This window comes from Cryobacterium sp. Sr3 (assembly GCF_004402835.1).
Lineage (GTDB): Bacteria > Actinomycetota > Actinomycetes > Actinomycetales > Microbacteriaceae > Cryobacterium > Cryobacterium sandaracinum.
The window spans coordinates 1-57,671 of sequence record NZ_SOFA01000026.1 but is presented as its reverse complement, the minus strand read 5'-3'; the positions used below and the strand labels follow the sequence as shown (position 1 = coordinate 57,671).

General features: G+C 68.3%; 51 protein-coding genes (1 of these 51 running past the window's edge). 33 read left to right on the top strand and 18 right to left on the bottom strand.

Annotated elements, in window-relative coordinates:
• Window positions 1-704, top strand: partial view of a hypothetical protein gene (locus E3N94_RS07280; protein ID WP_134570010.1) — the 3' portion only. 1,882 nt of this gene lie to the left of the window's left edge; the window shows 704 of its 2,586 coding nt (coding positions 1,883-2,586); the start codon falls outside the window, past its left edge; it ends in the stop codon at window positions 702-704.
• A gap of 9 nt (window positions 705-713) precedes the next feature.
• On the opposite strand, the gene E3N94_RS07275 is transcribed toward E3N94_RS07280, so the two are convergent.
• Window positions 714-1,532 (bottom strand): GntR family transcriptional regulator, encoded by an 819-nt coding sequence (locus tag E3N94_RS07275; protein WP_104100074.1) that lies wholly within the window; start codon window positions 1,530-1,532, stop codon window positions 714-716.
• A 114-nt stretch (window positions 1,533-1,646) separates the two neighbouring features.
• Here E3N94_RS07275 and E3N94_RS07270 point away from each other — a divergent pair, with 114 nt between their 5' ends.
• From E3N94_RS07270 to E3N94_RS07260, 3 genes are all read left to right on the top strand, one after another.
• Complete coding sequence (locus E3N94_RS07270) at window positions 1,647-3,041, top strand: MFS transporter (RefSeq protein ID WP_134570009.1); 1,395 nt, start codon at window positions 1,647-1,649, stop codon at window positions 3,039-3,041.
• A 56-nt stretch (window positions 3,042-3,097) separates the two neighbouring features.
• Window positions 3,098-4,228 carry a nucleoside hydrolase gene (locus E3N94_RS07265; protein WP_134419826.1) on the top strand — a complete coding sequence of 377 codons (1,131 nt, stop codon included), beginning with the start codon at window positions 3,098-3,100 and terminating at the stop codon, window positions 4,226-4,228.
• 105 nt (window positions 4,229-4,333) lie between these two features.
• The gene (locus E3N94_RS07260) at window positions 4,334-6,004 is read left to right on the top strand and encodes an ABC-F family ATP-binding cassette domain-containing protein (protein WP_134570008.1); all 1,671 of its coding nucleotides are present in this window, start codon (window positions 4,334-4,336) and stop codon (window positions 6,002-6,004) included.
• A 429-nt stretch (window positions 6,005-6,433) separates the two neighbouring features.
• Here E3N94_RS07260 and E3N94_RS16515 read toward each other — a convergent pair whose 3' ends face one another.
• The 5 genes from E3N94_RS16515 to E3N94_RS07240 form a co-directional block, all read right to left on the bottom strand.
• Window positions 6,434-6,580 (bottom strand): hypothetical protein, encoded by a 147-nt coding sequence (locus E3N94_RS16515; protein WP_158250227.1) that lies wholly within the window; start codon window positions 6,578-6,580, stop codon window positions 6,434-6,436.
• 116 nt (window positions 6,581-6,696) lie between these two features.
• Window positions 6,697-7,341, bottom strand: a complete 645-nt coding sequence (locus E3N94_RS07255; protein WP_104100071.1) for a hypothetical protein — start codon at window positions 7,339-7,341, stop codon at window positions 6,697-6,699.
• A gap of 277 nt (window positions 7,342-7,618) precedes the next feature.
• Window positions 7,619-8,332, bottom strand: coding sequence for a GAF and ANTAR domain-containing protein (locus E3N94_RS07250; protein WP_104100070.1), 714 nt, complete (start codon window positions 8,330-8,332; stop codon window positions 7,619-7,621).
• The gene (locus E3N94_RS07245; protein ID WP_104100069.1) at window positions 8,325-9,044 is read right to left on the bottom strand and encodes a GAF and ANTAR domain-containing protein; all 720 of its coding nucleotides are present in this window, start codon (window positions 9,042-9,044) and stop codon (window positions 8,325-8,327) included. Before E3N94_RS07245 ends, E3N94_RS07250 begins: the two co-directional genes overlap by 8 nt.
• 92 nt (window positions 9,045-9,136) lie before the next feature.
• A complete protein-coding gene (locus E3N94_RS07240) occupies window positions 9,137-9,631 on the bottom strand; it encodes a MarR family transcriptional regulator (RefSeq protein WP_104100068.1) in 495 nt (164 codons plus the stop codon).
• A 221-nt stretch (window positions 9,632-9,852) separates the two neighbouring features.
• Between E3N94_RS07240 and E3N94_RS16510 the strand changes: the two genes are divergently transcribed.
• The 3 genes from E3N94_RS16510 (at window position 9,853) to E3N94_RS16500 (ending at window position 11,251) form a co-directional block, all read left to right on the top strand.
• Window positions 9,853-10,113, top strand: coding sequence for a hypothetical protein (locus tag E3N94_RS16510; RefSeq protein WP_158250226.1), 261 nt, complete (start codon window positions 9,853-9,855; stop codon window positions 10,111-10,113).
• A 227-nt stretch (window positions 10,114-10,340) separates the two neighbouring features.
• Window positions 10,341-11,072 carry a glycosyltransferase family 2 protein gene (locus E3N94_RS16505; protein WP_166790077.1) on the top strand — a complete coding sequence of 244 codons (732 nt, stop codon included), beginning with the start codon at window positions 10,341-10,343 and terminating at the stop codon, window positions 11,070-11,072.
• Window positions 11,069-11,251, top strand: a complete 183-nt coding sequence (locus E3N94_RS16500; protein WP_166790076.1) for a hypothetical protein — start codon at window positions 11,069-11,071, stop codon at window positions 11,249-11,251. The genes E3N94_RS16505 and E3N94_RS16500 overlap by 4 nt, the downstream gene beginning before the upstream one ends.
• 21 nt (window positions 11,252-11,272) lie before the next feature.
• On the opposite strand, the gene E3N94_RS07225 is transcribed toward E3N94_RS16500, so the two are convergent.
• Window positions 11,273-11,803: a pyridoxamine 5'-phosphate oxidase family protein gene (locus E3N94_RS07225; RefSeq protein ID WP_104100065.1), complete on the bottom strand. Its 531-nt coding sequence runs from the start codon at window positions 11,801-11,803 to the stop codon at window positions 11,273-11,275.
• Between the two features lie 74 nt (window positions 11,804-11,877).
• On the opposite strand from E3N94_RS07225, the gene E3N94_RS07220 reads away from it, so the two are divergent.
• Window positions 11,878-12,771, top strand: a complete 894-nt coding sequence (locus E3N94_RS07220) for an NAD-dependent epimerase/dehydratase family protein (protein ID WP_134570005.1) — start codon at window positions 11,878-11,880, stop codon at window positions 12,769-12,771.
• Window positions 12,772-12,830: 59 nt separating this feature from the next.
• Here the strand turns inward: E3N94_RS07220 and rbsD are convergent, their stop codons facing one another.
• The 6 genes from rbsD to E3N94_RS07190 all read right to left on the bottom strand — a co-directional run bounded on the left by rbsD (window position 12,831) and on the right by E3N94_RS07190 (window position 18,712).
• A complete protein-coding gene (rbsD, locus tag E3N94_RS07215) occupies window positions 12,831-13,214 on the bottom strand; it encodes a D-ribose pyranase (RefSeq protein WP_104170697.1) in 384 nt (127 codons plus the stop codon).
• The gene (locus tag E3N94_RS07210; protein WP_134343182.1) at window positions 13,211-14,134 is read right to left on the bottom strand and encodes a ribokinase; all 924 of its coding nucleotides are present in this window, start codon (window positions 14,132-14,134) and stop codon (window positions 13,211-13,213) included. The genes rbsD and E3N94_RS07210 overlap by 4 nt, the downstream gene beginning before the upstream one ends.
• Window positions 14,131-15,075 (bottom strand): substrate-binding domain-containing protein, encoded by a 945-nt coding sequence (locus E3N94_RS07205; RefSeq protein WP_104100061.1) that lies wholly within the window; start codon window positions 15,073-15,075, stop codon window positions 14,131-14,133. The genes E3N94_RS07210 and E3N94_RS07205 overlap by 4 nt, the downstream gene beginning before the upstream one ends.
• A gap of 74 nt (window positions 15,076-15,149) precedes the next feature.
• Window positions 15,150-16,121 carry an ABC transporter permease gene (locus E3N94_RS07200; RefSeq protein ID WP_104100060.1) on the bottom strand — a complete coding sequence of 324 codons (972 nt, stop codon included), beginning with the start codon at window positions 16,119-16,121 and terminating at the stop codon, window positions 15,150-15,152.
• A gap of 10 nt (window positions 16,122-16,131) precedes the next feature.
• On the bottom strand, window positions 16,132-17,646 hold the full coding sequence (locus E3N94_RS07195) for a sugar ABC transporter ATP-binding protein (RefSeq protein WP_134343183.1): 1,515 nt from the start codon (window positions 17,644-17,646) through the stop codon (window positions 16,132-16,134).
• 1 nt (window position 17,647) lies between these two features.
• A complete protein-coding gene (locus E3N94_RS07190) occupies window positions 17,648-18,712 on the bottom strand; it encodes a LacI family DNA-binding transcriptional regulator (RefSeq protein WP_104100058.1) in 1,065 nt (354 codons plus the stop codon).
• A gap of 1,054 nt (window positions 18,713-19,766) precedes the next feature.
• Between E3N94_RS07190 and E3N94_RS07185 the strand changes: the two genes are divergently transcribed.
• Both E3N94_RS07185 and E3N94_RS07180 read left to right on the top strand, forming a co-directional pair.
• Window positions 19,767-20,249, top strand: coding sequence for a DUF222 domain-containing protein (locus E3N94_RS07185; RefSeq protein WP_134570004.1), 483 nt, complete (start codon window positions 19,767-19,769; stop codon window positions 20,247-20,249).
• Window positions 20,240-20,740: a hypothetical protein gene (locus tag E3N94_RS07180; protein WP_206750950.1), complete on the top strand. Its 501-nt coding sequence runs from the start codon at window positions 20,240-20,242 to the stop codon at window positions 20,738-20,740. The genes E3N94_RS07185 and E3N94_RS07180 overlap by 10 nt, the downstream gene beginning before the upstream one ends.
• A 104-nt stretch (window positions 20,741-20,844) precedes the next feature.
• Here the strand turns inward: E3N94_RS07180 and E3N94_RS07175 are convergent, their stop codons facing one another.
• Complete coding sequence (locus E3N94_RS07175; RefSeq protein ID WP_104100056.1) at window positions 20,845-21,681, bottom strand: SDR family NAD(P)-dependent oxidoreductase; 837 nt, start codon at window positions 21,679-21,681, stop codon at window positions 20,845-20,847.
• A 121-nt stretch (window positions 21,682-21,802) separates the two neighbouring features.
• On the opposite strand from E3N94_RS07175, the gene E3N94_RS07170 reads away from it, so the two are divergent.
• From E3N94_RS07170 to E3N94_RS07145, 6 genes are all read left to right on the top strand, one after another.
• Entirely contained in the window at window positions 21,803-22,753 is a 951-nt protein-coding gene (locus E3N94_RS07170; RefSeq protein ID WP_134570002.1) for an ABC transporter ATP-binding protein, read from the top strand.
• Between the two features lie 95 nt (window positions 22,754-22,848).
• Window positions 22,849-23,907, top strand: coding sequence for an aliphatic sulfonate ABC transporter substrate-binding protein (locus tag E3N94_RS07165; RefSeq protein WP_134343186.1), 1,059 nt, complete (start codon window positions 22,849-22,851; stop codon window positions 23,905-23,907).
• A gap of 119 nt (window positions 23,908-24,026) precedes the next feature.
• A complete protein-coding gene (locus tag E3N94_RS07160; RefSeq protein ID WP_134343187.1) occupies window positions 24,027-24,902 on the top strand; it encodes an ABC transporter permease in 876 nt (291 codons plus the stop codon).
• On the top strand, window positions 24,893-26,980 hold the full coding sequence (gene acs, locus E3N94_RS07155; protein ID WP_241980888.1) for an acetate--CoA ligase: 2,088 nt from the start codon (window positions 24,893-24,895) through the stop codon (window positions 26,978-26,980). Before E3N94_RS07160 ends, acs begins: the two co-directional genes overlap by 10 nt.
• 83 nt (window positions 26,981-27,063) lie before the next feature.
• Entirely contained in the window at window positions 27,064-27,633 is a 570-nt protein-coding gene (locus E3N94_RS07150; protein WP_134374830.1) for a hypothetical protein, read from the top strand.
• A 150-nt stretch (window positions 27,634-27,783) separates the two neighbouring features.
• Window positions 27,784-28,605, top strand: a complete 822-nt coding sequence (locus tag E3N94_RS07145) for a 2,3-diphosphoglycerate-dependent phosphoglycerate mutase (protein ID WP_134570001.1) — start codon at window positions 27,784-27,786, stop codon at window positions 28,603-28,605.
• 66 nt (window positions 28,606-28,671) lie between these two features.
• Here E3N94_RS07145 and E3N94_RS07140 read toward each other — a convergent pair whose 3' ends face one another.
• Entirely contained in the window at window positions 28,672-29,838 is a 1,167-nt protein-coding gene (locus tag E3N94_RS07140) for a glycerate kinase (protein WP_104100105.1), read from the bottom strand.
• Between the two features lie 86 nt (window positions 29,839-29,924).
• Between E3N94_RS07140 and E3N94_RS07135 the strand changes: the two genes are divergently transcribed.
• Together E3N94_RS07135 and E3N94_RS07130 are read left to right on the top strand one after the other, a co-directional pair.
• Complete coding sequence (locus E3N94_RS07135) at window positions 29,925-30,917, top strand: LLM class F420-dependent oxidoreductase (protein WP_104100050.1); 993 nt, start codon at window positions 29,925-29,927, stop codon at window positions 30,915-30,917.
• Window positions 30,918-30,990: 73 nt separating this feature from the next.
• A complete protein-coding gene (locus tag E3N94_RS07130; protein WP_104100049.1) occupies window positions 30,991-32,229 on the top strand; it encodes a class I SAM-dependent methyltransferase in 1,239 nt (412 codons plus the stop codon).
• A 59-nt stretch (window positions 32,230-32,288) separates the two neighbouring features.
• Here the strand turns inward: E3N94_RS07130 and E3N94_RS07125 are convergent, their stop codons facing one another.
• A complete protein-coding gene (locus E3N94_RS07125; RefSeq protein WP_104100048.1) occupies window positions 32,289-32,669 on the bottom strand; it encodes a DUF1622 domain-containing protein in 381 nt (126 codons plus the stop codon).
• A 459-nt stretch (window positions 32,670-33,128) separates the two neighbouring features.
• Here E3N94_RS07125 and E3N94_RS07120 point away from each other — a divergent pair, with 459 nt between their 5' ends.
• The 8 genes from E3N94_RS07120 to E3N94_RS07085 all read left to right on the top strand — a co-directional run bounded on the left by E3N94_RS07120 (window position 33,129) and on the right by E3N94_RS07085 (window position 42,593).
• A complete protein-coding gene (locus tag E3N94_RS07120) occupies window positions 33,129-34,526 on the top strand; it encodes a DUF6421 family protein (RefSeq protein ID WP_104100047.1) in 1,398 nt (465 codons plus the stop codon).
• Window positions 34,519-35,190 carry an SDR family NAD(P)-dependent oxidoreductase gene (locus tag E3N94_RS07115; RefSeq protein ID WP_241973121.1) on the top strand — a complete coding sequence of 224 codons (672 nt, stop codon included), beginning with the start codon at window positions 34,519-34,521 and terminating at the stop codon, window positions 35,188-35,190. The genes E3N94_RS07120 and E3N94_RS07115 overlap by 8 nt, the downstream gene beginning before the upstream one ends.
• A 58-nt stretch (window positions 35,191-35,248) precedes the next feature.
• Window positions 35,249-36,133, top strand: coding sequence for an ATP-binding cassette domain-containing protein (locus E3N94_RS07110; RefSeq protein WP_104100103.1), 885 nt, complete (start codon window positions 35,249-35,251; stop codon window positions 36,131-36,133).
• Between the two features lie 116 nt (window positions 36,134-36,249).
• Window positions 36,250-37,287 (top strand): ABC transporter permease, encoded by a 1,038-nt coding sequence (locus tag E3N94_RS07105; RefSeq protein ID WP_134570019.1) that lies wholly within the window; start codon window positions 36,250-36,252, stop codon window positions 37,285-37,287.
• A 182-nt stretch (window positions 37,288-37,469) separates the two neighbouring features.
• Window positions 37,470-38,540 carry a low specificity L-threonine aldolase gene (locus E3N94_RS07100; protein WP_233191259.1) on the top strand — a complete coding sequence of 357 codons (1,071 nt, stop codon included), beginning with the start codon at window positions 37,470-37,472 and terminating at the stop codon, window positions 38,538-38,540.
• Window positions 38,537-40,228 carry a long-chain-fatty-acid--CoA ligase gene (locus E3N94_RS07095; RefSeq protein ID WP_134570000.1) on the top strand — a complete coding sequence of 564 codons (1,692 nt, stop codon included), beginning with the start codon at window positions 38,537-38,539 and terminating at the stop codon, window positions 40,226-40,228. Before E3N94_RS07100 ends, E3N94_RS07095 begins: the two co-directional genes overlap by 4 nt.
• Before the next feature lie 186 nt (window positions 40,229-40,414).
• The gene (locus E3N94_RS07090; protein ID WP_134569999.1) at window positions 40,415-41,032 is read left to right on the top strand and encodes a nitroreductase family protein; all 618 of its coding nucleotides are present in this window, start codon (window positions 40,415-40,417) and stop codon (window positions 41,030-41,032) included.
• Between the two features lie 64 nt (window positions 41,033-41,096).
• Entirely contained in the window at window positions 41,097-42,593 is a 1,497-nt protein-coding gene (locus tag E3N94_RS07085) for an NAD(P)/FAD-dependent oxidoreductase (protein WP_134569998.1), read from the top strand.
• Here the strand turns inward: E3N94_RS07085 and E3N94_RS07080 are convergent.
• Both E3N94_RS07080 and E3N94_RS07075 read right to left on the bottom strand, forming a co-directional pair.
• Window positions 42,571-43,617, bottom strand: coding sequence for a zinc-dependent alcohol dehydrogenase family protein (locus E3N94_RS07080; protein WP_134419850.1), 1,047 nt, complete (start codon window positions 43,615-43,617; stop codon window positions 42,571-42,573). The two genes, E3N94_RS07085 and E3N94_RS07080, sit on opposite strands and share 23 nt — an antisense overlap.
• 105 nt (window positions 43,618-43,722) lie before the next feature.
• Entirely contained in the window at window positions 43,723-45,912 is a 2,190-nt protein-coding gene (locus E3N94_RS07075) for an AAA family ATPase (RefSeq protein ID WP_134419852.1), read from the bottom strand.
• A gap of 231 nt (window positions 45,913-46,143) precedes the next feature.
• Here E3N94_RS07075 and E3N94_RS07070 point away from each other — a divergent pair, with 231 nt between their 5' ends.
• The 7 genes from E3N94_RS07070 (at window position 46,144) to E3N94_RS07040 (ending at window position 57,227) form a co-directional block, all read left to right on the top strand.
• The gene (locus E3N94_RS07070) at window positions 46,144-47,583 is read left to right on the top strand and encodes an aminobutyraldehyde dehydrogenase (protein ID WP_198416264.1); all 1,440 of its coding nucleotides are present in this window, start codon (window positions 46,144-46,146) and stop codon (window positions 47,581-47,583) included.
• Window positions 47,584-47,650: 67 nt separating this feature from the next.
• Window positions 47,651-49,624 carry a primary-amine oxidase gene (locus tag E3N94_RS07065; RefSeq protein ID WP_134343197.1) on the top strand — a complete coding sequence of 658 codons (1,974 nt, stop codon included), beginning with the start codon at window positions 47,651-47,653 and terminating at the stop codon, window positions 49,622-49,624.
• 36 nt (window positions 49,625-49,660) lie between these two features.
• Window positions 49,661-50,548 (top strand): universal stress protein, encoded by an 888-nt coding sequence (locus E3N94_RS07060; protein ID WP_241976927.1) that lies wholly within the window; start codon window positions 49,661-49,663, stop codon window positions 50,546-50,548.
• 15 nt (window positions 50,549-50,563) lie between these two features.
• Window positions 50,564-52,117, top strand: coding sequence for an APC family permease (locus E3N94_RS07055; RefSeq protein WP_134419856.1), 1,554 nt, complete (start codon window positions 50,564-50,566; stop codon window positions 52,115-52,117).
• A gap of 63 nt (window positions 52,118-52,180) precedes the next feature.
• Complete coding sequence (locus E3N94_RS07050) at window positions 52,181-55,486, top strand: DEAD/DEAH box helicase (RefSeq protein WP_166785337.1); 3,306 nt, start codon at window positions 52,181-52,183, stop codon at window positions 55,484-55,486.
• A 148-nt stretch (window positions 55,487-55,634) separates the two neighbouring features.
• Window positions 55,635-56,519 (top strand): fructose-bisphosphatase class II family protein, encoded by an 885-nt coding sequence (locus tag E3N94_RS07045; protein ID WP_134419860.1) that lies wholly within the window; start codon window positions 55,635-55,637, stop codon window positions 56,517-56,519.
• 96 nt (window positions 56,520-56,615) lie between these two features.
• Window positions 56,616-57,227, top strand: a complete 612-nt coding sequence (locus E3N94_RS07040; protein WP_134419862.1) for a histidine phosphatase family protein — start codon at window positions 56,616-56,618, stop codon at window positions 57,225-57,227.
• Window positions 57,228-57,671 lie beyond the last annotated feature (444 nt).

Sequence of the window (57,671 nt, the reverse complement as noted above, 5' to 3'; positions counted from 1 at the left end):
CGACGGATGCCCCCGCGCTGCGCCTCGGTTACGTCCTGTTGGTCCTGGCGACCGTCGGGGTTCTCGCGGCCGAGGTGGCCGCACTCGGCTACGAGCCGCTGGCGACCATCCGGGTGATCCTGCTCGTCTGGACTTTCTCCGCGCTGCACCTGGCGGCGTTCTGGTACGACGACAGCCGACTGGGCCGGATGGTCGCCTGGGTGGCGATCGGGGCTGGCGGCGGCGCCGTGGTCGCCGGGTCCGCGTACGCGGCGCCGGCCACGGTGGAGATCGTGAGCGTTCCACTGGCCATCGCCCTGCTGGCCACCGGTTGGTTGCACCTCGACGTCACGCCGGCCGCGCGCAGCCGGCGCTGGCTTGCTCCCGGGCTGCTCGTGCTGCTCGTGCTGCTCGTTCCGTCGGTGCTGCTCGACATCACCGAGAGCCCGCTCTGGCGGGTGGTGGGCCTCGGCCTCGTTGCCACCGTGGTGATCGTGGTCGGTGCCGTGCGCAAGTTGCAGGCTCCGTTCGTGATCGGCGCGATCGTGCTGATGCTGCACGCGGTGGCGCAGCTCTGGCCCTGGATCTCGCTGGCCCACGGCGCGGTGACGTGGTGGCTGTGGCTGGGCGTGGGCGGCGTCATCCTGATCGTGCTCGCGGCCCGCTACGAGCAGCGGATCGCGAACTTCAAGGCGATCTCGATGACTATCTCGGCGCTGCGGTAGCAGCCCGGCTCAGGACTGCACCGCGTGGCTGATCGTCAGCTGCACGAAGTCGGTGTTGATCAGGGCCTTCGAGAGATAGAACGGGCGCCCGTCGTGGTCGAGAGTCTGGGTGAGGATGAGCACCGGGCTGCTGGCCGGCAGCCCGAGCAGCTTGCCGCGTGTGGCACCGGGAACACCGAGCGTGATGTCGGTTTCGCCGGGCCCGAAGATCGGACCGAGCACCGCGATCAGCGCGGCGAGCGCACTGTGTCCCGCAGCTCCCGCGTCACCCTGGGCGTTCGCGTCGACGCCTGCCTCGGACACGGCCGCCACCGCCGCCTCGCCGAGCCGGCTCAGGCGGTCTCCCGGCACATGCTCCTGGATCAGGGCGATGGGTGCACCCTCCCGGGTGATGACGCTCTCGAGAAACCATGAGGCCTCGTCGGTGCGGATGCCGATGGCGTCCGCAGTGAACGCGGGCGACGCGGACTGCAGCGCAGTCTGGGTGCGGCGAACGTGCACGGTCGGTCCGGTCTCGCTGAGAAGCTCCTCGATCGGACGGATCTTCTGCAGCCCGAGGTGAGGCAGCCGGTCGGCGACGAAGCGCCCGATGCCCCGGCGCGAGCGCACGAAGCGGTCCTCCTCGAGAAGCATGAGGGCCTCCCGCACGACCGTGCGGCTGACGCCCATCGCCGTGCCGAGCTCGGACTCCGATGGGAGCAGGGAGGCGATCGGCAGGGATCCGTTGCGGATCGCCTCGGTGATGCGCGAGTACACCGCCACCCGCAGCGGCAGACTTCCATTGGTCTCGAGCGGACCTGCCAGGGCCGCCTCCGTGCGTCGATCCATTCGTTCTCCCCTGGTCGGTGAGTCGAGCCTATCGTGTGATCTTACGCACTTGTATAACAAGCATGTACACTGAGCGTGTCGACCTTGTGTTTGCTCCAATGAAGGAGTCGTGTCATGCTCGTGCTTTCCTCCGAAGCCGCTCCCGTAATGGGGCGCGCCCGCGCTCCCCGGGCTCCCGGAGTGTTGATCGGCACGCTGGTCCTGGCGATCCTGACGTTCCAGCTGAATGCCACCCTCCTCTCCGCCGCCTTGCCAGCCGTCGGCGCCCAGTTGGGCGAGAGCATGCAGGATGTCGCCCGGGTGCAGTCGGTGTTCTTCCTTTCCGGCGCCGTTTTCGGCATGGTCTTTTCCCGCTGGAGCGATTTCCTCGGCCGCAAGCGCAGCCTCGTGATCGTACTGACGCTGCTGCTGATCGGCACCGTCATCTGCGCCCTCGCACCGAGCCTCCCACTGCTGCTGCTCGGCCGGGTGCTGCAGGGCGCGTCCAACGCCACCTTCACGATCTCCTTCCTCCTACTCTCGGAGCGCCTGAACAGCCGCCTGTTCGGCATCTCGGTCGGCATTATCACCTCGGTCAACGGCGGCCTGTTCGGCGTCGACGGCTTTCTCGGCGGCTACGTGACCGACACCATCGGCTGGCGGTTCCTCTTCGTGTTCACCCTCGGCCTCGGGCTGGTCGCAATCAGTTGCGTCGCACTCTTCATTCCGCAGGATGATCCGCGCACCCAGGACGGGTCAATGGACTGGCGGGGTGCCGGCATCCTGTCCCTGTTTCTAGTGCTGCTCACGAGCCTGATCTCGCAGGCGTCGTCGTCAGGCTGGGCCGACCCGCTCACGCTCAGTTACCTCGTCGGGGCGGTCGTCAGCACGGTCGTCTTCGTGCTCGTTGAGAGGCGCACCCGACGGCCGCTCATTCCCATCCACGCGCTGCGTTCCCGCCGGGTGTGGCCGCTCCTGCTGTCCACGGTGCTCACCCTGGCCGGGGTCTTCTCCGCGCTCAACTTCACCGTGGTCTTGCTCAGCCAGAACAATCAGGTGGGTTACGGGCTCTCCGCCTCGATGTCGGCGCTGCTCTACCTCACCCCGACCGCGTTCGTCGGCGTCACCGCGGCGATCTTCTCCGGCTGGATCGCCGTGCGGATCGGTTGGATCACCGCGCTGCGGCTGAGCAGCGGCGTCATCACCCTGATCACGGTCGGCCTGGCCGTGTTCGCGATAGACCGCTGGCTGGTTTTCAGCCTGCTCATCGTGATGGGCGTCTTCTACCTCGGCCTGTTCCAGAGTTCGGTCAACGGCGTCTCCGTGCTCAACTCGCCGCCCGAGGCCCGCGGGGCCCTGCCCGGCCTGAACGGCGCCTGCTTCGGCATCGGCATCGGCATCGGCATCGCCCTCGTCGCCCCGGTCGTGGCCGCGGGCACGGTCGCCGGCTTCCAGACGGCCCTGTGGATCTCCGCGGGTCTCACCCTGGCATCCTTCCTGGCCTCCCTGATTCTGCGCCCCGCCGCATGAACTCCCGCACCGCTTCTGAACCCCTGAACCAGCACCATGAGAACGGATGGTCAACGATGACTCCCACGACGGCTCCCCACCCCCGCCCGATCTACCTCGACTGCGACACCGGGATCGACGATGCGATGGCGCTTGCGTTCTTGCTGGCGACACCGGGCATCCGTCTGGTCGGGATCGGCACGGTGAGCGGATGCGTCAACCCGGCCGTCGCCGCGGTGAACACCCTGAGCCTGCTCGCTACCGCCGGGCGTGACGATATCCCGGTCGCGGTCGGCGTCTGGGAGCCCGTCAGCGGGATCTCCCGGCGCGGGACCGCCCACATGCACGGCCGCAACGGGATCGGGGACGTGCTGCTGCCCCGCTCGCGGCGGCACCCAGTCGACGACAGCGCCACGGAGCTGCTGATCCGGCTGGCGCACGAGTATCCCGGCGAACTGGAGGTCATCGCGGTCGGCCCGCTGACGAACCTGGCCGAGGCCCTCTACCTCGACCCGGAACTTCCCCGGCTCGTGCGTCGCGTCACCATCATGGGCGGCGCCGTCTTCGCGCCCGGCAACGTCGGCAAATTCGCCGAGGGCAACATCGCCGCCGACCCCACGGCCGCCGCGGACGTCTTCGCGGCCAGCTGGCCGGTGACCGTGGTCCCGCTCGACGCGACGGCGCCGCACACCTTCGACGAGACCCACCGGCGGGCACTCGCCTCGGCCTCGGGGCTGACCCAGCAGGCACTGGCCGCCATGCTCGGCACCTGCCTGACGCAGTGCGGCACGCAGTTCAGCACGCGGCGTTTCGCCCTGCATACCTCCATCGCCGCGGCCTTCGCAACCGGCGCTCTTGAGGCCGAGCGGGCGCCGACCCTGCGCATCTGCGTGGACATGAGCGCCGGCCCGCGCCACGGCCAGACCCACTTCGCCAAGGTGGAGGCGGCGGCCGGGGGGCCAGTCACCGCGGGGCCTGCCGGGCAGAATCCGCACGAGGCCCGGGTCGTGCTGTCCATCCGGCGAAACGCCGCGACGCTGCTCCTGGAACGAATCCTCACCCTCGCACCCGCTGCGACTTCGGCTCAGGCTTTCGTGCCGGCTGCCGCTGAGGCCGTTGTTGTTCCGGGTCAGGCTCAGGCTCCGTCCGGAGCCCGAGCACAGGCGCCCGCTCGGACCCGTAGGCAGGCGGAACCGGTACCAGCCTGAGCCGCCGTCTGCATCCGTCGGCATCCGTCGAGCCGCTCTTCTTGAAGACTTTCGCAACACGCCGTGACGCGCGCAACCGCAGTGCCAGTCTGAGAAAATAGACGAATGACCGCAACACTCGTGGCCAAGGGCCTGACCGGCGGGTACGCGCACCGCACACTCTTTGATTCCCTCGACCTCACCGTCGCGCCCGGCGACGTCGTGGGTGTCGTCGGCGTGAACGGATCGGGCAAGTCCACGCTGTTGAGCTTGCTTGCGGGCCTGTCCGAACCGCAGTCCGGCACCGTCAGCCTCGCCCCGGCCGACGCCTTCGTCGGCTGCCTGCCGCAGGAGCACGAGCGTGTGCCCGGTGAGACCGTGGCCGGTTACATCGCCCGGCGCACCGGCTGCGCCCAGGCGACCCTCGAGATGGACGACGCGGCATCCACTCTCGGCGATGCATCACCGAGCCCGCGACCCGACGGCCTCGACCCGGCCGACGCGTACTCGGCCGCCCTCGAGCGCTGGCTGGCCAGCGGCGCCGCCGATCTCGATGAACGGATGCCCGTGGTGCTCGCCAGCCTCGGTCTCACTTTCGGCACCGAACTCGCCGAGCACACCCTGATGACGTCTCTGTCCGGCGGGCAGGCCGCGCGGGTCGGACTGGCCGCCCTTCTGCTGTCGCGCTTCGACATCGTTCTGCTCGACGAACCCACCAACGACCTCGACCTCGACGGCCTGGAACGCCTGGAGTCCTTCGTCACCGGCCTCCGCGGCGGCGTCGTGCTCGTCAGCCACGACCGTGAGTTCTTGGCGCGCTGCGTGACGCGCGTGCTCGAACTCGACCTCATCCAGGGGGCGAACCGGGTCTTCGGCGGCGGCTACGACTCCTACCTGGAGGAGCGCGAAACGTCCCGCCGGCACAAGCGCGAACACTACGACGAGTTTGCCGAGAAGAAGGCCGACCTCGTGGGCCGGGCCCGCACCCAACGCGAATGGTCAAGCCAGGGCGTGCGGAACGCCATGAAGAAGGCACCCGACAACGACAAGATCCGACGCAAGGCATCCGCCGAGTCCAGCGAGAAGCAGGCGCAGAAGGTGCGGCAGCTGGAGAGCCGCATCGCGCGCCTCGAGGAGGTCGACGAGCCGCGCAAGGAGTGGCAGCTCGACTTTACGATCGGGTCCGCGCCCCGCTCGAGTTCGGTGGTGTCCACGCTGAGCAACGCGGTGCTCCGCCAGGGCGATTTCACCCTCGGCCCGGTGTCGCTGCAGGTCAACGCGGGTGAGCGCATCGGCATCACCGGGCCGAACGGGGCCGGCAAGTCCACGCTGCTGCGCGCGCTGTTGGGGCATCAGGTTCCGGATGCCGGCACGGCCAGCCTCGGTGCCAGCGTCAGCATTGGCGAAATCGACCAGGCTCGGGCTCAACTCGATGGCACCCGGCACCTCGCCACCAGCTTTGAGGAACTCGTGCCCGATCTGTCCACGGCCGAGGTGCGCACCCTGCTCGCAAAATTCGGCCTCAAGGCCGACCACGTCAACCGTCCGGCCGCGGACCTCTCCCCCGGCGAGCGCACCCGTGCCGGCCTGGCGCTGCTGCAGGCGCACGGCATCAATCTACTGGTGCTCGACGAGCCCACCAACCACCTCGACCTGGCCGCCATCGAGCAGCTCGAGCAGGCCCTCGAGTCCTACGAGGGCACGCTGCTGCTGGTCACCCACGACCGACGGATGCTGGCCAACGTGCACACGGACCGGCACTGGCGGGTGGACAACGGCCAGGTGACCGAGGCGTAGGTGAGCGGACCCTATTCGATTGGTGGAGTCGCTCCCGGAAAGTCAGAGCTGACTGCACCGAGTGGACGCGGCTGAGCCCAGGCGGAGCGTCGTGTCCGGTGTTGAACCAATTCGACGGAGAATCTGCCGGAAAACTGCAATTTCAGGCTCTATGTGGGCGATTTGGGCAGAATCTCCGTCGAATTCGTTCGAGGAAAGTCACTGCCAGACCTCGCGGACAACCGCCGCGAACCCAAATCCACGATCCCTCACGGCTGTCAGGCCCCTCGCATCAAGGACTCAGTAGCCGTCGGCCGGTCCTACCGGGGTGGTGCCGGCGATGCTCCAGTGCCGACCGCTGTCGACTGTCTCAGCTTCTTCCCAGTTTTCGTCACCGTCAGCGGCGTCTGCCAGGTGCAGGGCCGGTGGTCGCGGCGCAGACGGATTTCTTCAGTATCCCGGGCGGGTACTGCCGACGTTCTTCGGCCGGCGGCGCGACGAGCGAACCTTCTGCATCGCGGCCTTCCCCTGCGGGCTGCGCAGGTACTTGGTGACCACGGTCAGGATTACGGGGATGTACTTCAGCAGGCGCGCCATGGCGGTCTCATTTCTGTTTAAAATTTTGGGTACGAGAGTGCGGTAGCGGGTGGGCAGACCTGCGCCCGCCCAGCCGCCCGGTGCAGGTGTCGGATATGAGTGTTAGGTGCTGGCCGTCAGCGGCCGAGTGCTTCGCGGTCGACGCGGCGGTGGAACCGCATGCCGGCGAGTCCGCCGACGATTGCGCCGATGAGGCTGATCAGGACGATGACGATCGCGGTGATGATGCTGCCTGCCGTGAGACCGTCCGGATTGAGCGGGATGCTGGGCAAGCTGTTCAGGTTCCCCAGAACGTTGAGTTCACCGCCGGCAATGACCCCGAGGATCCCGGCGACGGCAGCGATCACGATCGCCCAGACCCAGACCGCGATTCCCTGCTTGATTCCGTTGAAGCGGGCCATCCGACCGGCGACGTAGCCGCCGCAGAAATATGACACGAAGACCACAACCGCGAGCACAATCGCTCCGACCAGTGCCATGGTGCCGGCGTTCTCGGCAGCAGTTCCGGCAGCTTGGTCTGTGGAATCGGCCCCGCCCAGGCCGACTGCGGCTCCGACCGCAGCGAACAGGGCGGTGAGGATCACCGCGGTCCCGGTGGCGGTGAGCCAGCCGAAGAAAGCCGATCCCCACTTGATCCCGCCGAAGCGGGCCTCGTCGCGGCCGACGGCCTTATCACGGTCGGCGACCTCGTGGCGGTTGGTCGCCCCATCGCCCGCGGATACCGCAGCATCGGAGCCGTGGTCGTCGATGTTTCGATTCATGTTTAAACCGGATGAGTCGTATGTTGCCATGTTGATATCTCCTCTACTGATACAGATATGAACCTCAGAGAGTCAGGACGACTTCGCTCAGCCGCGTCACAGGAGAATCGATGGAGTGGACGCGATCGGAGCGTGTCCCGCCGAGACAGAATCTGTCTTCAGCGAGAATCTCTTAATATGTAGTCGTATTTCAGAGGGTGTTCGTCACAGAAATCAAGCAGGGAATTTCGCGCTCCTGGAGGATTCAGGCGCTCTGAGAGGCGCGGGGGTCTCCCGCCTAGATGACAAGGGTCTGGTCGACCAGCCCCTGAGCAACCTGGGACAACAACAAGTGGTTACTGCGAGCGTGATTCCTCAGCAACGCGAATGCGTCCTCCATCGAGACTCCGCGGGAATGCGAGATCACGCCTTTGGCTTGCTCGATGAGGACTCGGGAGTTCAACGCAATCGTCAATTGCTCCCGCACCGAGTTGCTTTCTCGGAGCGTGCGTTCCTGCAGAATCCCGATCGTGGCCACATCGGCCAACGCCTGGGCCGCGCGCACATCCTGTTGACGCAGGGCGCCGGGAACAGTGGACAACAAGTTGAGGGCGCCGATGGTAGTCTCACGCAGCCGCAACGGAATCGCATGGACCGCAGCGAAACCCTGCTCCCTGGCACTGTCCCGAAACCGCCGCCACGCGAGCGGGCTGTCCTCCACGTCCGGCAGGGACACGACCGACCCGGTAATGAAACACTCGACACACGGGCCCGCCCGAGCGCTCAGTTGCATCACCTCGACAAGCCTGCTGGCTTCGCTGGTGGAAGCGACAACTTCGAGCTCTCCGTTTTCGTCGGCCAAGAGAATACCTGCCGCCGCAATATCGAAGAGCCCGGCGCAACTCTCCACCAGTGTCTGGAGGAGCTCCACCACGTCATAACCGGCAACCAGGGTGTCAGCTAGGGTCGCGAACGTTTCGATCAGGCGGTCTTCTCTCGTTTCATCAATCATGAGACCCTTCGATCTGGTTTTCATTCACCGCAAAAGTCAATCGCCGGTCGATGATCTCCTCCGCGATCTCCTGCACAGATCGGCCGACGGCGAAGGCATGGCCCTGGATGATCAGACGGGCGTCCAGGGCAGAAATCCCCAGTTGGGCCAGCACCATGCCTGTGGCCTGATGCACCTCACGTCGGGAGAATTGTTTGCGCGTGTCGGTTTCACCCTTAATGTCGCTCTGGGACAGCCGGATGGCACGGGCGAGAACGAGCCGGCTGACGACGGTCGCGAGGGCTGCAGTGTGCTGGATATTCAGATCACTGAGATGACTGGGCCGACTCGTGTACAGGTCGATCGCCCCGATGCGCAACGGCCCCAACGACAAAGGAAAAGCAAAAAGCGCGCCCAGATCATCGGCGATGATTGCCTCCGAGAACGCCGGCCAAACCCGGTTCGGTCGTTCGCGAATGTTCGGCTCGAAGACCGGCGCCCCGGTTTCTAGAGCATCCCAACTCGGACCCTCGCCCAGATCGAATTGCAGCTCGTCCAGCCGCATCGATTGGGCGTCGCTCGCCGAGATTGTCTCATCAGGGAGAAAGTCACCGAACGTCGAGATTGACACGCCATCCACTGGCAGTACCCCCAGGAACGGCTCGAACAGACGGGACTCGCTGCCTGTCAAAGCGGACAATGCCTTTTCGGCAACCGCGAATTGATCACGCATGGCAATCCCTCCTGCGATTCTCGCTGCTGCTCCTTTTCAAACGTGGCCAAGTCATTTTCCGAACGTACCCCGCCACGTCCGAAACGGGAGGCTCAAGAAGCCTTCACGACCGATATTTGAGTTCCAGCAAGTCTTTCTTCCAGGTCGTAGCCGAGCGCCGCAGCGATATTCAGCAGCTGCGCCTCGAGCAGCTCCTGTTCAGCACACGACATTTTCCTCTGAGCTTCGCCGATCCGTGCACGAAAATCACCGTAGATGCTATCCATCAGCGTCTCGCCCGTCGCAGTCAGCTCCAGGAACAGGCTCCGCCGGTCATTCGGGTTGGCAACTCGGCGCACGACATCCCGGGCGACCAACCGGTCAGAGATCGCGCTGACCGCACCCATCGAGAGATCCGTGGAACCGGCCAAAATCTTCGGTGTCACCCGGCCCGCTTCCGAAATTCGAAAAAGAACCCGTATCTCAGAACCCGTGAAGCCATCCTTCGCCGCCATCCCGGCACGCGTCTTGTCCAGCGCTCGAAGCAGAACGACCACCGCAGCAGCAACACCCTCGAGAACCTGGACGGAGCCACTTTCCTTGAACATGGTTTCCTCCCGACATCAACGAAAAGTACTCAGCTGGATCTGCGGCACATTTCCGCCTCCACCCTATCGACGACGTGCATCATCTTCCAACATAAAATAGTTTGAAATTCAAACTGATCGCTATATATTACTCTCCGACGCCAATTCTTAGGGCATCGTCCGATCTCTGCTGAACCACCACGTGGCGCTTCAGGGTCCGCTGAGAGACAGGGTCTATTTCCATGAACGAGTACCGTCTGACCGTGAATGGCGACCGTTACGTTGTCGACACCGACGATGACCTGGCAGCATGGAAAACCTCCGTGGCCGACGCGGTGCAGCGCGGTGGAGGATTCATCAATGTGATCAATTCCGCCGGGTTCTTGACTACGCTTCTGATCACCCCGAACTCGACCGTCACGCTGCAACAAGTCCGCTCCCAACGACCGGAGCCCTGGACCCAGCTTCTCGCCGAGGAGGCCTTCACCTACGAGGACTTCTAGCTCTCCGAACTGGTGTCTTCGGCAACTCCTCAGCGGGCCCGTCGCGGCGTACGTTTGTAGTAACAACCCGGGGGACAGATGCCGCAGCCGTGAGTCACACAGCCCGCACCTGGGGCTCACATGCCCGCGCTCCAACCGCGCCGGCACCGCCGGCATCGCCGACAGCGTGCACTGAGCCCGCTGCCCTCCACCGGACGCCCGGGCGCCGGCTCTGCCTCTCCGTCGCCGTGAAGTTCTGGCTGTCCGTTCTGTTCGCGCTCAGCTGGACCGACGCATCCGTTTGGATCTCGCTGCCGTGGATCCAGGACCTGACCCGCCTGACCGGCGAACCGGCGGCGTGGATCATCGTCTCCCTGGTGGCATTCCTGCCTGGCTTCGTGGTGGCGTTTCTGAGCCTGTCGCTCCTGCTGGATCGCCAGCCGCCGTTCCGGGTCCCCGATCCGGTCACCCCCCTGACCATCATCGTGGCCGCCCGAAACGAGCAGGACGGTCTCCGGGAGGCGATCCGCTGCATCGGCGGGAGCGATTACGCCGGCGAGGTGACGGTGATCCTCGCCGACAGCGGCTCCGATGACGCTACGGCGCGGTTCGCCAACGTCGCCGCCATCGAATCCGACGTGGACCTGCTGGTCGTGCGGCAACCTGTCCCCGGCAAGTCGAACGCGCTGAACTCCGCACTGACCCACGTGACCACGCCCTATCTGATCACGGTCGACGCGGACACGCTGCTGCACCGGAAGGCCCCGCGCCACCTGATCTCCCGGCTTGAATCCGCCCCGGCAGACACTGTTGCCGTGGCCGGCGCGGTTCTCGTGCGCAACTCCCGCATCAACCTGCCCACCCGCATGCAGGAGTGGACGGGCTGTTCTGGGTGCCCGGCCTCGTGCTGTTCGCCGTCTTCGGCAACACGGCCGTGGTCTCGATCTGGGCGCTGGCCGTGCTTCCGATCACCCTGGTGACCTACGGAAGTCTGCGCATGTTCCAGAGCCGCCGGGTCTTCGGTCCGCTCGGTCTGGAAATGCGACGCAACCGGTTCGGCTACCTGGCCTATCTGCTCGGCGACCAGGTGCTGTGTTCCTACGCGTCACTGGTCGGCTATGTGCGGTTCCTCACCGGGTCCGCCCGCCGTTGGAAGTAGTCCCCCTCAGCCCGAGCGCGCTCAGCCCTCGGCGGGAATCAGGTAGCGGTGGCGCACGTGCCGGCGGCCGGGGTCGGCCTGCCAGAATTCGACCTCGACCGGGCGCAGGGCGTACAGCTGCCAGGTGGGGTTCTCTGATCCGTCGGCGCCGGGCCGTTCGGACCAGTCGGCCGCCGAGGCATCCGTCGACAACTCGGCGACCGGGCCGACCACGCGCACCTGGCGGCCCAGCGCCGACCAGAAGAAATTCATCGCGGCCAACGGATGCTCCGTCAGCTCCCGGCCCTTGCGCGACGCCCGCGAGGTGGCGAAGTGCCAGCCCTCGGCGTCGAGATTCTTGAGGATGAGCATGCGCGACGACGGCATGCCCTCGGCGCCGACGGTCGCCAGGCTGAAGGCGTGCGGCTGGGAAACCCCGGCCGCGAGGGCCTCATCAAGCCACGACCGGAACAGTACAGCCGGGTCGAGTGGCGCCGACGCCGGGTCGAAAATCGGCAGATCGACGGGAAAATCCGGCAGGGAACGCAGCATGCTGCGGAATGATTCGCTCACCCACCGAGCCTACTGCGTCGACTGTCAGCGTTCAGAGAGTGCCGCTAGCGTTGGAAGCAGACAAGAGGAGCGAGATGAAGGTACTCATTGCAGGATGCGGGGACCTCGGCACGGAGGTGGGCCTGCGTTTCGCGGCGCTCGGGCACCGGGTGGTGGGGTTGCGCCGCAACGCGGCCGTTCTCCCCGCCGGTATCGAGGGCCAGTCCGTCGACCTCAGCGCGCACAAGCCGGTCGTGCCGGCCGACACCGAGATCGTGATCGTGGCGATCGCCGCGGGCAACCCCAGCCCCGCGGTCTACCGGGCGGCCTACGTGGACGGTCTGCAGAACCTCCTCGACGCGCTCGACGAGGCCGACGTCACGCCCCGCCGCGTGCTGCTGGTGTCGTCGACCGCCGTCTACGACGTGTCCGACGAGAGCTGGGTCGACGAGCAGACGCCGGCCAACCCGCGGCCGGGCACCGACGCCATTCTGCTCGAGGCCGAACGGATGCTGCACGCCCGCATCCCCGCGGCTGTCGTCTTCCGCCTGTCGGGCATCTACGGCCCCGGCCGGGAGCGCCTGATCACCCAGGTGCGGAGCGGCCGCACCACCGCGTCGGCCTCGGCCCGCCACACGAACCGCATCCACCGGGATGATGCCGCGGCCGCGATCGTGCACCTGATGCTGCGGGAGGAAGCACCGGCGACCCTCTATCTCGGCGTCGACAGCGCGCCGGTGCGCGGCGGTGAGGTGCTGGCGTTCCTTGCCGAGGAGCTTGGACTGCCGGCCCCTAAGCCTGAGGCACCCGGCGCTCCCGGCACAACGACTGCCGCGCCCACTCGGCCCGTCCCGCGGGACAGCCAGCGCGGAGGCGACAAACGCCTCCGCAACCATCTGCTGCTGGGCACGGGTTTCACGTTCAGCTATCCGACCTACCGCGAGGGCTACCGGGCCGTGCTGGCCGGCCGGGGCATCCGTCACCCGTAGCTCAACCGGGTTCGGTGTGAACCAATTCGTTCGGGAACGAGACGCCTAGAACGAGACGTCTAGAACGAGACGCCGCAGACCAGCGCCGCGTTCGCGAACGGCGTCGCCTCCCCCGAACGGATGAATAGCTTCGCCGAGGCCGACAGGTCCTTCAACTCGGCGTGGCTGATGTACTCGATCGCGTCGAACCGGTCGGCCAGCCAGACCCCGGCGGGGGCGGTTTTTGCCTCCTCCGCGGCCACGCAGCGCTGGAACACCATCTCCTCGAGCAGGGCGTCAAGCACCTGCTCGAAGCGCGGCACACCATGCACAAGCGCCAGGTCGATCACGGGAACGCCGGCCGGGATCGGCATGCCGCAGTCCGCGAGGAGAACGACATCCGTGTGCCCGAGGCGGGCCAGGGCGCCGGAGAGGTCGGCGTTCAGGATGCCGCGGCGCTTCATGCGCGTACCAGCGGCAGCTCGTCGGCCAGGGAGGGATACGACGTCTGCGTGCCGCGCGACTGCACTGCGAAGGCACCCACGCGCACGGCCCGGCGCACGGACTCGGACAGGCTCGACCCGGCCGCGAGCTGCGCGCTGAGGGCGCCGACGAATGCGTCGCCGGCGCCCGAGCTGTCCACGGCAACGACCCGTGGCGACGCCAGACTGTGGGTACCGTCCCGGTCGGCGCAGATCGCGCCCTTCGCACCGCGGGTGAGCACGACCGAGGGAACGCCCCAGTCGAGGAGCCGGGCGACGAGCTCGGCGTCCTCGGTGGGGATGACCATTTTCGGGGCGAGCTGCGCGAGCACGAGGGCAGCCTCGTGCTCGTTGACGACCAGCGGGTCGGCCCGACGGATGCTCGCGGCATCCAGTTCGATCACGGGCGCCAGGTTCAGCACCACCCGGCCGGTGGCCAGCCGCATTGCCGCCACGATGCCCTCCGCGGGAATCTCACCCTGAAGCACCACCACGGCGGCCTCCGCGATGACGGTCGCGCTGGCCTCAACGGCCTCCGCGCCCAGCAGTGCGTTGGCGCCGGGGATGATCACGATGGTGTTTTCGCCGTCGGCGGCGACCGTGACGAGTGCCAGGCCGGTCGGGCCGTCCACCGCGCGCACATTCGACAAGTTCACTCCGGAGCGGGTCAGGATCGCAGTCGCGACCTCGGCCTGCGGATCCCGGCCGACCAGGCCGACCATAATCACCGCGGCGCCCAGCTGAGCGGCCGCGACGGCCTGGTTGGCTCCTTTTCCTCCGGGGAGGAACTCCATCGACGTTCCGATGAGGGTCTCACCGGGCAGCGGGTGGCGTTCGATGGTGATCAGCTGGTCGACGTTGATCGACCCGACGACGACGACCGTGCTGGCGGAGTAACTCACTTGGCGAAGTCGCCGACATTCGTCTTCGTGACGGAGACGACCTCGACCGGAACGGTCTTCTCGATCGTGTCGCCGGCGATGGCCTTGATGGCCAGTTCAACGGCGAGCTTGCCGAGTTCGGCCGGCTGCTGAGCGATGGTGGCAACCAGGGTGCCTGCCTCGATGGCGGCGAGTCCGTCTGCCGTGCCGTCGAAGCCGACGACCGCGACCTCGGTGCCGGCCCGCGACCCGAGCGCCTGGATGGCGCCGAGCGCCATTTCATCGTTCTCAGCGAAGAGTCCGGTCGCGCCGGGGTTGGCCTGCAGCAGGTTCGTGGTCACGTCGAGCGCGGCGGCGCGGTCGAAGTTGGCGGTCTGCTTGGCGACCACGGTGATGTTCGGGTAGGCCTTCATGCCCTCTTCGAAGCCCTGGCCGCGGTCACGGCTGGCCGAGGTGCCGGAGACACCCTGCAGGTGGATGACGCTGCCCGTTTCGCCCATGGCCTCGGCGAGGGCGTCGGCAGCCTGACGGCCACCGGCCACGTTGTCGCTGGCGACGAGTGAGTTCAGGTCGGCGCCGTTGACCGTGCGGTCGACCCCGATGACCGGAATACCCGCGCTGAGGAGGTCGTTCACGGCGGAGGAGGCGGCGTCGGAGTCCACCGGGTTCACGATGACGGCCTTGGTGCTGCCGGAGGCGGCGGTGGCGAGCTGATTGGCCTGCGTGGCCGAGTCGTTCTGGGCGTCGACGATGTTCAGCTGCACGCCGGCCTCGTCGGCGGCAGCCTGCGCGCCGTCGCGCAGTTCCACGAAGAACGGGTTGTTCAGGGTGGAGACGGCCAGCACGATCTTGGTGCCCGACGCCTCAGACCCGCCACCACGGCCGCAGGCCGTAGTGCCCACCAGAATCAGGGCGGCGGTGGCGGTCAGCGCCGCGATTTTGCGAAACGAGGAGGACTTCATTGTGTATTCCTTTGTGGTTATTGATGGGTGAGGAGAAAGGTAGAGGGGGTGACGGATGTCGGCCGCCGGCCTGGTCAGCTGCTGCGGGTCTTGCGGCGGAGCACGTCGACGCCCACGGCGAGGGCGATCACGAGTCCGATCACAACCTGCTGCCAGAACGACGTCACGTTGAGCAGGTTCAGGCCATTGCGGATGACGACGAGCACGAGGGCACCCACGAAAGTGCCTGAGATCTTGCCGAGGCCACCGGCGAGGGAGGCACCGCCGATCACGACGGCCGCGATAGCGTCGAGTTCGTAGCCGGCCGCGGCCTGCGGCTGCGCGGAGTCAAGGCGCCCGGCGAGCAGGAGCCCGGCAAGTGCGGCGAATAGTCCGGCCAGGGCGAAGACGGTGACCAGGATGCGCTTGACCGGCAGTCCCGACAGCCGGGCGGCTTCGGCGTTGCCGCCGACCGCGTACATCGAGCGGCCGATGACAGTCCGGTTGAGCAGGAAGGAAGCGGCCAGGGCGGCGAGCACAAGGATGATGATCGGCATCGGCACCGGGCCCAGGTTGCCGCCGAGGAAGGAGACCTCGGCCGGCGTCGAGATCGGACGGCCGTCGGAGATGACCAGGGTCAGTCCGCGGGCCACGCTGAGCATGGCGAGCGTGGCGATGAACGAGGGCAGCTTGCCGTAGGCGTTGGCCAAACCGTTGATGGTGCCGGCCAGGGCTCCGACGAACAGACCACCCAGGAGGGCGATCCAGCCGGGGAGGCCGGCGCTGGCGAACATCCAGCCCGACGACATGGCCGACAGGGCCGCCACGGCACCCACCGAGAGGTCGATCCCGCCGGCCACGATGACGAAGGTCATCCCGAAGGCCAGCACGGCCACCGTGGACACCTGGATGCCGATGTTGAGCAGGTTCTGCGCGGTCAGGAAGTCGGGAGTCGCGATGAACAGGGCGATGCAGAGAACGACGAGGCCGACGAGGGCGCCGTTGTTGGCGAGGAACTTCTTGTAGTCGAGACCGCGGCGCTTGAGCGGCAGGGTTGTGGTGGACATGGTGGTTTCCCTATCTCTGTTCGTACTTCTCGTCGACATCGCGGGCGGCGAGTGTCATGACTGCGTCTTGGGTGGCCTCGGCGGCGGTGAGCTCGCCGGCGATCCGGCCGTCGCGCATCACGAGGATGCGGTCGCTCATGCCGAGAATCTCGGGCAGTTCACTGGAGACCATCAGAATCGCTCCCCCGGCCGCCGTGATCGCGTTCATCAGTTCATAGATCTCGACCTTGGCGCCCACATCGACGCCGCGGGTGGGCTCGTCGAGGAGCAGCACCGTGGAGGCGGCGATGATCCAGCGGCCGAACACGGCTTTTTGCTGGTTGCCCCCGGAGAGTGCGCCGATCGACTGGTCGATGGTATGCATCCGGATGCGCAGTTTCATGGCCACCTCGGCGGCCCGGCTGCGTTGGCCGGCGAAGTCGACCAGACCCAGCTTCGCGGTGGCGGCGAGCGTGGCGTAGCCGAGGTTGTCGTTGACGGATGCGTCGAGCACCAGCCCCTGTCCCTTGCGGTCTTCGGGCACGTGCCCGATGCCCGCTGCGATTGCCGCCTGGATGCTGCCGTTCGGCAGCTGCCGGCCGCGCACGGCGACCGTGCCGGAGGTGTACCGGTCGGCGCCTGCGATCGCGCGGATCAGTTCGGTGCGCCCCGCGCCGACCAGCCCGGCGATGCCAAGCACCTCGCCCGCCTTGACGCTGAAGCTGATGTCGCTGAACGAGCCGGCCGAGGTGAGCTTGTCGACCGTGAGGATCTCGGTCGCCTGGCTCACGTCGCCGGCCGACCGCGGGAAATGGTCTTCGATGTTGCGGCCGACCATCAGCTTCACGAGGTCGTCTTCGGGGGTGGAGGCCGGCACCTCGGCGATGAACTCGCCGTCGCGCAGCACGGTCACGGTGTCGCCGACCTCGGCGATCTCGTCAAGGTGGTGGCTGATGAACAGCATGCCCACCCCACGGCGGCGCAGGTCGGTCATCACGGCGAACAGGCTCTCGGTCTCGTGGCGGGTCAGGGCCGCGGTGGGCTCGTCCAGGATCAGGATGCGGGCGTTGATGCTGAGCGCCTTGGCGATCTCGACCAGCTGCTGCCGGGCGATGCCGAGGTCGCCGACCAGGGTGTCCACGTCGACGTCGAGGCCGATCAGGGCGAGGGCGGCACGCGCCCGATTGCGCAGGGCGCTGCGGTCGACCAGGCCGTGCTTGGTGGGCATCCGCCCCAGCATCACGTTCTCGGCGATGCTCATGGTGGGAACGAGGTTCAGTTCCTGGTGGATCGTGGCGATGCCGAGTTCCTCGGCCGCGCGGGTGGTGGGCAGGGTGACTGTCTGCCCGTCCACCACGATGTGGCCGGCGTCCGGCTGGTACACCCCCGCCATCATCTTGATCAGGGTGGACTTGCCGGCGCCGTTCTCGCCAAGCAGCACCTGCACCTTGCCGGCGTAGACGCTGACGGTGACGTCTTTGATGACCGTCACCGGTCCGAAGGTCTTGCCCACGTTCTGCAGGGTGACCAGTGGTTGTTGACTCATGTCAGTTCTTCCTCGGGCTCGGCCCGGATGCGGGTGAAACGGCTGCGGGTGAATCGGGCACTCCTGAGATGGGCGCCGAGGACGACGCCCGGATGATCAGTTCGCTGGGCAGCACCACCGACTCGGGGGTGCCTCCGCCAATGACCTCGAGCAGCATCTTCACGGCGATCCGGCCCATGTCCTCGACACTGTGCGAGATGACGCTGAGCGCCGGGTCGAGCAGGGCGAACCACTCGATGTCGTCGAACGCGATCAAAGCCACGTCCCGGCCGATACGCAGCCCGCGCTTGTGAAGAATGGCGATCGCGCCCACGGCCATCGGGCTGTCGGCGGCGAGCAGGGCGGTGGGCGGCTGGCGCAGTTCGAGCAGCGCGTGCACGCCGGCCGAGCCACTGGCGGCCTGGAAGTCGCCGAAGTAGACCAAGTCGGGGTCCTGGCTGAGGCCGAACTCGGCCACCGCGCGAGTGAAGGCGGCGAACCGGTCCCGGCCGGTCGAAATGGCCTGCGGGCCCGAGATGTAGCCGATGCGGGTGTGGCCGGCCGCGGCCAGGTGTGCAACAGCCTGGCGGATGCCGGTTTCGCTGTCCGTGGTCACGCTCGGCACATCGAGGCCGTCCACGGTGCGGTCCACGAAGACGGTCGGGATCTTGCGTTCGATCAGCGAACGGATGCTGCCGCTGCCGTCCCCGAGCGGTGCCACGACGATGCCGTCCACTCGCCTGGAGATCAGGGTGTCCAGGTACCGGTCCTGCTGTTCCTTGCGTTCATTCGCGTTGCCGAGCAGCGTGACATAGCCGGCAGCCAGGGCGGCCTGTTCGACCGTGTGGGCGAGGTCGGCGAAGAAGGGGTTGCGCACATCCGACACCAGCAGGCCGATGGACTCGGTGTGGGTGCTGCGTAGGGCGCGGGCCTGGGCGTTGGGCCGGTAGTCGAGCTGGGCGGCCGCGGCGGCGACGCCGGCCCGAGCCGCGGGCGAGGTGGCCGGGCTGCCGGACAGGACCCGGGAGGCCGTGGCCACGGAGACGCCGGCCAGGGCGGCGACATCCTTGATCGTGATGGCAACCATCTCTCACCTCTTCGTGTTCGTGCGGGTACCGATGTAGTCGTGGAATCGTTTCCATGGAAACGATTTCATACTAGGTCCCCGCGAAGGCCGCTGTCAACGAGCCCGGAGAAACAGTGCAGCGAAGTAGCATGCCCGGTACGGCGCGAAGGAGACCATGGAGATTCAGCGAGATACCTACAGAGACGGCACCCTTCTGGGTCTGCTAGAACTCGGACGGATCCATCCGAAAGTCACAGACCTGCCGGTAGCGGACCTGTCGGCGGGGCGACCCGCGTCAGTCCTGGGCCTGGGCCTGTCTGCGCCTCGAAGTCGCGGCCCCGTCGGCGGTCAAGCCCGTCGAGAACCGGCGAGTCAGTCTTCAGGGCTCCCGTGCCACACCGCACCTCCCGGCACGCGTTCGGTAAAGCGGGCGCACGTGAGAGGCTCCGCCGCGGTCCCCAACCTGCGCCACGGTACCGAGCGTTGCTGCCGGTCAGGCCGCGGGCTCAGCGCTGACTCGGTGGCGCCGCGCGGCCAAACAGCCGGGCGGTTGAACAAAGATACGAAACTTTTATCCACAAAAGATGAGTGACACTCGACTACGTGTGCTCCTTAAGTTATCCTCATAACATGACGAACTCGCGGATGACCTCAGGCAGGCGGCCGACGCCGTCGCCCTGCTGGGCTCCTCGAGCGCCGACCTCGCGGCTCTTCCCGACGCCGAGGCTTTGGCCGGTCAGAAGCGGATCGCCTGCGCGCGGCGTCTGCTCGACACCTATGCCGCGTTGATGGCCGCAACCATCGCCCGCCGGTCCCGCCCGGAACTTGGCCACTCGGGGCTGGCCGCGCAGCAGGGGTTCCTCTCGCCCGAGGCCCTGATCCAGAACTGGACCGGCTCATCCAAAGGTGACGCCTACAAGCTCGTCGCGGTCGGCACGATGATGGCCGACACCGAGGCGGCCGACAAGCTGGTCGAAGAGGCACTCTCGACGCTCTCGACGCCCGACGCCCGACGCCCGACGCCGATGCTGTCGACGTCGCGGATGCTGTCGACGTCGCGGCGTTCACCGCGAGGGTGCCCTGGCAGGCGCCGGTCGCCCGGGGCGTCACCGCCGGCACGCTCTCGGTTGACGCGGCCGAGGCTATCCGGGCCGGGCTCGGCCAGATCGACGCGGCAGTCACCGCGGAGAAGCTCCGGGTGGCCCTCGCGGCGCTCCTCACCGAGGCACCGTCACTGAATGCCGACGAGGTCTTCAAACGGGCCCGCCGGATGCGCGACCGGCTCGATCAGGCCGGCATCACCGCCCGCGAGAAGCAGGCCCACGACGACCGCTACCTGAAGGTCTACCGGCTGAGCAATGGCAACGTGCGCCTGAACGGGCTGTTCGCGCCCGAAGACGGCGAGTTTGTGCTCTCCACCTTCGACTCGATCACGGGCCCGCGCCGCGGCGGAGTGCGCTTCGTCGACCCGGAACGCGCCGTCTGGGCCCAAAAAATGCAGGACGACCCGCGCAGCACCGAGCAGGTCAACGCGGACGCTGCCCGGCGGTGCGCGTGATCGTGACCGAGAAAGCCCTCACAGCCGAACCCGCGGCGCCGGGTCCCGTCGAACCCGCCGCTCACGGGCAGATCGAAGGCAACCCGGTCCCCATCTCGCAGGAAACCATCGACCGGTTGCTCTGCGACACCGGCACCCGCGGCATCAAATTCGACGACATCGGCCAAATCATCAACGTCGGCCGTGACGAACGACTCTTCACCGAGAAACAACGCGCCGCGATGGGAGTGCGCGACGGCGGATGCCGGTGGATCGACTGCGACAGATCACCAGCCTGGACCGAAGCCCACCACATCAACGACTGGCTCACCGACAGCGGAGACACCAACCTCGCCGACGAAGTACTGCTCTGCCACCCGCACCACCTACTGCTACACAACCAGCACTGGAAGATCACCCGCACCGGAACGCAACACTGGCTGCGGCCACCGGTGGAGAACGACCCGGAACAGACACTGATCGCACTGCCGAGCAAGCGGGTGGGGCTGTAGGGCGCGGCTCTCGTCCCGGGTCTTGACAGGCTCGACCAGCGTCGTGGGGGGCGGCGGCGGGGCGGGTCGCCGGGTCTCGACAGGCTCGACCACCGGGGCTCGGGTCAGGGGCGACCGGTGAATTTGTCCATGGAGCCGTAGACACCGAAGACCCGACCCGCGACGACGTCCCACAGGGGCAGCGGCAGCAGACCGCGGACCACCTTCGAGAGCACGACCGTCCACGGCATGGTGAGCATGGGCTTGCCCGCGAGCATCGCCTGCCAGACCCGTTCGACCACGTATTCCGGCGTCATCACCGGCGTCAGCAGCGGACCGCGGGCACCCTCGAACATCCCGGTCGAGATGTAGCTGGGGCAGACGGTCGTGACCTTCACGTGCCCGAACCGTTGCTGCTTGAGCTCCAGACGCAGCGAGTCGCCCCACCCGATCAGGGCCGCCTTCGACGCCGCATAGACGCTCATCCGAGGGTTCGAGAGCATCCCGGCCGCCGACGCGATGTTCACGATACGCGACGCACGACCGCGATTGGCCATCATCGCCGGGAGGAACTCCCGGGCGATGTACATCGGCGCGAGCGCGTTGATCTGCATGGTCGGCCGCGTGTCCGCGCCGTTGTCGTGCTCCCAGAAGAAGGCTCCGCGCACGATGCCGGCGTTGTTGATCACGATGTCCGGGTCGCCGACCTCCGTGCGCACCCGCTGGGCGGTCTGGGCGATCGCGCCGAGGTCGGCGATGTCCACGACATACGGGACAACGAGCGTGCCCTCGCCGGCCCGATCGCCGAGGATGCCGGCCGCACGGGTCAGCGCCCCGGCGTCCCGGTCCCAGAGGATCACGGCTTTCGCGCCCTCGGCGACGGCCCGCTCGGCATAGAGGCGGCCCATGCCGCTGGCGGCACCGGTAATGAGCACACGGGCTCCGGAAACGGTTCGAGTCATGGCCCCATCATCCCAAGAAGAAGCGCCGCGTGTTACGTCGGGTTGCGGCCGGCCCAGCAGCATCCGTCTGCCCTCGGCTAACGTCAAGCAACTCTTCCCCTCCCTCGACCGAAAGCCGCCCATGCCGCACCGCGCCGCACCACACGAGGCGTTCGCCGATCCGGCGTCCGTGCGCGGCGCGGCGTCCAGATCCACGGCCACGACCACGACCGGAAACTCGGCCTGCACAGTCGAGTTCGAGGCGATCGGCCGCACGTTCGCCCCTGCCACGACCCGCGGGGCCACCGCCCTACCCCCGGTACTCCGCGACGTTTCCCTCACGGTGCGGCCCGGCGAGGTGCTGGCGATTCTGGGCACGAGCGGATGCGGCAAGTCCACTCTGCTCCGCATCGCGGGCGGCCTCGACTCCCCGACCATCGGCCAGGTGAGAATCGACGGCTCGCCCGTCGCCGGCATCGACCCGCGCTGCGCGGTCGGATTTCAGGAGCCGCGCCTGCTGCCCTGGCGCACCGTCACCGAGAACGTCGCACTGGGACTGCCCCGCGGCACCCCGCGGGCCGCCGGCCGCGCCCGCGTCGCCGAACTGATCGAGCTGGTCGGTCTGGCCGCGTTCGCCGGCCACCGCCCCCAGGCCATCTCCGGCGGGATGGCGCAGCGTGCCTCCCTCGCCCGGGCGTTGGCCCGCAACCCGGGCGTTCTGCTGCTCGACGAACCGTTCGGCGCCCTCGACGCGCTCACCCGCCTGAAGATGCAGGACCTCCTGCTCGACGTGCACGCTCAGGCGCCGACGACGGTCCTCCTGGTCACGCACGACGTCGACGAGGCGCTGCAATTGGCCGACCGGATCATCCTGCTCGGCCGGCCCGACAACGGCACCCGCGCCGGCGCCGGCGCCGGCGCCGGCGCCACCATCGTGCAGGAACTCACCGTTCCCGGGGCCCGCCCCCGCGACCGCGGCTCGGCGGAACTCGCCGAACTGCGCGGACGACTTCTCGCCGGGCTCGGCATCGACCGCCACGGCGAGGCACGCGGGCTCGCCGCGACCTCTACCATCCCGGCCTTCCCCTACTGACTTTTCTGCCTCACCACTTCACAACCGCACTGCTTTCACCACCGCTTTCCCACACCGGGTGCAGCATCCGCTGCCCAATCAACTGAGAGATCCCGATGACACAGCACCGCTCCACCACACGAATCGCACTCCTTGCCGTCGCAACCGCCGCCGCCCTGCTGCTCACCGGCTGCGTCGCGGGTGAAAACCAGCCGGTCGCCGAGCCGGCCGAGGCCGCCGAAGCGGGTAAGACCACCGTCACCACCGGCGGCACCCTCAACATCGACTTCGCCACCTACAACCCGCTCAGCCTGGTGATCAAGGACCAGGGCTGGCTCGAGGATGCCCTCAGCGACCAGGACATCGCCGTGAACTGGGTACAGTCGGCCGGCTCCAACAAGGCCAACGAGGCACTGCGCGCAAATGCCATCGACGTGGGTTCCACCGCCGGCTCGGCCGCGCTGCTGTTCCGCTCGAACGGCTCGCCGATCCAGGTCATCGACATCTTCTCGCAGCCCGAGTGGGCGGCCCTCGTCGTTCCCGGCGACTCCGCGATCACCGACGTCGCCGATCTCAAGGGCAAGCAGATCGCCGCCACCAAGGGCACCGACCCCTACTTCTTCCTGCTCCAGTCTCTGGAGGAGGCCGGACTCACCCTCGACGACGTGACCGTGCAGAACCTGCAGCACGCCGACGGCTGGGCTGCCCTCCAGAACGGCTCGGTCGACGCCTGGGCCGGACTCGACCCGATCATGGCCGGTGCCGAGGCTGCCGGCGCGGAGCTGCTCTACCGCAACGTCGACTTCAACAGCTACGGGTTCCTCAACGCCACCGAAAGCTTCCTGACCGAGAAGCCCGATGTGGCCCAGACCGTCGTCGACGTCTATGAGCACGCCCGCGCCTGGGCGCTGGAGAACCCCAACCAGACCGCCGAGATCCTGGCCGGCGTCTCGGGCCTCGACCTCGCCGTGGCCACCACGGTGATCACCGAGCGTTCCAACCTCGACGTGGACAACGTGCCCGGCAAGGCCCAGCTCACGGTGCTGAAGAAGATCGGCCCGACCTTCGTCGCCGCCGGTGACGTGGCAGCGCAGAGCCAGATCGACGACGCCCTCGACACGATCGTCAACGACAGCTTCGCCACGAAGGCCGACCCGTCGGTCGTCACGGAGTAATCAGGAATTACCGTAGCGCCGTCCGGGGCGGGCAACCGCCCCGGACACCCGCACCACGAACACCCCCCTGCACCCAGCACCCCGGCCCCACCAGCGCCACCCACCGAGAGGACGCGACCATGACCGAGACTGTGCCCCGCACGCTGCCGCGCACGTCGGCCCGGACCGTGCCCGACGCCACCGCATTCGCTGCATCCGCCCCCGCCGCCCGCACGGCGCGTGCCCCGCGCCGGCCGCTCGCCTCGCGCGGCTGGATCGCCCTCGGCGGCGGAGCGGTCCTGCCGGTCCTGATCCTCGCGGCCTGGCAGCTCACCACCGCGCTCGGCGTGTTCACGATGGCCCAACTGCCCTCCCCCGCGATGGTCTGGCAGGCCGGCGTCGACCTGTTCGCGAGCGGGCTGCTCGGCCAGTACGCGGCGATCTCCACCCAGCGAGTGCTCATCGGTTTCGCCGTCGGCGCCGCCCTGGGCATCGCCCTGGGCGCCCTGGTCGGCCTGTCCCGGGCCGCCGACGTACTGTTCGCCCCTACCCTTGGCGCCATCCGGGCGGTGCCGTCGCTCGCCTGGGTTCCCCTGCTCATCCTCTGGCTGAAGATCGGCGAGGAGTCCAAGCTCACCCTGATCGCCATCGGCGCCTTCTTCCCCGTTTACACGACCGTGTCTGCGGCGCTGCGGCACGTCGACCGTCAGCTCGTGGAGGCGGGCCGCGCGTTCGGCCTGCGCAGGGCGCGCCTGTTCACGGCCGTGCAGCTGCCCGCGGTGATCCCCGCCGTGGTCTCCGGGCTGCGGCTGGCTCTGGCCCAGGCCTGGCTGTTCCTCGTGGCCGCCGAGCTGATCGCCTCCTCGATGGGGCTGGGCTTCCTGCTGATCGACTCCCAGAACAACGGCCGCATCGACCGCATCCTGCTCGCCATCATCCTGCTCGCCATCCTCGGCAAACTGACGGATGCCGCCGTTGGCCTCTTCGAGCGCTGGGCGAACCGCAAATGGGCCTGACGCCGATGCCGGCCCCGTTCGATCCGGCGAGCGCCACCATCCGTAATCTCCTGACCGAAACCCGGCGCTACCCGGCCCCGGCCGCCTTCGCGGCGCAGGCCAACGTCGACGCCACCTGGTGGGACCGGGCCGCCGCCGATCCGATCGCGTTCTGGGCCGAGCAGGCCAACCGCCTCGACTGGGCCGAGCCGTGGCACACCGACCACACCTGGCAGCCGGCCAGGGCGGACGCCGACGGCGTGCTCTCCATTCCACGCGCCGAGTGGTTCGCGGGCGGCAAGCTCAACGTGGCCGTCAACTGCGTCGACCGGCACGTGGCCGCCGGCAAGGGTGACAAGGTCGCCTTCTACTTCGAGGGAGAGCCCGGCGACCGCCGAACGATCACCTATGCCGAACTCGAACGCGCGGTGAACCGCGCCGCCAACACGCTTACCGACCTCGGCATCGTGCCGGGCGACCGGGTCGTGCTCTACCTGCCGGTGATCCTCGAAACCATCATCATCACCCTCGCCATCGCGCGCCTCGGCGCCGTGCACTCGCTCGTCTTCGGCGGCTTCTCCGCCGAGGCGCTGCGGTTCCGGGTCGAGGACACCGGCGCGAAGCTGCTCGTGACCACCGACGGCCAGTTCCGCCGGGGTCAGGCCGTGCCGGTCAAGGCCGCGGCCGACGAGGCCGTCGCGGGCGTGGACTCGATCGAGCACGTGCTCGTGGTGCGCCGCACCGGCGACCTGACCCCCGACATCCCCTTCACGCCGGGCCGGGATGTCTGGTGGCACGACAGCGTCGACCTCGCCTCCCCCGTGCACGAACCCGCGTACTTCGACGCGGAGACCCCGCTGTTCATCATCTACACCTCGGGCACGACGGGTACTCCGAAGGGGCTCGTGCACACCAGCGGCGGGTACCTCACGCACACCTCCTGGAGTCACTGGGCCGTCTTCGACGTCAAGGACGACGACGTGCACTGGTGCACGGCCGACCTGGCCTGGGTTACCGCTCACAGCTATGTGCACTACGGGCCGCTCTCCAACGGCACCACCTCGGTGATCTACGAGGGAACGCCGAACACCCCGCATCCGGGCCGGCACCTCGAGATCATCGAGCGCTACGGGGTGACCACCTATTACACGGCGCCAACACTCATCCGCACGTTGATGACGTGGTTCCCGGAAGGGCTGCCGAGCGAGTTCGACCTGTCCAGCATCCGTCTGCTCGGGTCGGTCGGCGAGGCCATCAACCCGGAGGCCTGGGTGTGGTTCCGCGAGAACATCGGCGCTGGCAGCGCCCCCATCGTGGACACCTGGTGGCAGTCTGAGACCGGCGCCGCCGTGATGGCGCCGCTACCGGGCGTCAGCACGCTCAAGCCCGGTTCGGCCCTGCGCGCCCTGCCGGGCCTGACGACCCACGTCGTCGACGACCACGGCCGGCCGGTGCCGTTCGGCTCCGGCGGCTACCTCGTGATCGAGGGCACCTGGCCAGGCATGGCCCGCACCGTCTGGGGCGACCCCGAGCGCTACCGCGACTCCTACTGGGCCCGGTTCGCGAAGCAGGGCTTCTTCTTCTCCGGCGACGGCGCGAAATACGACGACGACGGCGACATCTGGCTCCTCGGCCGCGTCGACGACGTCATCAACGTGTCCGGGCACCGCTTGTCGACGATCGAGATAGAGTCGGCGCTCGTCGCACATCCGCTGGTCGGCGAGGCCGGCGTCGTCGGCGTGACGGATGCGAGAACAGGCGAGGCCATCGCGGCCTTCGTGATCCCGGCCGCGGCACCGCGCGCCACCAGCGGTTCCGGCGAGCGCGGCAACCTGGGCGACCCCGCGGTCTGGCTGGCCGCCCGGGGCACCCTCGAGCCGCTGCTGCGCGCGCACGTCACGCAGGCCATCGGGGTCGTCGCCCGGCCGCAGGAGGTGTTCGTTGTGCCTGACCTGCCCAAGACCCGCTCGGGCAAGATCATGCGTCGCCTCCTCGGCGATATCGTGGCCGGTCGTGCGCTCGGCGACGTGACTGCGCTCCAGGACGACTCGGTTCCGGGCCGCATCGCCGTGATCGTGGCGGCCGCGCGGCAGCGCTGAGCGCACGGTTCCAGCGCCTACCCAGCGACGGGTGGAATCGTAGGGACCAACGCCCCAGACCACCCGAGCCAGAGGAGCACACCATGGGATTCTTCGACCGCCTCTTCGGAACCGAGCCCCAGCAGCCGGAACAGCAGCGACGCGCGGCCGCACCGCAGCGCACCGACGACGAGATCGCCGTCGATCGCTATCAGTACCTACTGCGCACGGCACCGCCCGAGACGATCGAGCAGGTGCACGCGGAGGCCTTCAGCAAACTGAACGATGAGCAACGCGACCTGCTGTTCCGCCAGTTGAGCGAGAACGCCAACGCCAGCGAGCGCCCGGCGAACGCCGAACCGGCAACACTGGCCCAGGCGGCCACCCGGGCGGAGCTGCGCCAGCCCGGCACCCTCACCCGCGCCTTCGGCAACCAGGGCCAGGGCGGGCCGAGCTTCGGCAGCATGGTCGGCAGCTCCCTGCTCGGCACCGTGGCGGGCTATGTCATCGCGTCGACGCTGATGAGCGCCTTCCTGCCCATGGACTCCGGCGGCGCGGATGCCTCGGGCGCCGACTCCGGTTCCGGCGACTCCGGCGGCGATTCCGGCGGCGACGCGGGTTCCGGCGGCGACTCCGGCAGCGGCGATTTCGGCGGCGGCGATTTCGGCTTCTGAGCCCACCCCCTTCCGCGAGAGTCGCTCCCGCTCAACCCGGCCACTCCCCGCCGGGCGGTGGTCACTGCGGGGCTGTAGCCTGAATTAGCGGCGGAAGATCCGCGACGGCTGAGGCATCCGCCGGCTGAGACTCGAACAGGGCTGGTCACCGTGCGTGAAACGGGGGTGTTAATCGTGCTGCGGCACGGCCAGAGCACCGCGAACGCCGCCGGGCTGTTCACGGGCGTGCTGGATGCGCCGCTGTCGGATCAGGGGATCCGCGAGGCCCACACGGCCACCGTCCTCCTCAACCTTGCGCTGCCGGGCGAACGGCCACCGACCACCGGCACCGGCTCTCCGGCCATGACCACGGCACCGGAACCCGCTGCAGCGCCTGTCACCCTGTTCACCTCGACGCTGACGCGCGCCCGGCAGACCGCCGCGATCGTCGCCGCCGGTCTGGCCCACCCGCCGGTCGGCTGCGACGCCGACTGGCGACTGAACGAACGCAATTACGGCGCGCTGACCGGCCGTTCCAAAGACGATGTGCGCGCCGAGTTCGGCGAGGAACAGTTCGTGGCCTGGCGCCGCTCGGTCGCCGAGGCCCCGCCCGCCATGGGCGACCTGCTCTACGACGAGTTCGCCGGCACCGCCCTGTTCCGCGCGCTGCCGGCGGCCGCACTGAACCGCACCGAGGCGCTCAGCGACGTCATCACCCGAGTGGATGCCTTCCTCACCGAGCGCGTCGACCCGCTTCTCGCCCGCGGCGAGATCGTGCTCGTGGTGGCCCACGGCAACTCCCTGCGGGCTCTGTGCGCGGTGATCGACGGCCTGTCCGACGGGCAGATCCGCGACCTGAACCTGCCCACCGGACAGCCGTTGGTCTACCGTTTCGACGCCCGGGGGCGTCCCGTGCCGTTCGGCGGCCGCTACCTCGACTCCGTCACCGCGCTGGCGGCCGCCCTCACCCTCGCGAATGAGGGCGGTACCTGACGATCTCGAGCCTGTGAGCTCGGGTGTGTGATCTCGAGCCGTCCGTGACGTTCCGGCTCCCGTCGCTTAGCTTGTCTGCGCCCCGCGGGCCGCCCCGGCCGACAGCCCGAGGGCGAGGATACGGCACACCGTGGCGGCGGCCCGTTCGAGGTTCGCCGGACCATCCGTCAGTGCCTGCGGGAGGTCGCTGACCTCCTGAACGATCGGCACCAGCGCGGCGAAGCCCTGGTCATAGAGCACCTCGGACCCGGGTCCTACCCGGCCCGCGAACGCGATCACGGGCACACCGTTGCGCGCGGCAGCCTCGGCCACGCCGAGCGGGGTCTTGCCGTGCAGGGTCTGCCCGTCGATGCTGCCCTCGCCGGTGAAAACGAAGTCGGCCCCGCTCAGGCGACGCTCGAGGAGGGCGGCCTCCATCACCACCTCGACGCCCCGCCGCATGCGGGAGTCGAAGCAGGCGAGGAAGGCCGCGCCGAGCCCGCCGGCCGCGCCGGCGCCGGGCAGCTCCGCCACGGAACGCCCGGAATCCGCGGTCAGCACCCGCGCGAAGACCGTGAGGGCCTCCTCGAGGTCCCGCACGGCCTGCGGATCGGCGCCTTTCTGCGGGCCGAAGACGGCGGTGGCGCCGCCCGGACCGAGCAGCGGATTGGCGACATCGCTCGCGATCTCGAACGACGCGGACCGCGCCCGCGGGTCGAATCCTTCCAGGTCGATCCGGCAGAGCCGCGCAAGCGCCGCTCCCCCGCAGTCCAGGTCACGTTCGGCGGAATCGAACAGACGAGCGCCGAGGGCGTGAAGCATGCCAGCCCCTCCGTCGTTGGTCACCGAGCCGCCCAGCCCGATCACGAACCGGCTCGCACCGCGGTCCAGCGCGTCGGTGATGAGCTGCCCGACGCCGTACGTGCTGGCGGTGCGTGCGTCCCGGTCGGCTGCGGCGACGAGATGGATGCCGGCCGACGCCGCAACCTCGATGATCGCCAGCTGCTCGGCGGCCACATAGCCGTAGGCGGCCAGCACCGGGCGTCCGCGGGCATCCTGAACCTCGGTCTCCACGATCTCACCGCCACAGGCGGCAACCATCGCGTTCACGGTGCCCTCGCCGCCGTCGGCCATCGGCACCCGCACGCACTCGGCGCCGGGGAAGACGGAACGGATGCCGCGCTCCAGGGCCGTGGCGGCCTCGACGGCCGACATGGATTCCTTGAACGAGTCGGGGGCCAGAACGAACTTCATGGTGTTGATCTTCCCGGTCCCGGGCACCAGCTGCAACTGCAGGGCGCAGGACGCAGCATCCGCTACCCCCGCGTAGGCTCGAAACCATGCGATTCGGACTCTTCATACCTCAGGGCTGGCGTCACGACCTGGTCGACATCGATCCCGTCGAACAGTGGGCGACCATGAGCGGCCTCGCCGCGCACGCCGACGCCGGCGAGTGGGAGTCGATCTGGGTGTACGACCACTTCCACACCGTGCCGGTGCCGAGCGAGGAGGCCACCCACGAAGCCTGGACGCTGATGAGCGCGTTCGCCGCCACCACGACACGGGTGCGCCTCGGCCAGATGTGCACCTGCATCAGCTACCGCAACCCGGCCTACCTCGCGAAGGTCGCCTCGACCATCGACATCATCTCCGGCGGACGCGTCGAGATGGGCATCGGCGCCGGCTGGTACGAGCACGAATGGCGCGCTTACGGCTATGGCTTCCCGCGCGCCGGCGAGCGCCTCGCACGCCTCGACGAGGGCGTGCAGATCATGCGCCAGGCCTGGGCCACCGGTAAGGCCACCCTCGACGGACAGCACTACCAGGTGGACGGCGCCATCGTGCGGCCGCTACCACTGCAGGACGGAGGCATCCCGGTCTGGATCGCCGGCGGCGGCGAGAAGGTCACCCTCAAGATCGCAGCGAAGTACGCGAACTACACGAACTTCGACGGCTCCCCCGAGGGCTTCTCGCACAAGAGCGAGTTGCTCGAGGCGCACTGCATGGCGGAAGGCACCGATTTCGGCGCGATCACCCGCTCGGCGAACTACAACACCGTGATCGCGGCGACGGAGGCCGAGGTCGCCGACCGTCTCGACGCCATCGAGGCCCGGGTCACCCCCTACCTCGGTTCGGAGGGCGCGGCGGCATTCATGGCCGAGTACCGCAGCGGCGAGGCGCAGTGCGTCGGCACACCGGAACAGGTCGTCGAGCGCCTGAACGGCATGAAGGCACGCGGCCTCGGTTACGCCATCCACTACTTCCCGGAGGCCGCCTACGACCGCTCGGGTCTGGAACTCTTCGAACGCGAGGTCATGCCCGCGCTGCGTTGATCGGGCCGCACCCCGTGCTCTCCCGCCGGCCCCGGCACGCCCACCCCACCCCACCCGCGCAAAGATGGAACCCATGACCAGCACGAACACGGCGACCAGGCCCGCCCGCATCACCTGGGCGGAGGCCGGGCGGACTCGGTCGGCCCTCTGGCACTCGGAGAGCGGTTGGGCGCCGCCGGAACGCGTCGTCATCGCCGACGACACGATGACCGCGGATGCCGCCTACCGCCACGCGAAGGCTGGCACCGGCATGCTCTGGCGCGGCGACTTCCTGGGCGCCCGCCAGTTGCTCAGCGCCCTCGCCCGCCGCATCGACCACGGCCGGCACGCGCCCACCACCGACCTGGCCGCCGCTTTCCGGCACTACCGCTCCGAGGCGCTGCGCCGCTCCCGGCTGCTCGGCCTGGTGTTCGTGCCGCTCGACGCCGACTACACCGTTCCGCTCCGCCGCGCGCCCGACGTGCGCCAGGCCTGCACCGAGACCTACGGCCCGGCGACGGATGCCTCGGTCACCGCCCTGCGCGAGCTCCTCGGCGTCATCGGGGCGCACGAGTGGCGCACGACCGGGGTCGACGTACCCGCGCTCGGCGCCCGCATCCACCCGCACTACGGGGTGTTCTCGCCCGTGCGCGGCGAATACCTCGACCTGGTGAACACGGCCCCGCTGCCGGCAGCCTGGGCCGGAGGTTCTGCGGCTGAGGCCGGCTCGATCGCCGGGACCGCCACCGCGTTCGACATCGGCACGGGCACCGGGGTGCTCGCTGCGGTGCTGGCGCGACGCGGCATCCGTCACGTGGTCGGCACCGACCAGGAGCCACGGGCGCTGACCTGCGCGCGCGCGAACATCGGGCGGCTAGGGCTGGCCGGTGCGGTCGAGATCATCAAGGCCGATCTGTTCCCCGCCGGCCGCGCCGACCTCGTGGTCTGCAACCCGCCGTGGATTCCCGCGTCCGCCGTCACCGCCACCGACTTCGCCGTCTACGACCCCGACAGCCGGATGTTGCGGGGCTTCCTGGCCGGGCTGGCCGACCACCTCCAGGCGGCCGGGGAGGGCTGGCTCGTGCTCTCCGACATCGCCGAGCACCTCGGGTTGCGCTCCCGCGGCGAACTCCTCGACCTGATCGAGGACGCGGGCCTCGAGGTCGTCGCCCGCCTGGACGCCAAACCCGTGCACGGCCGCGCCGCCGACGCGTCCGATCCCCTGCACGCCGCCCGGTCGAAGGAAGTGACGTCGCTCTGGCGGTTGCGGGCCGTCTCTCCGCCGGCCCAGTCGACTGCCGATGCCCCCGACGCACCTGACGCTGTTCGGTGAACCGTCAGGTTTGAAGGGTGCGCGGCGGCGCCCGCCCCTCGAACGTGTCGTTTCGAGCGCTACTTGAGGTTCGGCGTGCCGCCCTTGTTCGCGGCGAGGCGCCAGCGGGACCAGGGCCAGATGCCGTCCATCTCCACCTCAAGCGAGAAGCTGAGCAGCACCCGGATCACCACGATCGCGCCGAGCACCAGCACGCTCTGCGGGGTCGGATCCACCAGGATCGTGCGGATGATATCGGCGATGATCAGCACTTCGAGCCCGAGCAGGATGGCCCGGCCCAGATTGCGGCGCAACTTCTCATAGGCCCGCTGCCGGGTGTCGGCCCGCAGCGCGGTCGGCACCGCAGCGATCATCGCGGCCGCGCCGCCGAGCACCATGATGGCTGCACCGGCCGCCTCGACGATCCGCACGACCGCCGAGATCACCTCGTCAAAGTTCATCGGCGGCGCTCCTCGCTGCATCGTCGCTGCATGGTCGCCTCGACGATAGCGCAGGCCACCCCCGCGGTCGAGCCATCCGGTGGTCGAGCCATCCGGTGGTCGAGCCATCCGGTGGCCCAGCCTGTCGAGACCCGGGCAGCCGGTTCTCGTGCACCGCCCTCTCGCGCCGCAGAGACCGAAAGCTCCGTGTGCGCCCACAATCACCGCCGGAAGGGCGGCACTCGGCACAATGGGCGATTCTCGGAGAATGACCGGAACAACGCACACTTTCAACCGGAACGGGGGCTTTCGACGACCGGAGGGTCGGAACACGGCGATTCGTTGCGAGATATGGCAAGAAAACGCCCGCACCCTCCCGCTACTCTGGACCGTGGCGCCAAATGGCACCACCGGCACCACCCAGCACCACCACGAACGACCCCGCCGCGACCGCGGCACTCACGAAGAACGGAGGTTCCCATGTCGAATTACGTTGCGCACGATGCACTGGTCGGTGAGCCCGAGGTTCTCGAGGATGCCGTCACCGCCGCCAACCCGGCCACAAGCCCGGCCTGGCTCCGGCTCAAGTCCGCGGCCACCTCGCTTCAGGCCAGCCAGGCGCAGGACGGCTCCATCCCCGTCGCCGCCGACCACGCGGATGCCGCGGCGCACGTCGGCGTGATCGCCGCCGCCATCGACGAGCTCGCCCCGCTGTTCCCGCACGACGCCGCCTACCTCGCAGCCGTGACCCGGGACTTCACCCGCTGGAGCACCGAGGGCTTCGGCGTGCCGGACTTCTTCGACTCCCTGATGGCGTTCCAGCCGCAGCAGCAGCGGGCCGACGGCATCCGTCACCTGGTCGTGTTCCCGATGTACACGCAGAACGGCAGCGCGAACCGCTTTGTCGAGGCCGTGCTGATCGAGGTGATCTGGCCGGAATTCATCGACGAGCTCGAGCAGGAGTACACGAACGAGCTGTTCATGCCGATCCGTTTCCTCGATTTCACGCCCGGCTACGACACCAACTCGGCCGTTTTATTCCCCGAGACCGTCGCCATGCGCCAGATCCCCTCCTTCACCTGGGGTGCGATCTTCGCCGACCGCGAAGCTGCCCGGTTCCGCCGGGTCGTGCGCGCGGCCGCCGAGATCACGCGTCTCGAACTGCCTGCCGATGCGGCGGCGCTGCTCGACGACCAGCACCTGACCGAGGAAACCTTCGTCATGTGGGACCTCATCCACGACCGCACGCACATGCGCGGCGACCTTCCATTCGACCCGTTCATGATCAAGCAGCGGATGCCGTTCTTCCTCTACTCCCTGGAGGAACTGCGCTGCGACCTGACCGCGTTCCGCGAATCGGTCACGATCGAACGCGACGAGAACGCCAGCCCGGAAGCACGCCGGCACGCGAAACTCGTGCAGTACGCCGTGATCTTCGACCGGATCTTCCGATTCTCGATCAGCGGCACCCGGGTGCGGAACTACGACGGGCTGGGCGGGCAGCTGCTCTTCGCGTGGATGCACCAGCACCACGTGCTGCACTGGACCGACACCCGGCTCACCTTCGACTGGGAAGCCGTGCCCGACGTGGTCATCGCGCTGGGCAAGCGAATCGACGACCTCTACTGGGCGTCGATCGACCGGCCGAAGAAGGCCCACTGGCTGGCCGCCTACGACATGATCGCGGAGACGCTCACGCCGAACCCGGCGTCGCAGTGGGCTCGCGGCCTGCCGCTGGACGTGCTTGCTGGCGCACCGAAGGGCTACACCGACCTTGTTCTGGACGACGAGTTCCCGCTGTCGATGTTCTTCGAGGCGCTCGACAAGAAGATGAAGCCCGTGATCGAGTCGACGGCCGGGCTCACCGGGCGTGACTGACACCGCAGGCAGGGCCGTCGCTGGTCGCACCGTGCTCATCGCCGGTGCGACCAGCGCGGCCGGCCGCGCCGTGGCCACCGCGCTGACGGATGCCGGCGCGCACGTGATCGCGGTCGGCACCAACGCCGAGCGCCTGCACGGCTTCCGCGCCGAGGTTCCCGGTGCCGCAACCTATGTCTGCGACCTCGGCGACTTCGCCCAGGTCACGGCCCTGGCCGACGCCGTGCACGGCGAGCACGGTCCGATCGACGGCCTGATCCACCTGGTCGGCGGCTGGCGCGGCGGCGGCGGGCTGGCCGGCCAGTCCGACGGGGACTGGGATTTCCTGCACGCGCACGTCGTCGCCACGCTGCGCAACACCACCCGCGCGTTCAACGACGACCTGCTGGCCTCGCCGGCCGGGCGCCTGGCGATCGTGTCGTCGGTGTCGGTCGACAAGCCGGCCCCGGGCGGCGCGAACTACGCCGCCGCGAAGGCCGCCGCCGAGACCTGGACCCGCGCGGTCGGTCAGGGCTTCGCGAAAGCAGGCGCGGATGCCGCGGCGGTCATCTTCGTCGTGCGTGCCCTCGCCGGGCTGGAAACCGCACTTGCGACCGCGGTGGTCGGCCTGTGGGACGCGTCGGCGGCATCCGTCAACACTTCTCGCGTGCTTTTGGCCCCCTGAACCCGACGTCGGCACCCCGCGGCGCGCTAGCGTGGAACCAGGCTACAGAGGGGCAGGCATGCTCGACATCAGGACCATAAACAAGCGTTATGGCACCCGACAGGTGCTGACCGACGTGAGTTTCGGCGTCGAGAGCGGACGCCTGACCGGCTTCGTCGGTGCGAACGGCGCCGGCAAGACAACCACCATGCGGATCATCCTGGGGGTGCTGTCGGCCGACTCCGGCACCGTGCTGCAAGACGGCGTTCCGCTGACCAGCGACGACCGCCGCCGCTTCGGCTACATGCCGGAGGAGCGCGGCCTCTACCCGAAGATGAAGGTGGGCGAGCATCTCGTCTACCTGGCCCGCCTGCACGGGTTGGGCCCGGCATCCGCCCGCCGCAACACCGCCGAGTTGCTCGACCGGCTCGGCCTCGGCGAGCGGGCCGGTGACCTGGTGCAGTCTCTCTCGCTCGGCAACCAGCAGCGCGCCCAGATCGCGGCCGCGCTCGTGCACGACCCGGAGTTCCTCGTGCTCGACGAGCCGTTCTCCGGCCTTGACCCGCTCGCGGTGGAAGTGGTCATGAGCGTGCTCTCCGGCTTCGCCGCCCAGGGCGCGCCGGTGCTGTTCTCCTCGCACCAGCTCGACATCGTCGAGCGCCTCTGCGACGACGTCGTCATCATCGCCGACGGCGAGATCCGGGCCAACGGCCCCCGAGAGCGGCTGCGCGAGCAGCACAGCAGCCCCCGGTTCGAATTGCGCACCGCGGCCGACGCTGAGTGGATCCACACCGTGCCCGGCATCTCCGTGCTCGACCTCTCCGGGGGTGTCGCCGTGTTCGAAGCCGAAACGGATGCCGCCAGCCAGTCCGTTCTGCGCCAGGCCCTCACCCGGGCCCCGGTGACACAGTTCAGCCAGCAGCGGCCCAGCCTCGCCACCATCTTCAAGGAGATCGTGCAGTGAGCACCATCTGGAACGACCGCGCCGGCACGCCACACATCGGACGCCCGCAGGTTCGCCCCCGGTATCCGGCGCCGAGCTTCGCCCGGAGTGTGTGGCTTGTCGCGACCCGCGAGATCATGGCCCGGCTGCGCAGCAAGGCCTTCCTGATCTCAACCGGCATCCTGCTGCTCATCTCGGTCGGTTCCGTCGTCGCCGGCAGCATTGCGAGTCAGAACCTGACCATGCCGAAGGTGGCCGTCGTGGGGTCCGCCGCTCAGGTCGTCGAGCAGACCGAGTCGTTCACGATGGTGAAGGCCGATGACGTCGGCGCTGCCGAGTCCCTGGTGCGGGACGGCACCGTCTCCGCGGCGGTCGTTCCGTCCACCCGGGCGGATGCCCTGCTCGGCGTGCGCGTCATCGCCCTCGACTCCCCGCCGGTGGGTGTGCTCGCGGCCCTGAGCGTCACCCCCGCGGTGAGCCTGCTCGAGCCGACATCGCGGCAGAGCGGTGGCCTCGTCTACCTCGTCTCCCTGGGCTTCGGGCTGGTCTTCTTCATGTCGGCGATCACGTTCGGCTCGACCATCGCGCAGAGCGTCGTCGAGGAGAAGCAGACCCGGGTCGTCGAGATCCTAATGACCACCATCCCGGTGCGCGCCCTGCTCGGCGGCAAGGTGGTGGGCAACAGCATCATGGCCTTCGGGCAGATCGTGGCGATCGGCCTGCTGGTGGCGATCGGCATGGCCACGACCGGCCAGTTCGGGTTGCTGGGCACCGTGGGGCCGTCGATCGTCTGGTTCGCCGTGTTCTTCGCGTTCGGCTTCGTCATGCTTGCGGCGCTGTTCGCCGCGACCGCGTCGATGGTCTCCCGCCAGGAAGACGTGGGCTCGGCCACCTCGCCCGTGCTGTTCCTCGTGATGATTCCCTATTTTCTGGTGATCTTTTTCAACGACAACCCCACCGTGCTCGCCGTCATGTCCTACGTCCCGTTCTCGGCCCCGGTCGGCATGCCGATGCGCATCTTCCTCGGCACGGCCGCCTGGTGGGAGCCGCTGCTCTCGCTGGCCATCCTGCTCGCCTCGACGGCCGTGGTCATCCTGCTGGGCTCCCGCATCTACTCGAACTCCCTGCTGCGGATGGGCGCCCGCGTTACGTTGCGCCAGGCCCTGCGCGGCTGACCTGCCGCCCCGCCAGCCCGATCCCGGCCCCGAACCTGAACCCTGCCCCGAACCAATTCGACGGTGATTTTGCTCCCACGGGCCGGTTTCGGCCCGAAATCGCCGTTTCAACGCAAAATCTCCGTCGAATTCGCACACCGAGCGCACAGAAGCGGAGCAGACGGATGCGCGAAGATGGAGGGGTGACTCAACTCCATGACCTTTCTTCGCGCGGGTTCGCATCCGACAACTACTCCGGGGTGCACCCCGAGATTCTCGAGGCGATCGTCGCCGCCAACGGCGCGCACCAGATCGCCTACGGCGAAGACGTCTACACTGCCCGGCTGCAGCAGGTCTTCACCGAACACTTCGGCGCGGGCGTCGAAGCCTTCCCGGTCTTCAACGGCACCGGCGCCAATGTGATCGGCCTGCAGTCGATGCTGCCGCGCTGGGGCGCCGTGATCTGCGCATCCACCGCTCATATCAACACGGATGAGGCGGGCGCCCCCGAAAAGGTGGCCGGCATCAAGCTCCTCACCGTCGACACCCCCGACGGCAAACTCACCCCCGCACTGATCGACCAGCAGGCCTGGGGCTGGGGCGACGAACACCGCGCCCAACCGCTCGTGGTGTCGATCACCCAGACCACCGAGCTCGGCACCGCGTACACGGTCGACGAGGTGCGGGCCATCGCCGACCACGCACACGCCCACGGCATGAAGCTGCACATGGACGGCGCCCGCCTGTCCAACGCCGCCACCTCGCTGGGCCTGCCGTTCCGCACCTTCACCCGTGACGCCGGCGTCGACGTGCTCAGCTTCGGAGGCACCAAGAACGGCATGATGTACGGCGAGTGCGTCGTGGTCCTGAACCCTGAGGCATCCGCGGGCCTGCTCTACCTACGCAAACTGAACATGCAGCTGGCCTCGAAGATGCGCTTCATCTCGGCCCAGCTGATCGCGCTGCTCGGCGGCGACCTCTGGCAGCGAAACGCCGGCCACGCCAACGCCATGGCCACACGGATGCGCCACGCCCTCGAGACCGGTATCGCCGCCGGCGAGATCGAGGGCTTGTCCTTCACCCAGAACACTCAGGCCAACGCGATCTTCGCGATCCTGCCCCCCGGCGTGGCCGATCGCCTGCGCGGGCACTTCCGGTTCTACGATTGGGACCCCGCGACCAACGAGGTGCGCTGGATGTGCGGCTTCGACACCGAGGAGGCCGACATCGACGCATTCGTCGCGGCCCTGATCAGAGAACTGGCCGCCCGATGAACGTCTTCGAGAATAAACCCTGGCTCGGCTCCTACGCCCCCGGCGTTCCGAGTACCATCCAGGAACCGACCGACACGCTCTCCGACATGATCGAGACCTCGGCGCGCCGGTTCGGCCCCAGCGTGGCCCTCGACTTCTTCGGCGCCACCACCACCTACGCCGAGCTCGGCGAGCAGATCTCTCGGGCTGCAAACGGCCTCCTGCGCCTCGGCGTCAAACCCGGCGACCGGGTGGCCCTTGTGCTGCCGAACTGCCCTCAGCACGTGGTGGCTTTCTACGCCGTGCTACGCCTGGGCGCGATCGTCGTCGAGCACAACCCGCTCTACACCGAACGTGAACTCCGACACCAGTTTGAAGACCACGGCGCCCGCGTCGCCATCGTTTGGGACAAGATCTACCAGACCGTCACCGATTTCCCCGCCGACCTGGGCCTGCGCACCGTGATCGCGGTGAACCTGACGGAAGCGATGCCGCTCGCCAAGCGGCTCCTGCTCAAGCTGCCGATCGCTAAAGCCCGCGAGTCGCGAGACGCCCTGACCTCGGGCCCGCTGGGCAAGGATGCCTTCAGCTGGTCCGGCATCGTCGGCTCACGCAAGCTGCGCCCCGGCCACCCGCGCCCGAAGGTCACCGACACCGCCGCGCTCCAATACACCAGCGGCACCACCGGCACCCCGAAGGGTGCCATCCTCAGCCACTTCAACCTGCGCTCGAACGCCCTGCAGGGCGAGGCCTGGGTGCAGGGGCTGCGCCCTGGCGAGGAGGTCTTCTACGCGGTCCTGCCCATGTTCCACGCCTACGGCCTGACCCTCTGTCTGACGTTCGCGATGGCCACCGGCGCCCGGCTCGTGCTGTTTCCCAAGTTCGACGAGGGACTGCTGCTCGATGCGGCCCGGCGCACCCCACCCACATTCATGCCGGCCGTCCCGCCGATCTATGACCGGCTCGTGAAGGCCGCGACGGCGAAGAATGTAAGCCTGCGCAGCATCCGTTACGCCATCTCGGGCGCGATGAGCCTGCCGGTGTCGATCGTGGAACGCTGGGAGGCCGCCACCGGCGGGCTGTTGGTCGAGGGCTACGGCATGACCGAGGCCTCGCCGATCGCCGTCGGCAACCCGATGGGCCCGAGCCGGCGCCCCGGCACGGTGGGCGTGCCGTTCCCGAGCACCGAGATCCGCGTGGTGGACCCGGACGACCCGACCGTGAACCGCGGGATCGAAGAGGAAGGTGAGCTACTCATCCGTGGCCCACAGGTCTCTTCCGGCTACTGGGACCAGCCGACCGAGACCGCCAAGACGCTTCTCGACGGAGGCTGGCTGCGCACCGGCGACATCGTCCGCGTCTCCTCCGACGGCTTCGTCACGGTCGTCGACCGTATCAAAGAACTCATCATCACCGGCGGCTTCAATGTGGCGCCCTCCGAGGTCGAGGCCGCTCTTTTGTCGCATCCGGATGTCGCCGACGCCGCCGTCGTCGGGCTGCCGAGCGCGAACGGCGGCGAAGACGTCGCCGCCGCCGTCGTGTTGGCGGCGGGGACCACCCTCGACGTCGACGCCATCCGCACGTATTGCCGCACCCGGCTCTCCGCCTACAAGGTGCCCCGCACCGTCGTGGAGGTCGACGAGCTGCCCCGGTCGCTGATCGGCAAGGTGCTGCGCCGCGAGGTGCGAGCCGGCTTGATCAAGGAGTAGCCGCGAGAGCGGGTAGAGCGTCGGTTTCGACGCCGCATTCCGACGCTTACCCGCTCGTGAGATGCTTCGGCGATGCGTATACCGCAGCGGCAGGTGGTAGCGGAATAGTGTGCCGCCGCCCGCGTTGGAGTGGATGGGTCAGCGTTGCCCCGCCATCCCAGCCAGACTCCGGCAAAAGATGGGCCTATGAACCTCATCACCAAAACCCTCAGCCGTGCCGTCCACACGGCGTCGCTCCTCCTCCCCGTGCTCGCCGGGCGCTGGAGTCCCCGCGGCTTCTACCCGACGGCCCTCGTCGACGAAGCCACTCTGACCACCGTGCTCGAAGCCGCCCGTTGGGCTCCCTCGGCCAGCAACATGCAGCCGGCCCGCTTCATCGTCGCCCGCCGCGGCTCGGACAGCTTCGCGAAGATCCATGAGACGCTGATGGGCTTCAACAAGGCGGGGGCGGATGCCGCCTCCGTGCTGATCGTCAACGTCGCCACCCTGCCGATCGACGTGACCCGCGAGAACCCGTGGGCCCGCTACGACCTGGGTCAGGCCGTCGCCCATCTGACGATCCAGGCCCAGCACGAGGGACTGCACACCCACCAGCTCGGCGGCTTCGACGGCACCGCCCTCGGCGTGCTCGGCGACGTCTCCCTGCTCTCCCCCGAGCTGCTCGAACGCGAGTCCGCCCCGCGCACCCGCAAGCCTCTCGTCGAGCTTCTCCTGGTCAACGACTGGTCAACGACTCGTCAACGACCAGCAGCAAGAGCCCGCCCCGACACAGTAACTCCACAGCCCCGTCAGGTAAAAACATGATTCGACTATTTTTCCCGGCAACGCGCCCGGCTGCCCCCAGCAGTGAACACCGGTGGAGACCACGATGACCGAACACACCCCAAATCACTTTGATGTCGTCATCATCGGCGCGGGGCCGGCGGGAACGGCCGCGGCGCTCCGTGCCGCCGAACTGGGAGCCCGGGTCGCCGTGGCGGAGGCCGACCAGCTCGGCGGGACCTGCGTGAACACGGGGTGCGTGCCGACGAGGGTGCTCGCCAAGGCGGCGCGCCTGATGCGCGAGGTGCGCGCGGCAGATACCTACGGGATCGTAGTCAACGACCCCGTCATCGACTGGGCCACCATGGGAGACCGGGTGCAGTCGCGGGTGAACAAGGTGCGCTCGATCAAGAGCGAGGCCGAGAGGTTCGCGGCCGCCGGAATCGAACTGGTTCTGGAAGGTCGGGCGCGATTCATCGACCCGCATTCCGTGGTCCTGGACACCGGCCGCATCCTCACCGCCGCCACGTTCCTGGTCTGCGTCGGCGGGCATTCTCGGCGACTCGCCGTGCCGGGGGCGCACTTGGCGACGGTCCCGGAAGACATTCTGAAGCTGCCGTCGCTACCCCGACGGGTAGCCGTGATCGGCGCCGGAAACACCGGCGCCCAGTTGGTCACGGTGTTCAGCTCCTTCGGCTCCGACGTGACCGTGCTCGATGTGGCACCGCGCATCCTGATGGCGTCGGATTCCGACATCTCCGCCACGGTCTCGGCGGCGTTCCGCGAGCAGGGCGTGGCCGTGCACACGGGCATTGAAGCGGTGACGGCGATCGAGCCGGACGCCGACGGAACCCTCACCCTGTCCTGGCGCGAAAAAGGAACGGAACAGTCTTCCGCCTTCGACGCCGTCATTATGTCCACCGGTTGGCCGGCGGATGTCGACGACCTCGGGCTCGACCGGGCTGGCATCACCATCGAACGTTCCGCCATCCCGGTGGACCAGTACTTCCGGAGTGTCGTGCCCCATATTTTCGCGGTCGGCGACGCGAACGGCCGGGACATGCTCGTACAGGCGGCCCAATTCGAGGGCGAGGCCGCGGCCGAGAACGCGGTGCTGGGCGCCAATCGCAGAACGCCGCACTACCTGCTCCCGGCCGGCGGTTTCACCGACCCCGACTACGCGGGCGTGGGCTTCACCGAGGAGGAGGCCAGGGCTCGCGACCCGCACTGCGTCGTCGCGACAGTGCCCTACGCCGAACTCGACCGCGCTGTGATCGACGGCCGGGAACCTGGCTTCCTCAAGCTGATCGCCGACCGGCGGCGGGAGCTGATCCTCGGCGCCCATGCCACCGGGGAGAACGCGGTCGAAGTGATCCAATCCGTGACGACGGCGATGGCCGCCGGCGTCGACGTCGCCACTCTGGCCCGGGTGCGCTTCGCCTACCCCACCTACAGTGCCGTCATCGGCCTCACGGCCCGTCGACTACTGCTGGAAGCGCCGAAGCCGGCCGCGGTGATCCTGCCCGTCGCGGTGATCGAGCCCGTCGAGATCTCCCTCCCGACACGTGTGATCTCCGTGCCTACGGGAGCAGCATCACCTTGATGGCGCGGCGCTCGTCCATGGCGGCGTAGGCCTCGGCAACCTCGGCCAGCGGCAGCTGCAGGTCGAACACGCGGCCGGGGTTGATGGCACCCGAGAGCACTTCCGGCAGCAACTCTTCGACGTAGCCGCGCACGGATGCGACGCCGCCGTTCAGGCCCACGTTCCGCCCGAACAGCGGGCTAACCTCGATCGGTCCGCCGGTGGGCACGCCCACGTAGCCGACCATTCCGCCGGGACGGGCCGACGCGATGGCCTGCTCCATCGACTCCTTGGTGCCGACGCACTCGAGCACGCAGTCCGCGCCGATGCCGTCGAACAGCTCACGGATGCGGGCCACGCCGGCCTCGCCGCGCTCCTCGACGATCTCGGTCGCGCCGAACTCGCGGGCCACGATCTGCCGTTCGGGGTGACGCGACATGGCCACGATCCGGGAGGCCCCGAGCCGCTTGGCCGCGATGATGGCGCAGAGGCCGACCGCGCCGTCGCCGACGACGACGACCGTGCTGCCCGCGGTCACACCGGCGGAGACCGCGGCGTGGTGGCCGGTGCCCATGACGTCAGCGAGGGTCAGGAGACCGGGAACCTGGGCATCGGTGGGCACGGTCGGCGTCGCAACGAGCGACCCGTCGGCGTGCGGCACGCGCACTTTCTCGCCCTGGGCGCCGTCGGCGAAGCCGCCGAGCTGGTCGTCCGAGCCCCACCAGCCGCCGTTCAGGCAGGAGGTGCTGGTGCCGTTCTGGCAGTTAATGCACGTGTTATCGCAGTCGTAGAACGGCGCGATGACGAAGTCGCCGACCTTGACCCGGCTGACGTCGGCGCCGATTTCCTCGACGATGCCGACGAACTCGTGGCCGATTCGTTTCGGCTCCTCGGTGGGATGGATGCCGCGGTAGGGCCAGAGATCTGAGCCGCAGACGCAGGCTGCGACGACGCGCACGATGGCGTCACCGCCGGTGGAGAGAATCGGATCGGATACTTCTTCGAGGCGGATGTCCCGTTCCCCGTAAATCACTGTTGCACGCATGCTTCGACCCTATGCCAGCCCCCCTGACCGTCACCGGGGCAGGGGGCCCGTTCCGTCGTATTCCCGCCGAATTCCGCTAAACGCGAAATCCGGCGACGGACAGAACTACAGCAGCGCGTCGTCGTCGAGGTCGGCCGGGTCCACGACCAGCAACGGGGCGGATGCGACGCTGAGCGATTCCCCGTCCGGCGCCAGGTCCACCCGCACCGTCTCGCCGTCCCGCACGGCGCCCGACAGGATCGCGGTCGCCAACCTGTCGTCGATCTCGGTCTGCATCAACCGCCGCAGCGGGCGCGCACCGTAGATCGGGTCATAGCCGCGTTCCGCCAGCCAGGTGCGGGCATCCGGGGTCACGCCCAGCTCGAGCCGCCGCTCGATCAGCCGCTTTTCCAACCGGTCAACGAGCAGCCCGACGATCTGGCCGAGGTCCTCCATCGACAGCGATTCGAACACGACGATGTCGTCGAGACGGTTGACGAACTCGGGCTTGAACGTCTTGCGCACGAGTGCCTGCACGGCCGCCTCCTTCTCGTCCCGGCTGAGCACCGGGTCGATCAGGAACGCCGACCCGAGGTTCGAGGTCAGCACCAGGATCGTGTTGCGGAAGTCCACGGTGCGGCCCTGGCCATCCGTGAGCCGGCCGTCGTCGAGCACCTGCAGCAAGACATCGAAGACCTCCGGATGCGCCTTCTCCACCTCGTCGAACAAAATCACCGAATACGGGCGGCGGCGCACGGCCTCGGTCAGCTGCCCGCCCTGCTCGTAGCCGATATAGCCGGGAGGAGCCCCGACCAGACGGGACACGGAAAACTTTTCCCCGTACTCGCTCATGTCGATGCGCACCATCGCCTTTTCGTCGTCGAAGAGGAACTCGGCGAGCGCCTTCGCCAGCTCCGTCTTGCCCACGCCGGTCGGCCCGAGGAAGAGGAACGAACCGGTCGGCCGGTCCGGGTCGGAGATGCCGGCCCGGCTGCGGCGCACGGCGTCGGCGACCGCGCGCACGGCCTGCTTCTGCCCGACCAAGCGGTGCCCGAGCTCACCCTCGAGGTTCAGCAGCTTCTCCGTCTCGCCCTGCAGCAGCCGCCCTACCGGGATGCCGGTCCACATCGCGACCACGGCGGCGATGTCCTCCGCGGTGACCTGGTCACCGACCATCCGCGGCCCATCCTGCTCGGTCTGCTCCGCTTCGGCGAGTTCCCGTTCGATCACCGGGATGTCGCCGTAGAGCAGCCTGGACGCCTTCTCCAGGTTGCCCTCGCGCTCGGCCACCTCGGCCTGGCTGCGGGTGCTCACCAAGCGCTTCCTCAGATCGCCGATCCGGTTGAGCGAGGAACGCTCCTTGTCCCAGCGGTCCTGCAGCTCAGCAAGGGCCACCGTGTATTCGGCAAGGTCAGCACGCAACTTCCCCAGGCGAGCCTTAGAGGCGTCGTCCTTCTCTTTTTTCAGCGCGAGCTCTTCCAACTCCAGTCTCTGCACCCTGCGACGCAGTTCGTCGATTTCCACGGGAGCGGAGTCGATCTCCATCCGCAGCCGGCTGGCCGCCTCGTCGATCAGGTCGATGGCCTTGTCCGGCAGCTGGCGGGCGGTGATGTACCGGTTGGAAAGGGAGACCGCGGCCACCAGCGCCGAGTCCGCGATCGACACCTTATGGTGGGCCTCGTAGCGCTCCTTGAGCCCGCGCAGGATGGCCACAGTGTCTTCCGCACTGGGCTCGTCGACCAGCACCGGTTGGAACCGGCGCTCGAGGGCGGCATCCTTCTCGATGAATTCGCGGTACTCGTTGAGCGTGGTCGCACCGATCAGGCGCAACTCGCCGCGGGCGAGCATGGGCTTGAGCATGTTGGAGGCCGCCACGGACCCTTCGCCGCCGCCGGCACCCATCAGGGTGTGCAGCTCGTCGACGAAGGTAATGATCTGCCCCTTCGCGTCGTTGATTTCCTTGAGCACGGCCTTGAGCCGCTCCTCGAACTCGCCGCGATACTTGGCCCCCGCCACCAGGGCCGCCAGGTCGAGGGAGACCAGCTGCTTGCCCTTGAGGGAGTCGGCCACATCGCCGGCCACGATGCGCTGGGCCAGTCCCTCCACAACGGCGGTCTTGCCCACGCCGGGTTCACCGATCAGCACCGGGTTGTTCTTGGTGCGGCGGGTGAGTACCTGACTGACCCGCCGAATCTCCGCGTCCCGCCCGATCACCGGGTCAAGCTTGCCGGTCCGGGCGATCTCGGTGAGGTTGACACCGTACTGCTCCAACGCCGTCTTCGCTTCTTCCTGGGGCGGTTGCTGACCTGCTTGCATCGGAAGATCCTCTCTCGGGCCGGCCGCTCTCGTCGCAGGTCGGCAAAAAGCTGAGCCTGTTGGACTCAAGTTTAGGGGACATCGAGAAAACGCGCCAGCGGTCCGGAGACAACTCGGCGGTGCTACGGCGGCAGCCCCATCACGACCCAGTTTTCGTCTGGGTATCCGAATTCCTCTGTCGGATGCCATACTTACCGAACAAAAGACCCGTTTCTACACTCAGCGCAGAGGATCAGGCCCGTGGCCACCCCCACCCTTAAAAACTTCATCAACGGCCGCTTTGTCACTCCCTCCGGCACCGAGCTGCTCGACATCGTCGATCCCACAACGGGACGCCGGGTTGCCCGGGCCCCGGTCTCCACCGCGGCCGACGTCGACGACGCGATGACCGCCGCGAAGACCGCCTTCCGCACCTGGGGCCGCACCACTCCCGCCGAGCGGCAGCGCGCGCTGCTGCGCCTCGCCGACGCGATCGATGCCGAGAGCGACGCCATCGTGGAGGCCCAGCACCGCAACACGGGCCAACCTCGCGCCACGATCGCCGTTGACGAGGTCGCGGCCGGCGCCGATCAGCTGCGCTTCTTCGCCGGTGCCGCCCGACTGCTCGAGGGCAAGTCCGCCGGTGAATATCTGCCCGGCATGACCTCCTGGGTACGCCGCGAACCGATCGGCGTGGTCGGGCAGGTCACCCCGTGGAACTTCCCCTTCCTGATGGCCATCTGGAAGATCGGCCCCGCGCTGGCGGCCGGCAACACCCTCGTGCTCAAGCCCAGCGACACCACCCCGGAGTCGACCCTCGAACTCGCCCGGATCAGCCAGGGCATCCTCCCCGACGGCGTGATCAACATCGTGCTCGGCAACGGCGGCACCGGGGCCGCGATCGTCGAGCATCCGGTACCCGGCCTGGTCTCGATCACTGGCAGCGTGCGGGCCGGTATGGCCGTCGCCGCCGGCGCCGCGAAGACGCTCAAGCGGGCCCATCTCGAGCTCGGCGGCAAGGCGCCGGCCCTGGTCTTCGCCGGCGTCGACGTCAGCGTGACCGCCGCCGCCATCGCCGACTTCTCCTTCTATAACGCCGGGCAGGACTGCACGGCCATCACGCGAGTGCTCGTGCACGAGTCCATCCATGACGAGTTCGTCGACGCACTCGTCGCCGAGGCCCGCAGCCGCACTACCGGGTCGGCCGACGACGCCGACAACTACTTCGGGCCGCTCAACAACGTCAACCATTTCGGCGACGTCTCGCGCAAGGTCGCGGCCCTGCCCGACCACGCTGTCATTGCCACCGGCGGACACCAGGTCGGCACCGAGGGCTTCTTTTTCGAGCCCACAGTCGTCACTCAGGTGCGCCAAACGGACGCGATCGTGCAGGAGGAAACGTTCGGCCCGGTGATCACGGTGCAGCCCTTCACGTCGGAGGAGCACGCGGTCACGCTCGCGAACGATGTCAACTACGCGCTCGCCTCCAGCGTGTGGACCCTCGACCACGCCACGGCCATGCGGGTCTCCCGCGACCTCGACTTCGGCGCGGTGTGGATCAACACCCATCTCCTGCTGACCGCCGAGATGCCACACGGCGGTTTCAAGCAGTCCGGATACGGCAAAGACCTGTCGATGTACGGCGTCGAGGACTACACCCGGATCAAGCACGTGATGAGCGCGCTGGAATAAACACGGGTCCCGACAGGCTCGACCACCGCCAGGCTCGACCACCGCCAACGAGAACAGAGGCCCCTCGATGACTTTCCACCCGCTCGACCCGCTCTCCGCCGCTGAGTTCACCTCCGCCGTCGCCATCCTCGCCCGCGAGCGCGGCGTCGCCGACGGGTGGCGGTTCACCTCGATCGAGCTGGTCGAGCCGCCCCGGAGCGCCGTCGCCGAGTTCACAGCTACCAGCGCGGTTCCCGACCGACGCGCACGGCTGGTAGTGCTCCACCGCGCCGAGAACACCACCTGGGTGGGCGTCGTCTCGCTCACGACCGACGCCCTGCTCGAGTGGGAAACGGTGCCGGGGATGCAGGCGAACTTCACCGTCGACGAGTGGGAGGAAGCCGACGCCGCCCTTCGCGCCCACCCCGATGTGATCGCCACTCTCGCCCGCCGGGGCATCACCGACCTCGACCTGGTCTTCATCGACACCTGGACCTACGGCGACGCGGTAATCCCCGACCGGTATCGCGGCCGCCGCCTGGGCTGGTCAGACGTCTGGGTCCGGGCGTCCACCGACGCCAACCCCTATGCGGGACCGGTCAGCGGCCTGCACTTCGTGCTCGACGTCAACACCATGGAACTGCTCGAGGTGGAGGACTCGTTCACGGTCGAACCGCCGGCGGGAATGGGCGAATACGTGCCGCACCTGGTGCCCCGGCGCATCCGGGATCGAAGCCCGCGCCCGCCGCTCACCCCGCTCGACATCGGGCAGCCCGACGGCCCGAGCTTCACGCTCGACGGCAACCTGATCGAGTGGCAGAACTGGTCGCTCCGGGTGGGCTTCAACTACCGCGAGGGCATGACCCTGCATACCGTGGGCTACCGGGACGGCGGCCGGGTGCGGCCCATCGCCAACCGGTTGTCGTTCGCGGAGATGGTCGTGCCCTACCGCGACCCCAGCGTCGACCATTTCCGTCGCACCGCCTTCGACATCGGCGAGTGGGGCCTCGGCTTCATGACCACCTCGCTCGAGCTCGGCTGCGACTGCCTCGGCGAAATCCGCTACCTCGATGCCGTGCTGCACAACAGCAAGGGCGAGCCGTACAGCATCCCGAACGCGTTCTGCATCCACGAGGAAGACAACGCGGTGCTCTGGAAGCACGTCGACCACAACGGCAGTGCCGAGGTGCGCCGGATGCGCCGGCTCGTCGTGTCCTTCCACGTCACGGTAGCGAACTACGAGTACCTCGTCTATTGGCGCTTCTACCAGGACGGCAACATGGAATGCGAGGTGCGCGCCACCGGGATCATGGTGGTGACGCACCTCGACGAGGGCCAGCCGCACCCCAACGGAACCCTGGTCGACACGCGCACCTACGCGCCGTTCCACCAGCACTTCATCGTGGCCCGGATGGACCTCGACGTCGACGGCCGCGAGAACACGGTGTTCCGCACCGAGACGCAGGCCGAGCCGATCAGCGCCGCAAACCCGCTCGGCCTCGCGATCACCCAGCTGAACACCCCGATCGAGACCGAGGGGTTCGACGACTACAACTGGGACACCCAACGGGCCTGGAAGGTCGTGAACGAGAACTCGCTCAACGGCCTCGGCACCCCCGTGTCCTACAAGCTGGTGCCCGGCGGAGCCATCCCGTCCTTCTTCGACCAGGCGGCGCCTGCCCTCCAACGCGCCCAGGTGATCGGGCACACGGTCTGGGTCACCCCGAACGACGAGTCCGAACGCTGGCCGTGCGGCGAGTTCGTCAACCAGAGCGCGGTCGACCACGGCCTGCCCGAGTGGATCCAGGCTCGCCGGCCGGTGCGGAACGCCGATATCGTGCTCTGGTACGTCTTCGGTATCCACCACATCACCCGACCGGAAGAGTGGCCGATCATGCCGGTCGACACCGTGTCGTTCTGGCTCAAGCCGGTCGGCTTCTTCGACCGCAATCCGTCGCTCGACGTGGAACGCAGCCCGGCGCACTGTGCGCCGGGCGAGCACGCCGAGCATGACCATGAACATGACCAGCCCGCCCATAATCCACAGCACTATGACCACTGAGTGCGACACCCGTCGCGAACCGAGGGAGAAACCAGCGTGACCCGAGTAGCCAACTACGTCATCGCATACGAAGCGACCGAACGGGGCAATGACACCGTCGAGCTGGGTGTCGCGCTGGCGCGCCTGACCCGCTCCGAGCTGCGTCTGTGTCTTGTGCTTCCGCATCATTCATCCACCGTCCCGGCCCGGGTCGGTGCTTCCACCTCCCCCGACTACCAGGCTCTGCTCGAGGAGCAGGCCCTCGAATGGCTGGAACAGGGCAAGGCCCTGGTTCCCGATGACGTGGTCGCCTCCACGCATCTCTTCTACGCCGACTCCACCACGGAAGGGCTGCTCCAGGCCGCTCGCGCGTTCGACTCGGACCGCATCGTCGTCGGGGCCTCACGCCGCGGCCTGATGAACCGATTCACGATCGGCAGCGTGGCCAACGCGCTCCTGCACGCCTCGCCGGCGCCCGTCGCCCTCGCGCCCCGCGGCTACAAGGCTCCCGCACAGCTGACCCGGATCACCTGCGCCATCGGCACCCGGCCGGGCTGGAAGACGCTGCTCGACTCACTGGTGGCCTTCTCGGCGGACCTCACGGTCGACCTGCGTTTCGTCACGCTCGTGGAGGTCGACGCCGGTCGTCGGCACCCGGTCGACGAGAGCGAGAGCCAGGCCCACCTCGACGGCGTCCTGGAGTACTTCCAGAGTCGGTCGAAGGCGCGCGGCACCATCACCACCGAGGTCGCGTCCGGGCACACCGTCGAGGCCGCCGTCGAGGCCCTCGACTGGCAGCCGTTCGAAATCGCCTTCGTCGGCTCCAGCCGGCTGGCTCAGCCCACCACGATTTTCCTCGGCATCACCGCACACCGCATGCTGCACGCGCTCCCCGTTCCCCTCATCGTGGTCCCCACCGGCACTGACGCCCGTAAGCCGCACTGACCCTAAGGACAGTCCATGACTAGCCAACATCCCTCCTCGGGCTCCACGCCCGGCACCTCCACCCTCACCGGCGGCCTTTCCGAGAAGGGCCTCAGCGCTGGCTCCATCGGGCTTCTCGGCGCCACGGTCATCGGCATCTCGTGCATCGCGCCGGCGTACACCCTGACGGCCTCCCTCGGCCCGACGGTCGCGGCCGTCGGCACCCAGATGCCGGGCATCTTCCTGGTCGGGTTCATCCCCATGCTGCTGGTGGCGCTCGGCTACCGCGAGCTCAACAACGCCATGCCGGATGCCGGCACCTCCTTCACGTGGGCCACCCGCGCCTTCGGGCCGTGGCTCGGCTGGATGGGCGGCTGGGGTCTGATCGTCGCGACGGTGGTCGTGCTCTCCAACCTCGCCGGAGTCGCCGTCGACTTCTTCTATCTGATGCTCGCCCAGCTTCTCGGCAACCCGAGCCTCGCCGACCTGACGAACAATGTTGTGATCAACGTGCTCACCTGTCTGGTGTTCATGGTGGCGGCCTGTTATGTCTCGTACCGCGGCATGGAGACCACGAAGGCCGTGCAGTACGTGCTCGTGGCCTTCCAGCTGATCGTGCTGGTCTGGTTCAGCGTCGCCGCCCTGCTGCGGGTCGTAGAAGGCACCGCCTTCGATGCCCTCGCGTTCAGCGCCGACTGGTTCAACCCGTTCCTCGCCCCTTCGTTCTCGGCCTTCGCGGCCGGGGTCTCGCTCTCGATCTTCATCTTCTGGGGCTGGGACGTCACCCTGACCATGAACGAGGAGACCAAGAACCCGAAGACAACCCCCGGGCGTGCGGCGACGTTGACCGTGGGCATCATCTTCGCGCTCTACATCCTCGTGGCGGCCGCCGCCCTGATGTTCTCCGGCATCGGCGCCGGCGAATTCGGACTCGGCAATGAGGAGATCCAGGGCAACGTGTTCGCCGCCCTCGCCGGACCGGTGATGGGTCCCTTCGCCATCCTGATGTCGCTGGCCGTGTTGTCCAGCTCGGCCGCGTCGCTGCAGTCGACCTTCGTCGGGCCGGCACGCACCATGCTATCGATGGGCCACTACAAAGCGTTCCCGAAGCGGTTCGCCTCAATCAGCCCGCGCTACAAGTCCCCGGCCTTCGCCACCGTAATGGCAGGAATCGTGGCCTGGGGCTTCTACGCGATCATGCGCGTGCTCAGCACCGATGTGCTCACCGACACGATCCTGACCCTGGGCATGATGATCTGCTTCTACTACGGGGTCACCGCGTTTGCCTGCGTCTGGTATTTCCGCGACTCGCTGAACGGGCCCCGGGCCATCCTGCTCAAACTCCTGGCGCCGCTGATCGGCGGGGTCATCCTGCTGGTCATCTTCGCAACCACTCTCTACGACAGCATGAACCCCGACTACGGCAGCGGATCGAACATCGGCGGGGTCGGGCTCGTGTTCATCCTCGCGATGGTGCTGTTCATCGGCGGCCTCGTGCTGATGCTGATCCAGCGCAGCGTCAACCCTGCCTTCTTCCAGGGAAAGACGTTGACGAAGGGGTCCTCGAAGGAACACGGGCACGTCGAGTAGCCCCCTGATGCGCCCGGCCGGGCACGGCCGGCCGGGCTGGGGCATGGAAGAATGGTTCCCGCCATGGCCCACACGTTCAGCTCCCACGACATCGCGCTCCTTGTGGGCAGCCAGGCGTTCTCACGCGGCGAACGCTACGCCCGCAACGGCCACGTTGATGCCGAGACCTGGTTCGGCTCGAACACCCAGCTCTTCGGCATGGTGCGCGGTTCTCACCCGACGCCCTATTCGGTGACCGTCTCGTTCACCCTTGATTCCGCCGGCGCCGCGGTGCGGGCATCCGGCGTCTGCACCTGCCCGATGAAGCGCAACTGCAAGCATGTCGCCGCGCTGCTGATCGCGAGCCAGGGCGGCGCCGTGGGCCGCAGCCTCGGCGGAGTGCCGGGTGCCCCCGCCACCGCCCTGGGCCGCGAGCCCGGGTCGGCCGTCGGCACCGCCGGGTTCTCCGCACGGGCAGCGTGGCGAAGTACGCTGGCTCCTCTGGCGCGACCGGATTCCGCGCCGTCCGCAGACACCCGCCTCGCCCTCCAGTTCCAACTTCTCGCTCCCGAGCACGGGCGTTTCGCCAGTCAGCCGGGGCTGCGCCGGCTGGCGGCGCGGCCCGTGATGATGGGCAAGCAGGGCAAGTGGATCCGGGGCAGCGTCACCTGGGAGAACCTGACCACCGACGGGTCGCTCGACCGCGGCCAGCTGCGGGTGCTCTCGGCGCTCTACGCGCTGCAGTTCGCGGCCCGCCCGTACTACGCCACCTCCACCCAGTGGATTCCGGTCGACGCTTTCCCCGACCGAGCGCTCTGGGACCTGCTCGACGACGCGGCGAACGCCGGGCTCCCTCTGGTCTCCGCCACGGCGCAGCAGGATCCCGTGCTCGTCTCGCCCGTTCCTGCGTGCCTCGAGCTGGACATCCGTCGTGTGTCCGACGGCCTCACGCTGCGCCCCGTCCTGCTGCTGGGCGACGAGCCGCAGGCGCGCGGCACGTTCGGGTTCATCGGCAACCCCGCGCACGGCGTCTACACCTGGGCGGGCCAGTCCGGCAGCGATTCCCCGCAGATCACCCTCGCCCCGCTGTCGGGCGAGATCAGCCGGGAGCTGCGGGCCATGGCGGCCTCCGACACCATCGCGGTGCCCGGCGCGGACGAGGCCGACTTCCTGGCCGAGTTCTACCCGTTCCTTCGACACCGGGTCACCGTGACCAGCCGGGACGAGTCGTTCGCCCTGCCCGAGACCCCGCAGCCCGTGCTGGCCCTGACCGTCACGCACCAGATGGATGCCCGCATCACCCTGCACTGGGTGTGGCACTACCCGGAATACCACCAGCCACTCCGCCCGGTGCCGGACGATGACAGGTTTCGCGACGGCACCCGGGAGGGACAGATCCTGCACGACGTGCAGGCGCTCCTCACCTCCGTGCCGGCCCTGGTAGGGCAGCAGAGCGGCCTGCCGGTACTGATCGAGCGCGCCACCTTGGCCGGCACCGCCATGCTCGGCTTCCTCGACTCCGTGGTGCCGACCCTGGCGGCCGCAGACCATGTCACCGTGCTGGTCGCCGGCGATGCCCCCGACTACCGCCAGGCCGACGAGGCGCCGGTGATCACCGTGGGCACCACCGAACGCCCGGATGACCGGGACTGGTTCGACCTGCAGGTGGCCGTCAGCATCGACGGCGAGGAGATCCCGTTCGACAGCCTGTTCCGGGCCCTGGCGGTCGGTCAGCAGCTGATGATCCTGCCCAGCGGCACCTGGTTCAATCTAGACCGCCCCGAACTGCACACGCTCCGCCGGCTGATCGAGGAGGCCCGAGGGCTGCAGGACGCCGGCGCCGAGTCCCTGGGGATCAGCCCGTTCCAGGCCGACCTCTGGGAGGAGCTGCAGTCCCTCGGGGTCGTCGCCGGCCAGGCGGCCGCGTGGCGCGACACCGTGTCAGGGCTCACCGACGTCGCCCAAATTCCGGAACAACCGCTGCCGGCCGGGGTCGACGCCACCCTGCGCGGCTATCAGCAGGCCGGTTTCGAGTGGGTGAGCTTTCTCTACGACCATCAACTGGGAGGCATCCTCGCCGACGACATGGGCCTCGGCAAGACCCTGCAGGCCATCGCCCTGATGGAACGCGTGCGGGAGCAGCCGGGGCAGAGTGCGCCGTTCCTGGTCGTGGCACCCACCAGCGTGGTCTCCAACTGGGCGGCCGAGTGCGCCCGATTCGCGCCCGGCCTGCGGGTGGCCGCGATCACCGAGACCGCCGGCAAGCGCAGCAGCACTCTGGCCTCGCTGCACGCCAGCGCGGACGTCGTCGTCACCTCGTACACGCTATTCCGGCTGGACTTCGGCGACTACGAGGCCCTGGCCTGGTCCGGGCTGCTGCTCGACGAAGCCCAGTTCGTCAAGAACCGCAAGTCCCGCGCCCACCAGTGCGCCCGCCGCCTGGCCACCCCGTTCAAGCTCGCGATCACGGGCACGCCGCTGGAGAACAACCTGATGGAGTTCTGGTCGCTGCTCTCAATCACGGCACCGGGACTGTTCCCCAGCCCAGGCCGCTTCGGCGACTACTACCAGAAACCGATCGAGAAGGATGCCGACGGCGACCGGCTCGACCAGCTGCGCCGCCGCATCCGCCCGTTCATGCTGCGCCGCACGAAGGAGCAGGTGGCCGGCGACCTGCCCACCAAGCAGGAACAGGTGCTTGAGCTCACGCTGCACCCGAAGCACCGCGCGGTCTACGACACCCACCTGCAGCGGGAACGGCAGAAGGTGCTCGGCCTGATCGACGACATGAACTCCAACCGTTTCGAGATCTTCCGCTCGCTCACCATGCTGCGCCAACTCAGCCTCGATGCCAGCCTCTACGACACGAAGTACGACGACATCCCGTCGACCAAGCTCGACGTGCTCCTCGAACTGCTGGAGGACGTCGTCGCCGGCGGGCATCGCACCCTCATTTTCAGCCAGTTCACAAAGTACCTGGGCAAGGCCCGCGCACGCCTCGACGCCGCGGGCATCAGCTATTCCTACCTCGACGGCAAGACCCGCAACCGGGCGCAGGTGATCGAGAGCTTCAAGGCCGGCGACAATTCGGTCTTCCTGATCAGCCTCAAGGCCGGCGGATTCGGCCTGAACCTGACCGAGGCCGACTACGCCATCCTGCTCGACCCGTGGTGGAACCCGGCCACCGAGGCGCAGGCCGTGGACCGCATGCACCGGATCGGCCAGACGAAGAACGTCTTCGTCTACCGCCTGGTCTCCCGGGACACGATCGAGGAAAAGGTGATGGCCCTCAAGGCCACGAAGGCCCGCCTCTTCGAGAGCGTGATGACGGATGGCGCCGCGCGCGGGACCGCCCTGACGGCCGCCGACATCCGTGAGCTGCTCGCTTAGCCCACGCACCGGTACCCGCCCGCTGAGTCGCCCCCTGAGTCGCCCGCGCTGTCGCCCGCGCTGTCGCCCGCACGAGTGCCCGCCCCGGGCACGCGAGTAGGCTTTCAGCTGCCGGTCACAAGACCGCCGTCCCAGCAAGAGGTAGCCCATGCCGCAGCACCGCCCGTTCGCTCCTCTGGCCGAATCCACCGTGATCGGAGCCGAGGGCTGGCCGGCCGGGCTGGTCGCCGCCGTGCGCGCGTCGACCGAGGCGGCGGCACGCGCCACACTGCCCTGGGTGGGTCGCGGCGACAAGATCAACGCCGACCAGGCGGCCGTCGCCGCCATGCGTGCCGTTCTCCTGACCGCGCCTTTTCGCGGAACCGTGGTGATAGGCGAGGGCGAGAAGGACCAGGCCCCCATGCTTGCCAACGGGGAGCAGCTCGGCACGGGGAACGGACCGGACTGCGACATCGCAGTCGACCCGCTCGACGGCACGACCCTCGTCGCCCGGAACCTGCCCGGGGCGGTGTGCGTGATCGCCATCTCCCCCCGAGGCACGATGTTCGATCCCGCCGGTGTCTTCTACATGGAGAAGCTCATCTCAGGCCCAGCCGGTCACGGCGTGCTCGACCTGCACGCCTCCGCCACCCGCAACCTCCGTGCGTTCTCGCTCGCCAGCGGCATCCCCGAGACCGCGCTCACCGTCGCTGTGCTCGACAAACCGCGCCACGTCGAACTCATCCGCGAACTCGGGTGCGCCGGAGCACGCGTGCTCCGCACGGCCGAGGGTGACGTCTCCACGGCCATCGCCGCCGCATCGGCGGATGCCGCGATCGACCTCTCGATGGGAATCGGCGGTACCCCGGAAGGCGTCATCGCGGCCTGCGCCGTGCGCGCCCTCGGCGGCGTGATGCTCGGGCGGATGGCCCCGCAGAGTGAGCCCGAAGAGCGTGGCGCCCGGGCCGCGGGCCTCGACCTCGCCCGCATCTACGACGCAGCAGACCTGGTGGCGAGCAAGCACGTGCTTTTCGCGTCGTCCCCGGTCACCTGAGCCACCGCGCTCTGCTCCAAAAGTCGATCCGCCCGATGTTCGACCCGGTCGAGACCCGATTCATCTCCCGACCTCAGCCCGAGGCAGAATAGAACGGTGAGTTCCACAACTACCTTCGCCCTGATCCGCCACGGCCAGACCGACTGGAATGCCGCTCTGCGCATCCAGGGCCACTCCGACATCCCGCTCAATGACACCGGGCGTGGCCAGGCAGCGGATGCCGTCGGCCACCTGGCCGCACAGGAGTGGGACTTCGTCGTCTCCTCACCGCTCAGCCGCGCAGCCGAGACGGCCGATCTCATCGCCCGGGGCCTCGGCCTGACCGTCACCGGTCGCATCCCAGGGATCGTCGAGCGCAACTACGGTCCCGCCGAGGGACTGGGCGCAGGCCCCGAGCTGGACGCGCTCCGCGTCCCCGGCGGCCCCACCGGAATCGGCGGCTTCCACGGCGCCGAAACCGAGGCCAGTGTCGCCGACCGCGGAGTCGAGGCCCTGCAGCTGCTGGCCCGCAACCACCCGGGTGCCCGCATCATCGTTGTCAGCCACGGAACACTGATCCGACTGACGCTGATGCAGGCGCTCGAGAAGCCCGTCGACACGATCAGGAACGCCTCCCTCAACGTGGTCGTCCATGACCGTGCCGGCTGGACCCTCGACATCCTCAACGGCGAGCCCGTCCCCGCCGGCAACCTCCTCCCCATCAACTAGCAGCCGCCGGTCCCGCACCCCGCATGACTGCACCCGGAACGGGCCTACTCACCCTCGCTTAGCGACGGCAGGCCCCCTCGCGCGGGTGGCCCTCTGTCGTTGGTGCAGGGGTGCTCGCCCTCGCGCCAGGGCCCGTGTGTGTGTGGCTAACTCAGGACATCTGTTGCCCGCAGTAGACGGCCGCCGCGGGTTAGTGCGGCATTGGTGCGGATGCCCGGCACGGCCCGGCTGGATCTCCTGAGTTGGCCACGACCGCTGCTGGATGTGCGCTGCGGGGTGGATGGGGCGGGGGCGTCGCTGTTGGTGGCCACCGGGCGGGGCGCCGGGGGTGGTGGTTAACGCACAATGGCCACCCGTTGGGGTGGCCATTGTGTGTGTTGCTACGTTGAGTCCGGCGGTGTCCTACTCTCCCACAGGGTCCCCCCTGCAGTACCATCGGCGCTG

Bases quoted from the DNA above. Each gene is read 5' to 3' on its own strand.
- E3N94_RS07275 (WP_104100074.1), bottom strand. From the start codon at position 1,532: ATGGATCGACGCACGGAGGCGGCCCTGGCAGGTCCGCTCGAGACCAAT.
- E3N94_RS07270 (WP_134570009.1), top strand. From the start codon at position 1,647: ATGCTCGTGCTTTCCTCCGAAGCCGCTCCCGTAATGGGGCGCGCCCGC.
- E3N94_RS07265 (WP_134419826.1), top strand. From the start codon at position 3,098: ATGACTCCCACGACGGCTCCCCACCCCCGCCCGATCTACCTCGACTGC.
- E3N94_RS07260 (WP_134570008.1), top strand. From the start codon at position 4,334: ATGACCGCAACACTCGTGGCCAAGGGCCTGACCGGCGGGTACGCGCAC.
- E3N94_RS16515 (WP_158250227.1), bottom strand. From the start codon at position 6,580: ATGGCGCGCCTGCTGAAGTACATCCCCGTAATCCTGACCGTGGTCACC.
- E3N94_RS07255 (WP_104100071.1), bottom strand. From the start codon at position 7,341: ATGAATCGAAACATCGACGACCACGGCTCCGATGCTGCGGTATCCGCG.
- E3N94_RS07250 (WP_104100070.1), bottom strand. From the start codon at position 8,332: ATGATTGATGAAACGAGAGAAGACCGCCTGATCGAAACGTTCGCGACC.
- E3N94_RS07245 (WP_104100069.1), bottom strand. From the start codon at position 9,044: ATGCGTGATCAATTCGCGGTTGCCGAAAAGGCATTGTCCGCTTTGACA.
- E3N94_RS07240 (WP_104100068.1), bottom strand. From the start codon at position 9,631: ATGTTCAAGGAAAGTGGCTCCGTCCAGGTTCTCGAGGGTGTTGCTGCT.
- E3N94_RS16510 (WP_158250226.1), top strand. From the start codon at position 9,853: ATGAACGAGTACCGTCTGACCGTGAATGGCGACCGTTACGTTGTCGAC.
- E3N94_RS07220 (WP_134570005.1), top strand. From the start codon at position 11,878: ATGAAGGTACTCATTGCAGGATGCGGGGACCTCGGCACGGAGGTGGGC.
- rbsD (WP_104170697.1), bottom strand. From the start codon at position 13,214: ATGAAGCGCCGCGGCATCCTGAACGCCGACCTCTCCGGCGCCCTGGCC.
- E3N94_RS07205 (WP_104100061.1), bottom strand. From the start codon at position 15,075: ATGAAGTCCTCCTCGTTTCGCAAAATCGCGGCGCTGACCGCCACCGCC.
- E3N94_RS07200 (WP_104100060.1), bottom strand. From the start codon at position 16,121: ATGTCCACCACAACCCTGCCGCTCAAGCGCCGCGGTCTCGACTACAAG.
- E3N94_RS07195 (WP_134343183.1), bottom strand. From the start codon at position 17,646: ATGAGTCAACAACCACTGGTCACCCTGCAGAACGTGGGCAAGACCTTC.
- E3N94_RS07190 (WP_104100058.1), bottom strand. From the start codon at position 18,712: ATGGTTGCCATCACGATCAAGGATGTCGCCGCCCTGGCCGGCGTCTCC.
- E3N94_RS07175 (WP_104100056.1), bottom strand. From the start codon at position 21,681: ATGACTCGAACCGTTTCCGGAGCCCGTGTGCTCATTACCGGTGCCGCC.
- E3N94_RS07170 (WP_134570002.1), top strand. From the start codon at position 21,803: ATGCCGCACCGCGCCGCACCACACGAGGCGTTCGCCGATCCGGCGTCC.
- E3N94_RS07165 (WP_134343186.1), top strand. From the start codon at position 22,849: ATGACACAGCACCGCTCCACCACACGAATCGCACTCCTTGCCGTCGCA.
- E3N94_RS07160 (WP_134343187.1), top strand. From the start codon at position 24,027: ATGACCGAGACTGTGCCCCGCACGCTGCCGCGCACGTCGGCCCGGACC.
- acs (WP_241980888.1), top strand. From the start codon at position 24,893: ATGGGCCTGACGCCGATGCCGGCCCCGTTCGATCCGGCGAGCGCCACC.
- E3N94_RS07150 (WP_134374830.1), top strand. From the start codon at position 27,064: ATGGGATTCTTCGACCGCCTCTTCGGAACCGAGCCCCAGCAGCCGGAA.
- E3N94_RS07140 (WP_104100105.1), bottom strand. From the start codon at position 29,838: ATGAAGTTCGTTCTGGCCCCCGACTCGTTCAAGGAATCCATGTCGGCC.
- E3N94_RS07135 (WP_104100050.1), top strand. From the start codon at position 29,925: ATGCGATTCGGACTCTTCATACCTCAGGGCTGGCGTCACGACCTGGTC.
- E3N94_RS07130 (WP_104100049.1), top strand. From the start codon at position 30,991: ATGACCAGCACGAACACGGCGACCAGGCCCGCCCGCATCACCTGGGCG.
- E3N94_RS07125 (WP_104100048.1), bottom strand. From the start codon at position 32,669: ATGAACTTTGACGAGGTGATCTCGGCGGTCGTGCGGATCGTCGAGGCG.
- E3N94_RS07120 (WP_104100047.1), top strand. From the start codon at position 33,129: ATGTCGAATTACGTTGCGCACGATGCACTGGTCGGTGAGCCCGAGGTT.
- E3N94_RS07110 (WP_104100103.1), top strand. From the start codon at position 35,249: ATGCTCGACATCAGGACCATAAACAAGCGTTATGGCACCCGACAGGTG.
- E3N94_RS07105 (WP_134570019.1), top strand. From the start codon at position 36,250: ATGGCCCGGCTGCGCAGCAAGGCCTTCCTGATCTCAACCGGCATCCTG.
- E3N94_RS07095 (WP_134570000.1), top strand. From the start codon at position 38,537: ATGAACGTCTTCGAGAATAAACCCTGGCTCGGCTCCTACGCCCCCGGC.
- E3N94_RS07090 (WP_134569999.1), top strand. From the start codon at position 40,415: ATGAACCTCATCACCAAAACCCTCAGCCGTGCCGTCCACACGGCGTCG.
- E3N94_RS07085 (WP_134569998.1), top strand. From the start codon at position 41,097: ATGACCGAACACACCCCAAATCACTTTGATGTCGTCATCATCGGCGCG.
- E3N94_RS07080 (WP_134419850.1), bottom strand. From the start codon at position 43,617: ATGCGTGCAACAGTGATTTACGGGGAACGGGACATCCGCCTCGAAGAA.
- E3N94_RS07075 (WP_134419852.1), bottom strand. From the start codon at position 45,912: ATGCAAGCAGGTCAGCAACCGCCCCAGGAAGAAGCGAAGACGGCGTTG.
- E3N94_RS07065 (WP_134343197.1), top strand. From the start codon at position 47,651: ATGACTTTCCACCCGCTCGACCCGCTCTCCGCCGCTGAGTTCACCTCC.
- E3N94_RS07055 (WP_134419856.1), top strand. From the start codon at position 50,564: ATGACTAGCCAACATCCCTCCTCGGGCTCCACGCCCGGCACCTCCACC.
- E3N94_RS07050 (WP_166785337.1), top strand. From the start codon at position 52,181: ATGGCCCACACGTTCAGCTCCCACGACATCGCGCTCCTTGTGGGCAGC.
- E3N94_RS07045 (WP_134419860.1), top strand. From the start codon at position 55,635: ATGCCGCAGCACCGCCCGTTCGCTCCTCTGGCCGAATCCACCGTGATC.